The sequence below is a fragment of the Streptomyces sp. NPDC059832 genome, assembly GCF_042731715.1.
Classification (GTDB): Bacteria; Actinomycetota; Actinomycetes; order Streptomycetales; family Streptomycetaceae; genus Streptomyces.
Genome location: NZ_JBHWIY010000007.1, coordinates 163415 through 220583, shown reverse-complemented (window position 1 = coordinate 220583; position 57169 = coordinate 163415). Strand labels below are relative to the sequence as shown.

49 protein-coding genes and 1 pseudogene (1 of these 50 only partly in view) are annotated in these 57169 nt (G+C 70.2%); 34 read left to right on the top strand and 16 right to left on the bottom strand.

Annotated elements, in window-relative coordinates:
- On the bottom strand, positions 1–413 hold the beginning of the coding sequence (locus ACFV8T_RS15295) for a penicillin acylase family protein (protein WP_385327682.1). Its footprint begins 2005 nt before the window's first position; only the first 413 of its 2418 coding nucleotides appear in the window; it begins with the start codon at positions 411–413; its stop codon lies beyond the left edge, outside the window.
- A 150-nt stretch (positions 414–563) separates the two neighbouring features.
- Between ACFV8T_RS15295 and ACFV8T_RS15290 the strand changes: the two genes are divergently transcribed.
- On the top strand, positions 564–2087 hold the full coding sequence (locus tag ACFV8T_RS15290) for an acyl-CoA synthetase (RefSeq protein ID WP_385327680.1): 1524 nt from the start codon (positions 564–566) through the stop codon (positions 2085–2087).
- 92 nt (positions 2088–2179) lie between these two features.
- On the opposite strand, the gene paaK is transcribed toward ACFV8T_RS15290, so the two are convergent.
- A complete protein-coding gene (gene paaK / locus ACFV8T_RS15285; protein ID WP_385327679.1) occupies positions 2180–3469 on the bottom strand; it encodes a phenylacetate--CoA ligase PaaK in 1290 nt (429 codons plus the stop codon).
- A gap of 172 nt (positions 3470–3641) precedes the next feature.
- Between paaK and ACFV8T_RS15280 the strand changes: the two genes are divergently transcribed.
- Complete coding sequence (locus ACFV8T_RS15280) at positions 3642–5165, top strand: alpha/beta fold hydrolase (protein ID WP_385327678.1); 1524 nt, start codon at positions 3642–3644, stop codon at positions 5163–5165.
- A gap of 26 nt (positions 5166–5191) precedes the next feature.
- On the opposite strand, the gene ACFV8T_RS15275 is transcribed toward ACFV8T_RS15280, so the two are convergent.
- A complete protein-coding gene (locus tag ACFV8T_RS15275) occupies positions 5192–6820 on the bottom strand; it encodes an FAD-dependent oxidoreductase (RefSeq protein ID WP_385327676.1) in 1629 nt (542 codons plus the stop codon).
- Positions 6821–7087: 267 nt separating this feature from the next.
- Between ACFV8T_RS15275 and ACFV8T_RS15270 the strand changes: the two genes are divergently transcribed.
- The 7 genes from ACFV8T_RS15270 to ACFV8T_RS15240 all read left to right on the top strand — a co-directional run bounded on the left by ACFV8T_RS15270 (position 7088) and on the right by ACFV8T_RS15240 (position 12394).
- Positions 7088–8209 (top strand): SchA/CurD-like domain-containing protein, encoded by a 1122-nt coding sequence (locus ACFV8T_RS15270; protein ID WP_385327674.1) that lies wholly within the window; start codon positions 7088–7090, stop codon positions 8207–8209.
- 76 nt (positions 8210–8285) lie between these two features.
- Positions 8286–8720: a cupin domain-containing protein gene (locus ACFV8T_RS15265; protein ID WP_385327673.1), complete on the top strand. Its 435-nt coding sequence runs from the start codon at positions 8286–8288 to the stop codon at positions 8718–8720.
- Positions 8717–9985 carry a beta-ketoacyl-[acyl-carrier-protein] synthase family protein gene (locus ACFV8T_RS15260; protein WP_385327671.1) on the top strand — a complete coding sequence of 423 codons (1269 nt, stop codon included), beginning with the start codon at positions 8717–8719 and terminating at the stop codon, positions 9983–9985. Before ACFV8T_RS15265 ends, ACFV8T_RS15260 begins: the two co-directional genes overlap by 4 nt.
- Positions 9982–11232: a ketosynthase chain-length factor gene (locus ACFV8T_RS15255; RefSeq protein ID WP_385327669.1), complete on the top strand. Its 1251-nt coding sequence runs from the start codon at positions 9982–9984 to the stop codon at positions 11230–11232. The genes ACFV8T_RS15260 and ACFV8T_RS15255 overlap by 4 nt, the downstream gene beginning before the upstream one ends.
- 15 nt (positions 11233–11247) lie before the next feature.
- Complete coding sequence (locus tag ACFV8T_RS15250; RefSeq protein WP_266424106.1) at positions 11248–11505, top strand: acyl carrier protein; 258 nt, start codon at positions 11248–11250, stop codon at positions 11503–11505.
- A gap of 1 nt (position 11506) precedes the next feature.
- A complete protein-coding gene (locus ACFV8T_RS15245) occupies positions 11507–11986 on the top strand; it encodes an SRPBCC family protein (protein WP_385327667.1) in 480 nt (159 codons plus the stop codon).
- A 75-nt stretch (positions 11987–12061) separates the two neighbouring features.
- The gene (locus tag ACFV8T_RS15240) at positions 12062–12394 is read left to right on the top strand and encodes a TcmI family type II polyketide cyclase (protein ID WP_385327665.1); all 333 of its coding nucleotides are present in this window, start codon (positions 12062–12064) and stop codon (positions 12392–12394) included.
- Positions 12395–12485: 91 nt separating this feature from the next.
- On the opposite strand, the gene ACFV8T_RS15235 is transcribed toward ACFV8T_RS15240, so the two are convergent.
- The 3 genes from ACFV8T_RS15235 to ACFV8T_RS15225 all read right to left on the bottom strand — a co-directional run bounded on the left by ACFV8T_RS15235 (position 12486) and on the right by ACFV8T_RS15225 (position 16429).
- On the bottom strand, positions 12486–13562 hold the full coding sequence (locus tag ACFV8T_RS15235; protein WP_385327664.1) for a methyltransferase: 1077 nt from the start codon (positions 13560–13562) through the stop codon (positions 12486–12488).
- Between the two features lie 35 nt (positions 13563–13597).
- Entirely contained in the window at positions 13598–14665 is a 1068-nt protein-coding gene (locus tag ACFV8T_RS15230) for a nitrous oxide reductase family maturation protein NosD (protein WP_385327662.1), read from the bottom strand.
- Positions 14666–14800: 135 nt separating this feature from the next.
- Positions 14801–16429 carry an acyl-CoA synthetase gene (locus ACFV8T_RS15225; protein ID WP_385327661.1) on the bottom strand — a complete coding sequence of 543 codons (1629 nt, stop codon included), beginning with the start codon at positions 16427–16429 and terminating at the stop codon, positions 14801–14803.
- Positions 16430–16596: 167 nt separating this feature from the next.
- On the opposite strand from ACFV8T_RS15225, the gene ACFV8T_RS15220 reads away from it, so the two are divergent.
- The 8 genes and pseudogenes from ACFV8T_RS15220 to ACFV8T_RS15185 all read left to right on the top strand — a co-directional run bounded on the left by ACFV8T_RS15220 (position 16597) and on the right by ACFV8T_RS15185 (position 24550).
- Complete coding sequence (locus ACFV8T_RS15220; RefSeq protein ID WP_385327659.1) at positions 16597–17397, top strand: crotonase/enoyl-CoA hydratase family protein; 801 nt, start codon at positions 16597–16599, stop codon at positions 17395–17397.
- A gap of 15 nt (positions 17398–17412) precedes the next feature.
- Positions 17413–18357: a Zn-ribbon domain-containing OB-fold protein gene (locus ACFV8T_RS15215; RefSeq protein ID WP_385327657.1), complete on the top strand. Its 945-nt coding sequence runs from the start codon at positions 17413–17415 to the stop codon at positions 18355–18357.
- A complete protein-coding gene (locus tag ACFV8T_RS15210) occupies positions 18358–19410 on the top strand; it encodes a thiolase domain-containing protein (protein WP_385327656.1) in 1053 nt (350 codons plus the stop codon). It abuts the gene before it with no gap.
- On the top strand, positions 19403–20569 hold the full coding sequence (locus ACFV8T_RS15205; protein WP_385327654.1) for a thiolase domain-containing protein: 1167 nt from the start codon (positions 19403–19405) through the stop codon (positions 20567–20569). Before ACFV8T_RS15210 ends, ACFV8T_RS15205 begins: the two co-directional genes overlap by 8 nt.
- Positions 20570–20671: 102 nt before the next feature.
- Positions 20672–20914: a DUF397 domain-containing protein gene (locus tag ACFV8T_RS15200; protein WP_266424132.1), complete on the top strand. Its 243-nt coding sequence runs from the start codon at positions 20672–20674 to the stop codon at positions 20912–20914.
- A gap of 63 nt (positions 20915–20977) precedes the next feature.
- Positions 20978–21373, top strand: a pseudogene (locus tag ACFV8T_RS15195) (ACT domain-containing protein); the annotation flags it as partial.
- Positions 21374–21507: 134 nt separating this feature from the next.
- Positions 21508–22008 carry a hypothetical protein gene (locus ACFV8T_RS15190; RefSeq protein ID WP_018550733.1) on the top strand — a complete coding sequence of 167 codons (501 nt, stop codon included), beginning with the start codon at positions 21508–21510 and terminating at the stop codon, positions 22006–22008.
- A gap of 148 nt (positions 22009–22156) precedes the next feature.
- Positions 22157–24550 (top strand): glycoside hydrolase N-terminal domain-containing protein, encoded by a 2394-nt coding sequence (locus ACFV8T_RS15185; RefSeq protein WP_385327653.1) that lies wholly within the window; start codon positions 22157–22159, stop codon positions 24548–24550.
- On the opposite strand, the gene ACFV8T_RS15180 is transcribed toward ACFV8T_RS15185, so the two are convergent.
- Positions 24526–26739, bottom strand: coding sequence for a germacradienol/geosmin synthase (locus ACFV8T_RS15180; RefSeq protein WP_385327652.1), 2214 nt, complete (start codon positions 26737–26739; stop codon positions 24526–24528). The genes ACFV8T_RS15185 and ACFV8T_RS15180 overlap by 25 nt on opposite strands.
- A 385-nt stretch (positions 26740–27124) precedes the next feature.
- Between ACFV8T_RS15180 and ACFV8T_RS15175 the strand changes: the two genes are divergently transcribed.
- Entirely contained in the window at positions 27125–28456 is a 1332-nt protein-coding gene (locus tag ACFV8T_RS15175) for an N-acetylmuramoyl-L-alanine amidase (protein WP_385327650.1), read from the top strand.
- A 243-nt stretch (positions 28457–28699) separates the two neighbouring features.
- On the opposite strand, the gene ACFV8T_RS15170 is transcribed toward ACFV8T_RS15175, so the two are convergent.
- Entirely contained in the window at positions 28700–29887 is a 1188-nt protein-coding gene (locus tag ACFV8T_RS15170; protein WP_385327648.1) for an ROK family protein, read from the bottom strand.
- Between the two features lie 165 nt (positions 29888–30052).
- On the opposite strand from ACFV8T_RS15170, the gene ACFV8T_RS15165 reads away from it, so the two are divergent.
- From ACFV8T_RS15165 to ACFV8T_RS15140, 6 genes are all read left to right on the top strand, one after another.
- Positions 30053–31540 (top strand): sugar ABC transporter ATP-binding protein, encoded by a 1488-nt coding sequence (locus ACFV8T_RS15165; RefSeq protein ID WP_385327647.1) that lies wholly within the window; start codon positions 30053–30055, stop codon positions 31538–31540.
- A complete protein-coding gene (locus ACFV8T_RS15160; protein ID WP_385327646.1) occupies positions 31537–32553 on the top strand; it encodes an ABC transporter permease in 1017 nt (338 codons plus the stop codon). Before ACFV8T_RS15165 ends, ACFV8T_RS15160 begins: the two co-directional genes overlap by 4 nt.
- Entirely contained in the window at positions 32550–33557 is a 1008-nt protein-coding gene (locus ACFV8T_RS15155) for an ABC transporter permease (protein WP_385327645.1), read from the top strand. Before ACFV8T_RS15160 ends, ACFV8T_RS15155 begins: the two co-directional genes overlap by 4 nt.
- Positions 33554–34768 (top strand): ABC transporter substrate-binding protein, encoded by a 1215-nt coding sequence (locus ACFV8T_RS15150; RefSeq protein WP_385327644.1) that lies wholly within the window; start codon positions 33554–33556, stop codon positions 34766–34768. Before ACFV8T_RS15155 ends, ACFV8T_RS15150 begins: the two co-directional genes overlap by 4 nt.
- Positions 34765–35637: a sugar phosphate isomerase/epimerase family protein gene (locus ACFV8T_RS15145; protein WP_385327642.1), complete on the top strand. Its 873-nt coding sequence runs from the start codon at positions 34765–34767 to the stop codon at positions 35635–35637. The genes ACFV8T_RS15150 and ACFV8T_RS15145 overlap by 4 nt, the downstream gene beginning before the upstream one ends.
- Positions 35638–35871: 234 nt before the next feature.
- Positions 35872–38967, top strand: coding sequence for a ThuA domain-containing protein (locus ACFV8T_RS15140; RefSeq protein WP_385327640.1), 3096 nt, complete (start codon positions 35872–35874; stop codon positions 38965–38967).
- A 73-nt stretch (positions 38968–39040) separates the two neighbouring features.
- On the opposite strand, the gene ACFV8T_RS15135 is transcribed toward ACFV8T_RS15140, so the two are convergent.
- The gene (locus ACFV8T_RS15135) at positions 39041–40177 is read right to left on the bottom strand and encodes an aminoglycoside phosphotransferase family protein (protein WP_385327639.1); all 1137 of its coding nucleotides are present in this window, start codon (positions 40175–40177) and stop codon (positions 39041–39043) included.
- Positions 40178–40408: 231 nt separating this feature from the next.
- On the opposite strand from ACFV8T_RS15135, the gene ACFV8T_RS15130 reads away from it, so the two are divergent.
- Positions 40409–41908, top strand: coding sequence for a hypothetical protein (locus tag ACFV8T_RS15130; RefSeq protein WP_385327637.1), 1500 nt, complete (start codon positions 40409–40411; stop codon positions 41906–41908).
- A gap of 141 nt (positions 41909–42049) precedes the next feature.
- On the opposite strand, the gene ACFV8T_RS15125 is transcribed toward ACFV8T_RS15130, so the two are convergent.
- Positions 42050–43519 (bottom strand): PP2C family protein-serine/threonine phosphatase, encoded by a 1470-nt coding sequence (locus ACFV8T_RS15125; protein WP_385327636.1) that lies wholly within the window; start codon positions 43517–43519, stop codon positions 42050–42052.
- A gap of 389 nt (positions 43520–43908) precedes the next feature.
- Here ACFV8T_RS15125 and rpmG point away from each other — a divergent pair, with 389 nt between their 5' ends.
- Positions 43909–44073 (top strand): 50S ribosomal protein L33, encoded by a 165-nt coding sequence (rpmG, locus tag ACFV8T_RS15120; protein ID WP_266424178.1) that lies wholly within the window; start codon positions 43909–43911, stop codon positions 44071–44073.
- A 192-nt stretch (positions 44074–44265) separates the two neighbouring features.
- On the opposite strand, the gene ACFV8T_RS15115 is transcribed toward rpmG, so the two are convergent.
- The gene (locus tag ACFV8T_RS15115; protein ID WP_385327634.1) at positions 44266–44940 is read right to left on the bottom strand and encodes a YoaK family protein; all 675 of its coding nucleotides are present in this window, start codon (positions 44938–44940) and stop codon (positions 44266–44268) included.
- A 127-nt stretch (positions 44941–45067) separates the two neighbouring features.
- Here ACFV8T_RS15115 and ACFV8T_RS15110 point away from each other — a divergent pair, with 127 nt between their 5' ends.
- From ACFV8T_RS15110 to ACFV8T_RS15100, 3 genes are all read left to right on the top strand, one after another.
- Positions 45068–45805 carry a tyrosine-protein phosphatase gene (locus tag ACFV8T_RS15110; protein WP_385327633.1) on the top strand — a complete coding sequence of 246 codons (738 nt, stop codon included), beginning with the start codon at positions 45068–45070 and terminating at the stop codon, positions 45803–45805.
- A gap of 133 nt (positions 45806–45938) precedes the next feature.
- Positions 45939–46715, top strand: coding sequence for a DUF4389 domain-containing protein (locus tag ACFV8T_RS15105; RefSeq protein WP_385327632.1), 777 nt, complete (start codon positions 45939–45941; stop codon positions 46713–46715).
- Positions 46716–46758: 43 nt separating this feature from the next.
- Positions 46759–47274 (top strand): DinB family protein, encoded by a 516-nt coding sequence (locus tag ACFV8T_RS15100; RefSeq protein WP_385327630.1) that lies wholly within the window; start codon positions 46759–46761, stop codon positions 47272–47274.
- A 76-nt stretch (positions 47275–47350) separates the two neighbouring features.
- Here the strand turns inward: ACFV8T_RS15100 and ACFV8T_RS15095 are convergent, their stop codons facing one another.
- Entirely contained in the window at positions 47351–47905 is a 555-nt protein-coding gene (locus ACFV8T_RS15095; protein WP_385327629.1) for a cupin domain-containing protein, read from the bottom strand.
- Between the two features lie 443 nt (positions 47906–48348).
- Here ACFV8T_RS15095 and ACFV8T_RS15090 point away from each other — a divergent pair, with 443 nt between their 5' ends.
- Both ACFV8T_RS15090 and ACFV8T_RS15085 read left to right on the top strand, forming a co-directional pair.
- Complete coding sequence (locus ACFV8T_RS15090; RefSeq protein WP_385327628.1) at positions 48349–48864, top strand: lytic polysaccharide monooxygenase auxiliary activity family 9 protein; 516 nt, start codon at positions 48349–48351, stop codon at positions 48862–48864.
- A gap of 818 nt (positions 48865–49682) precedes the next feature.
- Entirely contained in the window at positions 49683–50687 is a 1005-nt protein-coding gene (locus tag ACFV8T_RS15085; RefSeq protein WP_385327627.1) for an alpha-L-fucosidase, read from the top strand.
- 100 nt (positions 50688–50787) lie between these two features.
- On the opposite strand, the gene ACFV8T_RS15080 is transcribed toward ACFV8T_RS15085, so the two are convergent.
- Positions 50788–51507, bottom strand: coding sequence for a hypothetical protein (locus ACFV8T_RS15080; RefSeq protein WP_385327626.1), 720 nt, complete (start codon positions 51505–51507; stop codon positions 50788–50790).
- A gap of 329 nt (positions 51508–51836) precedes the next feature.
- On the opposite strand from ACFV8T_RS15080, the gene ACFV8T_RS15075 reads away from it, so the two are divergent.
- Together ACFV8T_RS15075 and ACFV8T_RS15070 are read left to right on the top strand one after the other, a co-directional pair.
- Positions 51837–52187: a DUF4190 domain-containing protein gene (locus ACFV8T_RS15075; RefSeq protein ID WP_385327624.1), complete on the top strand. Its 351-nt coding sequence runs from the start codon at positions 51837–51839 to the stop codon at positions 52185–52187.
- A gap of 70 nt (positions 52188–52257) precedes the next feature.
- A complete protein-coding gene (locus tag ACFV8T_RS15070) occupies positions 52258–52917 on the top strand; it encodes an HAD family hydrolase (RefSeq protein WP_385327622.1) in 660 nt (219 codons plus the stop codon).
- Positions 52918–53174: 257 nt separating this feature from the next.
- Here ACFV8T_RS15070 and ACFV8T_RS15065 read toward each other — a convergent pair whose 3' ends face one another.
- The 3 genes from ACFV8T_RS15065 to ACFV8T_RS15055 are packed head-to-tail and all read right to left on the bottom strand — an operon-like array spanning position 53175 to position 53939.
- Complete coding sequence (locus tag ACFV8T_RS15065; protein WP_385327621.1) at positions 53175–53561, bottom strand: hypothetical protein; 387 nt, start codon at positions 53559–53561, stop codon at positions 53175–53177.
- Positions 53525–53797, bottom strand: a complete 273-nt coding sequence (locus ACFV8T_RS15060; RefSeq protein WP_385327619.1) for a hypothetical protein — start codon at positions 53795–53797, stop codon at positions 53525–53527. Before ACFV8T_RS15060 ends, ACFV8T_RS15065 begins: the two co-directional genes overlap by 37 nt.
- Before the next feature lie 13 nt (positions 53798–53810).
- Complete coding sequence (locus ACFV8T_RS15055) at positions 53811–53939, bottom strand: hypothetical protein (RefSeq protein WP_385327617.1); 129 nt, start codon at positions 53937–53939, stop codon at positions 53811–53813.
- A 311-nt stretch (positions 53940–54250) separates the two neighbouring features.
- On the opposite strand from ACFV8T_RS15055, the gene ACFV8T_RS15050 reads away from it, so the two are divergent.
- A complete protein-coding gene (locus tag ACFV8T_RS15050) occupies positions 54251–56788 on the top strand; it encodes an ATP-dependent Clp protease ATP-binding subunit (protein WP_385327615.1) in 2538 nt (845 codons plus the stop codon).
- Positions 56789–57169: the final 381 nt, after the last annotated feature.

The window sequence follows — 57169 nt, the reverse complement described above, 5'->3', positions numbered from 1 at the left end:
CCCGCCGGTGCGGGAGCCTTCAGCAGCTTCTCCACCGTGCGGCTTTGGCGGACGCCGCGGAAGTAGAGGTCGCTGGAGAGGTTCTTCGTCGCGGCGGACAGCGAGCCGTCCGGAGCCGCGTCCGGACCGAAGTACCGGGACCGCTCGCCGCGCAGCGTCACGAAGCCGTCGGCGAGGGTGCACACCTGGTCGGCGGCCTGGGCCCAGCCGTTGCCGAAGCCCAGGCTCGCGTAGTCCTCCGCCACGATGTGCGGGATGCCGTACTCGGTGTACCGGATCGTGGCGGACAGCCCGCCGCCCGATGGGCGGTGGGAGCGCGAGGCGTCGGCCGCGGTGGGCGGCAACGACGCCGAAACGGTGAACAGCGCGAGGCCGGATATCGCAAGAAGTCTCAGACGGTTGCGGAGAGGCAACGGTCCTCCCAACTGTGCGGGTGCGAAAGGCGGTTGCCCGAGGGTTCGAGTCGCCACGTGCAACTCAGCCAGCAGCTGCGCACCCCTGTCAACATCCCCTCCGGTCTCCGGACCCTTGACCCCCGGGTTCCGGCCGCACAGGATCACGCCATGACAGGTGTACGGAGCAGCACAGTCGACGGAGTCCTGGCACGCAGCGCCCGGCGCACCCCGGAGCGCACCGCCCTGCGGTACGCGGACAGGTCATGGACCTACGCGGAGCTCGACGCGGCCGTCAGCACCGCCGCCGCCGTGCTCGCCGGCGAGCACGGACTGCGCCCCGGCGACCGGGTCGCCTGCTACGCGCACAACTCCGACGCGTATCTGATCGGCTACCTCGGCTGCGCCCGCGCGGGCCTGGTCCATGTGCCGGTCAACCAGAACCTCACCGGCGACGACCTCATGTACATCCTCGAACAGTCCGGCAGCGCCCTCGTCCTCGCCGACCCGGCCCTCGCCGACCGTATTCCGGCCGCGTTCCCCGTACGCCCGCTGCGCGACGCACCGGACTCCCTCCTGGCGGCCACCGCCACCCCGCGCCTCTTCGCCCCGGAACGCGAGCCGGCCGCCGGAGACCTCGTCCAGCTCCTCTACACCTCGGGCACCACCGCGCTGCCCAAGGGCGCGATGATGACCCACGGCGCACTCGTGCACGAGTACGTCAGCGCGATCACTGCGCTCGATCTGCGGGCCACCGACCGGCCCGTCCACTCGCTGCCGCTCTACCACTCCGCCCAGATGCATGTCTTCCTGCTGCCCTACCTCGCGGTCGGGGCACAGAACACGATCCTCGACGCGCCCGACGTGAACCGGATCTTCGACCTCGTCGAGACGGGACAGGCGGACAGCGTCTTCGCGCCGCCGACCGTCTGGATCGGCATCTCCCAGCACCCCGGTTTCACCACCCGCGAACTCGGCGGCCTGCGCAAGGCGTACTACGGCGCGTCGATCATGCCCGTGCCCGTACTGGAACGGCTCCGCGAACGGCTGCCCGCGCTCGCCTTCTACAACTGCTTCGGGCAGAGCGAGATCGGCCCGCTCGCCACCGTCCTCGGGCCACACGAGCACGAGGGACGGATGGACTCCTGCGGCAGGCCCGTCCTCTTCGTCGAGGCCCGGGTCGTCGACGAGGACGGCAAGGAGGTCCCCGACGGCACGGCCGGCGAAGTGGTCTACCGCTCACCCCAGTTGTGCGAGGGCTACTGGGACAAACCCGAGGAGACCGCGGAGGCCTTCCGCGACGGCTGGTTCCACTCCGGCGACCTCGCGGTGCGCGACGCCGAAGGTTTCCTCACCGTCGTCGACCGGGTGAAGGACGTCATCAACTCCGGCGGTGTCCTCGTCGCCTCCCGGCAGGTCGAGGACGCCCTCTACACCCACCCCGCCGTCGCCGAGGCCGCCGTCGTCGGACTGCCCGACCAGCGCTGGATCGAGGCCGTCACCGCCGTCGTCGTGCTGCGCGGCGACGCGACGGCGGCCGAACTCATCGGCCACGCCCGCGAGCGGCTCGCCCACTTCAAGGCCCCGAAGCAGGTCCTCTTCGTGGACGAACTGCCGCGCAACGCCAGCGGGAAGATCCTCAAGCGGGAGCTGCGCGACCGGTTCGCGCAGCGCAAGGCGGCCGGCCGGCCATGACCGGGTACCCGCCGGTCATGGCCGCGCAGCAGGCCGCGGTGAAGAACATCCCCACGGGCGTGATCCAGTGGGCCGGGGCGGCCCGAGGACCTTCAGCGCCCGCCGCGCTCGTCCACGATCCGCCTGAATTTGCCGACCGACCTCTCCAGCGTCTCGGGATCGACGATCTCGACCCCGACCGACACCCCGATCCCGTCCTTGACGGCCGCCGTGATCGACGCCGCGGCCGCCGCCCGCTGCTCCGGGGTGGCCCCCGCCCGCGCCTCCGCCCTCACGGTCAGCGCGTCGAGACGGCCCTCGCGGGTCAGCCGCAACTGGAAGTGCGGAGCCACCCCGGGTGTGCGCAGCACGATCTCCTCGATCTGGGTCGGGAAGAGATTCACGCCGCGCAGGATCACCAGATCGTCGCTGCGCCCGGTCACCTTCTCCATCCGCCGGAACACCCTGGCCGTACCCGGCAGCAGCCGGGTGAGGTCCCGTGTCCGGTAGCGGATCACCGGCATGGCCTCCTTGGTGAGCGAGGTGAAGACCAGCTCGCCCTCCGCCCCCTGCGGCAGCACCTCGCCGGTGAACGGATCGACGACCTCGGGATAGAAGTGGTCCTCCCAGATGTGCAGCCCGTCCTTCGTCTCGACGCACTCCTGCGCCACCCCGGGCCCCATCACCTCCGAAAGGCCGTAGATGTCGACCGCGTCGATCGCGAACCGCTCCTCGATCTCGCGCCGCATCTCCTCCGTCCACGGCTCCGCACCGAAGATCCCGACCTTCAGGGAGGTCGAACGCGGATCGACGCCCTGCCGTTCGAACTCGTCGAGGAGCGTCAGCATGTACGACGGCGTCACCATGATGATCTCGGGGCGGAAGTCCTGGATCAGCTGGACCTGCCGGGCGGTCATGCCCCCGGAGGCGGGGACGACCGTGCAACCGAGCCGCTCCGCCCCGTAGTGCGCGCCGAGTCCGCCGGTGAACAGCCCGTATCCGTAAGCGACATGGACCTTCTGCCCGGGACGTCCACCGGCGGCCCGGATGGAGCGGGCGACCACGTCGGCCCAGGTGTCCAGGTCCCGTTGGGTGTAGCCGACGACGGTCGGGCGGCCCGTCGTCCCGCTGGACGCGTGGATCCGCCGTACGCGCTCCTCGGGGACGGCGAACATGCCGAAGGGGTAGTTGTCCCGCAGGTCGGCCTTGGCCGTGAAGGGGAAACGGGCGAGATCGGCGAGGGTACGGCAGTCGTCCGGGCGCAGTCCGGCCTTGTCGAACGCCGCCCGGTAGTGGCCGACGTTCTCGTACGCATGGTGCAGCGTGGCCCGCAGCCGCTCCAGCTGGAGTGCTTCCAGCTCGTCCCGGCCCAGTCGTTCCGCCTCGTCCAGCAGAGCCGTCATCCGGATCTCCCTCTTCCGAGCAGGCGACCGATCATTCGGTCGATCTTTCGACAGTAGTAATTCAGGATGTTCCGCCCCATGGCAAGAGGAGTGACGCAGCTCATCCGCGTCGAGGATTCGCTCACACCGAACACGGCTGCGCTGCTCGTGCGGCCCTGTTTGGATGGCGGGCATGCCGATCTTCCACGCATACGACGGGACCGAACTCGCCTACCGCCTTCTGGGGAAGGGCACACCGCTGATCTGCCTGCCCGGCGGGCCGATGCGGGCCGGTGCGTACCTGGGGGACCTCGGCGGACTCTCCGCCCGCCGCCGGCTCGTGGTGCCGGATCCGCGCGGGACCGGGGACTCCGCGGTGCCGGACGACCCGTCGACGTACCGCTGCGACCGCCTGGTCGACGACGTCGAGGCGCTGCGCGAACATCTCGGCGAGGAACGCATCGACCTGCTCGCCCACTCCGCCTCCGCCAACCTGGCCGCGCTCTACGCCGCCAGGCACCCCGAGCGGCTGCGTACGCTCACACTCGTCGCCCCCGGCACCCGGGCGGTCGGCATCGAGGTCACCGACCAGGACTGGCGCGAGGCGAGCGAACTCCGGCGCGACGAACCGTGGTACGCGGACGCACGGGCCGCCCTGGACGACTTCCTCGCGGGCCGCGCCTCCGACCAGGTCCGTGCCGTCGTCGCACCGTTCGCCTACGGACGCTGGGACGAGGCCGCCCGGACCCATGCCGAGGCGGCGCCGGCACAGACCAACTCCTCGGCCGCGCCCTTCTATTACCAGAGCGGCGTATTCGACCCGGCCACCACGAACGCCGCGCTGACGGCGGTCACCGCACCGGTTCTCGTCCTCGCGGGGGAGTACGACGCGGGGCCGACTCCGGACCGCGCCGCCGAACTGGTCGCACTCTTCCCGAACGCCGAGTTCGTCGTGCAGCGCGGCGCCGCGCACTTCCCCTGGCTCGACGACCCGGGCGCCTTCGTCCGCACGGTGGAGGCCTTCCTCGACCCGGAGCTGCTCAGCGTGCACGCCGGCGGCACCCGGCTCGCCCACCGGGTGTGGGGGGATCCTTCGGCACCGCCCGTCGTGCTCGCCCACGGCCGCTGCGACGACAGCAGGACCTGGACCACGATCGCCGAACGCCTCGCGGCCGAACACCGGGTGTACGCCTTCGACTTCCGAGGCCACGGACTCAGCGACTGGCCCGGCCGCTACTCCCTCGAACTGTTCCGGGACGATCTGCACGCCTTCCTGGAGGCCCGCAACCTGGCGGGAGCCACCGTGATCGGGCACTCCATGGGCGCCGCTGCCGCCTATCTGCTCGCCGAGCGGGAACCCGGGCTGATCGGCCGGCTCGTCCTGGAAGAGGTGCCGCCGCCGTTCCCGCTCGATCCGCCGCGCGGTGTCGCCGAACGGCCCGACGGGGAGCTGGACTTCGACTGGCCGGTGGTGCCGTCGACCGATGCCCAGCTGAACGAGCCGGATCCCGCCGGACGGGAACGCCTCGGTGAGATCGTCGCCCCGACGCTCGTCGTAGGCGGCGGCCCCACCAGCCGGATCGCCCAGGAGAGACTGGTCTGGATGGCGGGGCGGATACCCGACGGCCGGTTCGTCAGCATCGACGCAGGACATCTCGTCCACACCGAGCGGCCGGATGAATTCCTCGCAGAACTAAGGAAGTTCGGCCTGTCCTGAGTCCGTCACGGGCGTCGGCGGAGGGGTCAGGAACGGTGCAGCAGGGAGGTCAGGACCTCGTGGAGGGTGCTCTCGGCATCCGCCGCGGGGCCCGTCGACCGCCAGGCCACGAACCCGTCGGGACGCACCAGCACAGCGCCTTCGGGCGTCGTCCCGTGGATCTCGGCCCAGTCGACGCCGTTCTCCGGCTCCAGATCGGCACCCGGGCCGATGCCGTACGCCTGGAGCCGGACCGAGAGCCGGTCGGCGACCCGCGCCGCCGCCCGGCGCCATGCCAGGTCCGCACCGTCGGTGAGCAGCACGAGCGTGTGCTCGTACAGATCGAGTGTGGACTTGCGCTCACCGCCCTGACGGACCCACAGATGCGGTGCACGACTGCCTGGTTCACCGTTCAGCTGCATCCCCTGCGGCACCACCGGCTGCTCGGGGTCGGTGCCCAGCACCGCGCCGCGGACATAGCGGTAGCCCAGCGCCACGCTGAGCATGCCGCCCTGCTTTCCGCCGCCCGCGCCAGGCGCCGCGGAGTATCCCGGGTGGCTGTGCTCGCTGGAGCGCGCCGAAGCCCGTGCGCTCGTCGCCCGTGCCACCGGCAGCCGCTCCGCCTCGTACGTGTCCAGCAGGCCCGGACCCGCCTCGCCCTTCAGCACGGTGGCGAGCTTCCAGGCGAGGTTGTGCGCGTCCTGGATGCCGGTGTTGGACCCGAACGCCCCGGTGGGGGACATCTCGTGGGCCGAGTCGCCGGCGAGGAAGACCCGGCCGGAGGAGTACCGCTCGGCGACCCGCTCCGCGGCGTGCCACGGCGCCTTGCCGGTGATCTCGATGTCGATGTCCGGAGCGCCGATCGCCGTACGGATGTGCTCGGCGCACCTCTCGTCGGTGAAGTCCTCCAGGGTCTCACCGAGTTGGGGCTGCCACGGCGCGTGGAACACCCACTCCTTCTTGTTGTCGACCGGCAACAGGGCACCGTCCGCAGCCGGGTTGGTCAGGTAGCAGACGATGAAGCGCCGGTCGCCCAGCACGTCGGCGAGCTGCCGGGAGCGGAAGGTGATGCTGACGTTGTGGAAGAGGTCGCCGGGACCCGTCCGGTCGATGTGCAGCTGGTCACGGATGGGGCTGCGCGGACCGTCGGCCGCGATCAGGTAGTCCGCGCGCACAGTGATGTGCTCGCCGGTCTCCCGGTTCTTCAGCGCCGCTTCCACCCCTGACGAGTCCTGGTCGAAGCTCTGCATCTCGGTGGAGAACCGCAGGTCACCGCCCTGTTCCCGGGCCAGCTTCACCAGCACCGGCTCCAGGTCGTTCTGGCTGCACAGGCACCAGCCGGTCGGACTGAAACGGGCGATCCCGCCACCCGGGTCGATCTCCTTGAACAGCCACTCCTGATCGTCCCCGGTGAGCGAACCGGCTTGCAGGATTCCGTGGTTGTCGGCGAGGACGGAGGCCGCCTGCCGGATGCCCGCCTCGGCACCCGCCGTGCGGAACACCTCCATCGTGCGGACGTTGTTGCCGCGGCCGCGCGGGTGTGTCGAGGTGGACCGGTGCTTCTCGACCAGCAGGTGCTCGACCCCGAGCCGGCCGAGGAAGAGTGAGGCGGACAAGCCCACCAGGGAGCCGCCCACGATGAGGACCGGCACGCGGATGTCGACGTTCTCGTTCATCAGTTGCTCCAGCTCGGACGCCGTTCGGTTGCATTGTTCAATGCCCTGGTGAGAGCGGTTCGGACGCTCGCTCACCTGAACGGTTCATAAATCTCGCGCCACCCGGACCAGCGTTTCACGATCGGTCACGGAGACGACGTCCGCGGCCTCGGGGGCGGACCATTCACATCCGCCGGGAGAGTCCCCGCTCCGAATCCACTCGCCAACCGACGGTTGACGGCATGCCACTCGGCTCGACCACGAAACCGTCTCGAAGGAGATCGAAAGATGACCACCACCCTCTCGGAACGGATCTCCCAGTCCGCCTTCGACGGTTCCCGGCTGCGTGTCGTGCTGCTGCTGGACCTCTACGACGGGGCCCAGAAGGAGTTCCTCGAGGCGTACGAGCACCTGCGCAATCAGGTGGCGTCCGTCCCCGGACACATCAGCGACCAGCTGTGCCAGTCCATCGAGAACCCCTCCCAGTGGCTGATCACCAGCGAATGGGACAGCGCACCTCCCTTCCTCGCCTGGGTGAACAGCGAGGAGCACGTCGCGACGGTCCAGCCGCTGCACAACTGCGTGCGCGACACCCGGTCGCTGCGCTTCAGCGTCCTGCGGGAGACCGGGAAGGCCTTCGAGATGGCGCCCGAGACGGTCAAGGGCCGCCTCCAGGCGTCCCCGCGCCTGGGCGACGGGGTGGTGCGCCACGCGCTCACCTTCACCGTCAAGCCGGGCACCGAGGACGTCGTGGCCAAGATCCTGGCCGACTACGACTCCCCGAACGCACGGGTCGACGAGGACACCCGGCTGCGCCGCACCTCGCTCTTCATGCACGGAAACCGCGTCGTGCGGGCCGTCGAGGTCGAGGGCGACCTGCTCGCCGCCCTGCGCCACGTCGCCCGGCAGCCCGAGGTCAGGGCCGTCGAAGAGGCGATCAACCCGTACCTGGAGCAGGACCGGGACCTCAGCGACCCGGACTCCGCCCGGATGTTCTTCACCCGGGCGGCGCTGCCGACCGTCCACCACGTGACCGCCGGCCGGCACAAGGCGGAGGACGTCCGCCGGCACGCACTCTTCTACGAGGCCAAGGAGGGCTGCGGCATGGCCCTCGCCCGGCTCCTCGCCGAGCACGACGAGGAGGCGGCCGACGACCCGGCGAGCATCATCGACAGCAGCACCATCTTCCAGCGCGACGACGTCGTCGTCCGCCTCCTCGAAGCGGCCGAACCGATCGACGCGCAGCCCGCCCAGGCGGTGGGCATCGACGGCCCCGGCAAGGTGGCCAGGCTCGGACGCCTCCTCGACGGCGGCAGCAACGCCGTCCCCACGGACGAGCGGGGCATCTCGCAGTTCCTCAAGAAGTCCGAGATGACCCTGATCACGGATCGGCGGGCCGTGGAGTCCTGAACCGCGCATCCGCACCCTGGGGGGTTCTCGCTCAACCCGTCAACACAACGCGCAATGCGCCAGGAGGAAAGCAGTCATGACCACGCACCGGCCACGCATCGTGGACCTCAGTGAGACGCAGCCCAACCGCAGGCGTGGAGGGGATCTCCGCGCCATGCTCACGCCGACAGCGGTGGGAGCCACCAGTGGCTTCATGGGGCTGGCGATCGTTCAGCCCGGCGACCGCATCGGCGAGCACTACCACCCGTACTCCGAGGAGTTCGTGTACGTCGTGAACGGTCTGCTGGAAGTGGATCTGGACGGTGAACCGTACCGGATGCGGCCCGACCAGGGCCTGCTGATCCCTCCCCATGTACGCCACCGATTCCGCAACGTGGGCGACGTGGAGGCACGCATGGTCTTCCACCTCGGCCCGCTCGCCCCGCGTCCGGAGCTCGGCCACGTCGACACCGAGCACACCGAATCCGCCGACCGTGTCACGCCTCCGGAACGAACGGAGGCCGCCTCATGACCCGCCGGGTGGCGGTCACCGGCGTGGGCGTCGTCGCCCCCGGCGGGATCGGCGCACCGGCGTTCTGGGACCTCCTCGCGAACGGACGCACCGCGACCAGGGGCATCACGCTCTTCGACCCGGCCGGATTCCGCTCCCGGATCGCCGCCGAGTGCGACTTCGACCCGGCGGCGCACGGGCTGGACTCCGCCACCGTCGACCGGTCGGACCGCTACATCCAGTTCGCGATGGTGGCCGCCAGGGAGGCCCTCGGCGACGCGGGCCTCGACCCGGAGAAGGTGGACCCCTGGCGGATGGGGGTGTCGCTGGGCACCGCGGTCGGCGGCACCACCCGGCTGGAGCACGACTACGTCGCCGTCAGCGAGAGCGGTGCCCGCTGGGACGTCGACCACCGGTCGGCCGGCCCCCACCTGGAGCGGGCCTTCTCACCCAGCACCCTCGCCTCGGCGGTGGCCGAGCAGGTCGGCGCGCACGGCCCGGTGCAGACCGTCTCCACGGGCTGCACCTCCGGCCTCGACGCGATCGGGTACGCCTTCCAGTCCGTCGAGGAGGGCCGCGTCGACGTATGCATCGCCGGGGCGTCGGACTCACCGATCACCCCGATCACCGTGGCGTGTTTCGACGCCATCAAGGCCACATCGGCGAACAACGACGACGCCGAGCACGCCTCCCGGCCGTTCGACGCACGCCGCGACGGCTTCGTCATGGGCGAGGGCGGGGCGGTCCTCGTCCTGGAGGAGCTGGAACACGCTCGTGCCCGCGGTGCCACCGTGTACTGCGAGATCGCGGGCTACGCCACCTTCGGCAACGCCTACCACATGACCGGGCTGACCCCCGAGGGCCTGGAGATGGCCGAGGCGATCAACCGGGCGCTGGGCCACGCCCGTATGGACGGGTCGCAGATCGACTACGTCAACGCGCACGGCTCGGGCACCAAGCAGAACGACCGGCACGAGACGGCCGCGGTGAAGCGGGCACTGGGGGCACACGCCTTCGACATCCCGATGAGTTCGATCAAGTCCATGGTCGGCCACTCGCTGGGGGCGATCGGCGCGATAGAAATCGCGGCCTGCGTACTCGCCCTGGTCCACCAGACGGTGCCGCCGACGGCGAACTACGAGAGCCCCGACCCCGAATGCGACCTCGACTACGTGCCGCGCACCGCGCGTCCCCTGAAGCTGCGCAGCGTCCTCTCGGTGGGCAGCGGATTCGGTGGCTTCCAGTCGGCGGTGGCCCTGACCCGAACAGGTGGGAGGACACCATGAGAACCCGCAAAGCCCGGCGCACCGTCGTCACCGGCATCGGTGTGGTCGCCCCCAACGGCAATAACACCGAAGCCTTCTGGAAGCGGACGCACGAAGGAATGAGCGTGCTGGACCGGGTCACCCGCGAAGGCTGCGAACACCTGCCCCTGCGGGTCGCGGGCGAGGTGCGGGGATTCGAGGCGGTCGAGCTGATCGAGGAGCGCTTCCTCGTCCAGACCGACAAGTTCACGCACTTCGCGATGGCCGCCGCGGACATCGCGCTGGACGACGCCCGGCTCGGCCGTGCCGACTACGAGGATTCACCCTTCGACGTCGGCGTGGTGACCGCTGCCGGGTCCGGCGGGGGCGAATTCGGCCAGCGTGAACTCCAGCGGCTCTGGGGACAGGGCTCCACCTACGTGGGCCCGTACCAGTCCATCGCCTGGTTCTACGCGGCCAGCACCGGCCAGATCTCGATCCGCGGCGGCTTCAAGGGTCCGTGCGCGGTCGTGGCCAGCGACGAGGCCGGCGGTCTGGACGCACTGGCGCATGCCGCCCGTTCGATCCGTGGCGGCACCGAAGCGGTGGTGGTCGGCGCGGCCGAGGCCCCGCTGGCGCCCTACTCGGTCGTCTGCCAGCTCGGGTACGAGGACCTGAGCACCGTCGAGGACCCCACCCGCGCCTACCGGCCGTTCACCTCGGAGGCCTGCGGCTTCGTGCCGGCCGAGGGCGGCGCCATGCTGGTGGTCGAGGAGGAGCAGTCGGCGCGCCGGCGCGGGGCCAAGGTCCGGGCCGAACTCGCCGGGCACGCCGCCACGTTCACCGGAGCGTCCAGGTGGGCGGAGTCCCGGGAGGGCCTCGCCCAGGCGATCATCGGCGCCCTGCGGGAGGCCGACTGCGCGCCGGACGAGATCGACGTCGTCTTCGCGGACGCCCTCGGTGTGCCCGCGGCCGACCGCGCCGAGGCGCTGGCCATCGCCGACGCCCTCGGCGCGCACGGCAGGCGGGTGCCGGTGACAGCGCCCAAGACCGGTATCGGGCGTGCCTACTGCGGTGCTCCGGTGATGGATGCGGCCGCCGCGGTGCTCTCCATGGAGAACGCGCTCATACCGCCGACCCCGAACGTCTTCGAGGTGTGCCACGACCTCGACGTGGTCACCGGCAGCGCCCGCCCCGCCGAACTCCGGACGGCGCTGGTGCTCAGCCGCGGGCTCATGGGCTCGAACGCGGCGATGGTGCTGCGGCGCTCCACCGACCCCCAAGTGTGAGAAGGAGAAGTCCTCATGACCGACCGACTGACCTACACGGAACTCGCCGTCCTGATGAAGAAGGGCGCCGGAGTCACCGTCGACCCGCGCGACATGGAGCAGCGTCCCAGTTCGGCCTTCGACGAGTACGGCCTCGACTCGCTGGGTCTGCTCGGCATCGTGGGCGTGCTGGAGAACCGGCACGGCCGGGCGCTGCCGGCCGATGCCGACCGTTGCAGGACCCCCCAGGAATTCCTCGACCTCGTCAACAACAGCCTCATGACAGGAGCCTGACGTGTCCGGACACACCGAGAACGAGATCACCATCGCAGCCCCCCTGGACCTGGTCTGGGACGTGACGAACGACCTGGAGAACTGGCCGCGGCTGTTCAGCGAGTACGCCGCGGTCGAGGTCATCGAGCGGGACGGCGACAGCACGACCTTCCGTCTGACGATGCACCCCGACGAGAACGACAAGGTGTGGAGCTGGGTCTCCGAGCGGACGGTGGACCGTGCCAACCGCACCGTCCGTGCCCGCCGCGTGGAGCCCGGTCCGTTCCAGCACATGAACATCCGTTGGGAGTACTCGGAGGTTCCCGGCGGCACCAAGATGCACTGGGCCCAGGACTTCGCGATGCGTCCCGACGCGCCCGTCGACGACGCCTGGATGACCGACAACATCAACCGCAACTCCAAGGTCCAGATGGAGCTGATCCGGGACAAGATCGAGCAGCGCGACCGGGAGCGCCGCACGGCCTCGGTCGGGGCCAACTGACCCGCCATCCGCCCACGTCCCGCCACCCGGCCGGCCGGCCGGGTGCCGGGCCGGGAACCAGAAAGGCATCGCCCGATGCACCACGCTCTGATCGTCGCCCGGATGGCCCCGGGCTCGGCGCCGGACATCGCGAATCTGTTCGCGGCCTCCGACAGCGGCGAACTGCCGCACCTCGTCGGCATCACCCGGCGCAAGCTCTTCCAGTTCGGCGACGTGTATCTGCACCTGATCGAGTCGGAGCACCCGCCGGGTCCCGAGATCGCGAAGGTGACCGAGCACCCGGAGTTCAAGGACATCAGCGACAAGCTCACCGCCTACGTCAGCGCGTACGACCCGCTGACCTGGCGTGGTCCCAAGGACGCCATGGCCCACGAGTTCTACCGGTGGGAGCGCGGCGTCCCCGCCTGAGACGGACGACCGCCCCGGGTCCGGCCGAGAGGCCGGGCCCGGGGCGGTTTCCGTGGTGCGGGGGGATTTCCGTGGTGCCGGGGAGGGGAGGTCAGTCGGGGACCACGCACTCGAACGCGTGGAGGTAGGCGTTGACCGCGACGACCTCGCCGATCAGCAGCCCGGCTTCCGAGATCCGGGTGACCAGGCTCTCCCTGGTGTGCTTCGCGCCGCCGACGTTGAGGAGCAGCAGCAGGTCCATCGCGGTGGTGAACCGCATCGAGGGGGTGTCGTCGACGAGGTTCTCGATGACGACGACCCTGGCTCCCGGGCGGGCCGCCGCGACGACGTTGCGCAGCGTCCGGCGGGTGCTGTCGTCGTCCCACTCCAGGATGTTCTTGATGATGTAGAGGTCGGCCTCGACGGGGATGGCCTCACGGCAGTCCCCGGCGACGATCCGGGTCCGGTCGACGAGCGCGCCCTCGTCCCGCAGCCGGGCGTCCGCCCGCGCCACCACGCCCGGCAGGTCCATCAGGGTGCCTTGGAGCGACGGGTACTTCTCCAGCAGGCTCGCCACCACATGCCCCTGGCCGCCGCCGATGTCGGCGACCGAGGACACCCCGGTGAGGTCGAGGAGTTCGGCGACGTCCAGCGCGGACTGCATGCTGGAGGTGGTCATCGCGCGGTTGAAGATCTGCGCGGACTCGTGGGCTTCCTGGTGGAGGTAGTCGAAGAAGCCCTTGCCGTGCACGTCCGCGAAGACGCTCCTGCCGGTGCGTACCGCGTCGTCCAGGTGCGGCCAGACGTCCCAGGTCCAGGGCTCGGTGCACCACAGGGAGATGTCGCGCAGACTGTTGGGGTCGTCCTCGCGCAGCAGGCGTGACATCTCCGTGTGGGCGAACTGCCCGTCCGCGGTCTCGGTGAAGATCCCGTAGCAGGACAGGGCGCGCAGCAGCCGCCGCAGCGGCGCCGGCTCGGCCTTCACCAGGGCCGCGAGTTCCTGCGCCGTCGCGGGCGTCTCGCCCAGCGCGTCGGCGACGCCCAGCCGGGCGGCGGCGCGCACGGCGGCGGCCCTGGCCGCGCCGAAGACGAGCTCACGCAGCTGCATGGCCGGCTGCGGGGGAGTGACGGGGTGCGGGAGGGCGGCGTGTACGGGGGTGGGTGTGGGGGTGGGGCTCACAGTGGTCATGCTGTTTCGCTTCTCCTCGTGCGGGGGTGCACCGGTCAGCACATCCCGGTCGGTGCGGACTTGGCGCAGACGTTGTCGGTGAACGTGTTGCCCTTACCGGTGTCCCCATTGGCGAGGTCGGCCGGCTTGTTGCCGAGCACGACGTTGTCGCTGATGGTGTTGCCGGTGTTCTTGGTGCCGACGAAGCTCTTGAACAGGACGACACCGCCGGACATCGGGGTGGCGCCCGAGTTGTCGCGGATCGTGTTCGAGCGCACCTCGGTGTCCGCGGCGCCGGTGAGCACGATGCCGGAGCCCTGGAGGGCCGGCAGCCGTTCGGTCGCGGAGCAGAACTTGTTGTTGCCGGTGATCTCGTTGGACTCGATCTTCATCGCGCCGGCCTGCGGCTTCCCCTCGTCGCCCACGACGAACACACCGGTGCAGTTGCCGGTGAAGCTGTTGTTGTGGACCGACAGGTTGCGTACCCGTCTGGCGGTGAAGCCGATCCGGTTGTCGGTGAGTGTGTTGTCCTGGAGCTCGGTGCCCCGGGTGTCGGTGGCGCCGCCCTCCTCGTCGACGGTGTTCGCGACGAAGATGCCCGCGTCGCCGTTGGCACGGGCGGTGTTGCCCGTGAAGGCACCGCGGGTGGAGCGCTCCTGGGCGATGCCCCAGACGCCGTTGTGTTCGGCGGTCACCCGCCGGACGGTCAGCCGGTCGGTCCAGGAGGCCCAGACGCCGTTCTTCTTGAAGCCGGAGACGGTCAGCGAGTCGATGCGCACACCGTCCACGGTCCTGCCCGACTTGCCCAGGACGCAGATCCCGCTGCCGGCCCTCGCGCAGGCGTCGGCGGCCTTCGTGCCCGGCTCGGCCGGCCGCAGCACGGTCCTGCTGCCGGAGCCGCGCAGGGTCAGGCCGGGCTTGGTGACCAGGACGCTCTCCCGGTACGTGCCGGGCAGTACGACGACGGTGTCACCCGGCTGGGCGGCGTCCACCGCCTTCTGGATCGACTCGCCCGGACGGACCTCGTGCGAGTCCGTGGCCGAGGCGGAGGGGATGGACATTCCGCATCCCGCGGCCGAGAGGACCGCGACGGGGACAAGGATCTTGATGCTTCGTTTCCTCATGAGCCGAAGCTATGGTCGATCTCCCCCGGTTGCCACATAGGGTGAGCGGATGGGTCCGGAGCGTGCCCGAATGGCTTACGCGGGATCCGCCGCCCGGTGGCCGGGCCGGCTCCGGCCGCGCGGCCGGACCCGCCCTCATTCCCCGGGTTCGCGCCGGGGTGCGACGACCGAGCGGGCCCACCGGTAGTCGGCCTTGCCGCTCGGGGAGCGCTGGATCCGGCGGGTGATCACCAGCCGACGGGGGATCTTGTAGCCCGCCAGACGGGTCCGGCAGTGGGCCTGGAGGTCGTCGAGCGAGGGTTCGGACGCCCCCTCGCGCAACTGCACCACCGCCGCGACACGGTTGCCCCACCGTTCGTCGGGCACCGCGGCGACCAGTACGTCGTACACGTCCGGATGGGCCTTCAGCGCCTGCTCGACCTCCTCGGGGTACACCTTCTCGCCCCCGGTGTTGATGCACTGCGAGCCGCGGCCGAGCACCGTGACGATGCCGTCCTCGTCGACCGTCGCCATGTCACCGAGCAGGACCCATCGTTCCTCGCCCCTGCGGAAGAAGGTCTCCGCGGTCTTCCGCGGGTCGTTGTAGTACCCGAGCGGCACGTGTCCGCGCTGGGCGATCCGCCCCGGCTCGCCCGGGGCCACCGGCTCGTACGTGGCCGGATCGACCACCTCCGTACGGGAGTTGACCTGGAGCCGGAAGCCGTTCTCCGGACCCGAGTCGGCCGTGGCCGTGCCGTTGAACCCGGACTCCGACGAGCCGAAGTTGTTCAGCAGCATCACCGTCGGCACGAGTGCCTGGAACTCCGCGCGCACCGAGTCCGACATGATCGCGCCCGAGCTGGACACGGAGAACATCGACGAGCAGTCGGTGCCCTTCAGCGGACCCTTCAGCGCGTCGATGAGCGGCCGCAGCATCGCATCGCCCACCAGGGACACACTGGTGACCTTCTCCTTCTCGATCGTACGGAGCACCTCCTCGGGCACGAACTTGCGGTGCACCACGATCCGCTGCCCGAAGTTGAAACCGATGAAGGCGGTGAGTGTCGAGGTGCCGTGCATCAGCGGTGGAGTGGGGAAGAAGGTGATCCCGTCTCCGCCCGCGGCGACCCGCTCGGCCAGCTCCTGCGGTGTCTTCACCGGCTCGCCGGTCGGCGCGCCGCCGCCCAGGCCGGAGAAGAAGAGGTCCTCCTGGCGCCACATCACGCCCTTGGGCATTCCGGTGGTGCCGCCCGTGTAGATGATGAACTGGTCGTCGGCCGACCGCGGCGGGAAGCCGCGCTCCGGGCTCCCGGCCGCCTCGGCATCGGTGAACGCGACGGCGTCGGGGCCCCGGACCCCCGCCTCCGGTGCGCCCACCCGCACCAGATGACGCAGGCCCGGGGCCTTCGGCGCGGCGGCCGCGACCCGCTCGTCGAACTCGGCGTCGAAGACCAGCGCGGCCAGATCCGCGTCGCGGTAGAGGTAGACCAACTCCTCCTCCACATAGCGGTAGTTCACATTGACGGGGACGATGCGGGCCTTGAGGCAGGCCAGCACGGTCTGGAGGTACTCGACCCCGTTGTAGAGGTGCAGCCCCAGATGCTCGCCGGGGGCGATGCCCGCCTCGATCAGATGGTGGGCGACGCGGTTGGCCGCCGCGTCCAGCTCCGCGTACGTCAGCCGGCGCTCCGCACCCGTGCCGGGATGGTCGAGGTAGACGAGCGCCTCGCGTTCCGGGACCGCGTCGACGACCGACTCGAACAGGTCGGCAAGGTTGTACTCCACCGTTCCTCCTGACCCCGGAAGCTGACTGGCTCGGCGGTCATTAGAGCGCCGGGAGGCGCAACTGGGAAGAGGCGGTGCCGAGGAAATCTGACTAGCTGTCAGAAAACTATTGAACTGGGCCACCACCTACTGCAACCTGTTCTAGGTCTTTGGATGGGAGGCGGACAATGGCTGGTACGGAACACCTCGGCGTGCGGCGCGAGGGCGCCACGCTGGTGCTCACCCTGAACAGGCCGGAGGCGAAGAACGCCCTGTCGCTGCCGATGCTGGTCGGGCTGTACGACGGCTGGCTCGCGGCGGACGAGGACGACACGATCCGCTCAGTCGTCCTGACCGGCGCGGGCGGCTGCTTCTGCGCGGGTATGGACCTCAAGGCCCTGGCGGGCAAGGGAATGGAGGGTGAGCGGTACCGGGACCGGATGACCGCCGACCCCGATCTGCACTGGAAGGCGATGCTGCGCCACCACCGCCCCCGCAAACCGGTCGTCGCCGCGGTGGAGGGCCACTGCGTCGCGGGCGGCACCGAGATCCTCCAGGGCACCGACATCCGGATCGCCGGGGCGGGCGCCACCTTCGGGCTCTTCGAGGTGCGGCGCGGGCTCTTCCCCATCGGAGGGTCGACGGTCCGGCTGCCACGCCAGATCGCCCGGACGCACGCACTCGAAATGCTCCTCACCGCACGCCCGTACAGCGCCGCGGAAGCGGCCGGCATCGGGCTGATCGGCCGGGTCGTCCCCGACGGCACCGCGCTGGAGGAGGCTCTCGCCGTCGCCGAGCGGATCAACGCCTGTGGACCGCTCGCCGTCGAGGCCGTCAAGGCCTCCGTGTACGAGACCGCCGAGTTGACCGAGACCGAGGGGCTGGCCGCCGAACTGGAACGCGGCTGGCCGATCTTCGCGACCGACGACGCCAAGGAAGGCGCCCGCGCCTTCGCCGAGCAGCGCCCGCCCGTCTACCGGCGCGCCTGAGCCGAGGAGGCAACCGTGCCCGAAGCCCTCAGCGCACCGCTGGTGGTCGAATTCCCCTTCACCCGATCCCTCGGACCCGCCCAGAGCGCCTTCCTCACCGGACTGCGCGAACGCACCGTCCTAGGCGTCCGTACCGGCGAGGGAAAGGTCCTGGTCCCGCCCGTCGAGTACGACCCCGTCACCGCGGAGGAGATCCGTGAACTGACCGAGGTCGCCGCCACCGGCACCGTCACCACCTGGGCCTGGAACCCCGCCCCGCGCCGCGGCCAGCCCCTGGAAACCCCCTTCGCCTGGGTCCTCGTCCGGCTCGACGGCGCCGACACCGCGCTGCTGCACGCTCTCGCCGCACCCGGCCCCGAAGCTGTACGCACCGGCATGCGGGTACGGATCCGCTGGGCCCCCGAGCGGACCGGCGCGATCACGGACATCGCCTGCTTCGAGCCGTACGACGGCGAGGACACCGGGCAATGCGCCCCGCACGACGGCGAGTTCACCGACCCCGTCACCGGCATCGTCACCCCCGCCAGGCTCGACTACCGGTACACCCCCGGCCGCGCCCAGAGCGCGTACCTCGACGCACTCTCCCGGCAGCGCATCGTCGGCGAGCGCTGCCCGTCCTGCCACAAGGTGTACGTCCCGCCCCGCGGCGCCTGCCCCACCTGCGGAGTCGCCACCGCCGAACAGGTCGAGGTCGGCCCACGCGGCACCGTGACCACGTTCTGCATCGTCAACATCAAGGCGAAGAACCTCGACATCGAAGTCCCGTACGTCTACGCGCACATCGCACTCGACGGCGCGGACCTCGCCCTGCACGCGCGGATCGGCGGCATCCCGTACGACCGGGTGCGCATGGGCCTGCGCGTCGAACCCGTCTGGACCGAGGGCGGGCGGCACCCCGACCACTACCGGCCGACCGGCGAGCCCGACGCCGACTACGACGTGTACAAGGAGCTGCTCTAGATGCGAGACGTGGCGATCGTCGCCTTCGCGCAGACGGACCATCTGCGGCAGACCGACGAACTCTCCGAGGTCGAGATGCTGATGCCGGTCCTCCACCGGGTCCTCGACGCGACCGGGCTCAGGGCCAGCGACATCGGTTTCACCTGTTCCGGCTCCAGCGACTATCTCGCGGGCCGCGCCTTCTCCTTCACCATGGCCCTGGACGGCGTCGGCGCGTACCCGCCGATCTCCGAGTCCCATGTGGAGATGGACGGTGCCTGGGCGCTGTACGAGGCCTGGGTGAAGATCCAGACGGGCCAGGCGGACACCGCGCTCGTCTACTCCTACGGAAAGTCCTCACCCGGCAAGGTGCGTGACGTCCTCACCCGCCAGCTCGACCCGTACTACGTCGGCCCGCTCTGGCCGGACTCCGTCGCACTCGCCGCCCTCCAGGCCCAGGCGCTGATCGACGCGGGCGAGACGGACGAGGCCGCTCTCGCCGTGATCGCCCACCGCAGCCGCGCCGCCGCGGCGGACAACCCGCACGCCCAGCTCAAGGGACCGGTAGCGGCCGGTGAGTACGTCGTGCAGCCACTGCGCACCGGCGACTGCCCGCCGGTCGGTGACGGCGCGGCCGCCGTGATCCTCGCCGCCGGTGAGACCGCACGGGCCCTGTGCCCCCGCCCCGCCTGGATCCGCGGCATCGACCACCGCATCGAGGCCCATGGCCTCGGGGTGCGGGAGCTGACCGAATCACCGTCCACCCGGCTCGCCGCCACGCGCGCCGGAGTCTTCGAACGACCGGTGGACACCGCCGAGTTGCACGCCCCGTTCACCTCCCAGGAAGTCGTCCTGCGCAAGGCGCTCGGGCTCGGCGACAACGTGAACGTCAATCCGTCCGGCGGCGCACTGGCCGCCAACCCCGTCATGGCCGCCGGGCTGATCCGCCTCGGCGAGGCCGCAGCCCGCATCCACCGCGGCGAATCCGACCGGGCGCTCGCCCACGCCACCTCCGGGCCCTGCCTGCAGCAGAACCTGGTCGCCGTCCTCGAAGGGGAGAGCGCTCATGCCTGAGGAGCCCGTGGCCGTCGTCGGCATCGGCCAGACGAAGCACGTGTCCGCGCGCCGGGACGTCTCCATCGCCGGACTCGTCCGCGAGGCCGCCGTCCGCGCACTGGAGGACGCGGCACTGACCTGGGCGGACATCGACGCCGTCGTCATCGGCAAGGCACCCGACTTCTTCGAGGGCCTGATGATGCCGGAGCTCTATCTCGCCGACGCCCTCGGCGCGGTCGGCAAACCGATGCTCCGGGTGCACACCGCGGGCTCCGTCGGCGGCTCCACCGCACTCGTCGCGGCCAATCTGGTCTCCGCGCGGGTGCACCGCACCGTACTCACGCTCGCCTTCGAGAAGCAGTCCGAGTCCAACGCCATGTGGGGGCTCTCGCTGCCCATCCCGTTCCAGCAGCCGCTGCTGGCCGGAGCGGGCGGCTTCTTCGCCCCGCACGTGCGGGCGTACATGCGCCGCACCGGAGCGCCGGACACGGTCGGTTCCCTCGTCGCGTACAAGGACCGCCGCAATGCGCTCAAGAATCCGTACGCGCACATCCACGACCCGGACATCACCCTGGAGAAGGTCCGCTCGGCGCCGATGCTCTGGGACCCGATCCGCTACTCGGAGACCTGCCCGTCCTCCGACGGGGCCTGCGCGATGATCCTCACCGACCGTGCCGGAGCGGCCCGTTCGCCGCACCCGCCCGCCTGGGTGCACGGCGGCGCGATGCGCAGCGAGCCGACCCTCTTCGCCGGCAAGGACTTCGTCTCGCCGCGGGCGGGCCGGGACTGCGCCGCCGATGTGTACCGGCAGGCCGGCATCAGCGACCCGCGACGCGAGATCGACGCCGTGGAGATGTACGTGCCGTTCTCCTGGTACGAGCCGATGTGGCTGGAGAACCTCGGCTTCGCCGACGAGGGCGAGGGCTGGAAGCTCACCGAGTCCGGCGTCACCGAACTCGACGGCGACCTGCCCGTGAACCCCTCGGGCGGAGTGCTCTCCACCAACCCCATCGGCGCCTCCGGCATGATCCGCTTCGCCGAGGCCGCGTTGCAGGTCCGGGGACGGGCGGGCGAACACCAGGTGCCGGGGGCCCGGAAAGCGCTCGGTCACGCGTACGGCGGCGGGTCGCAGTTCTTCTCCATGTGGCTGGTCGGAGCCGAGCCTCCCACCCGCTGACACCAGGTCGTCCCGGACCGGCGCGAGCCCCTTCGCGCCCTGTCCGGGACCGCCGGGTGTGACTACGCTTTGGGCCCGGGACGACAAGTGGGAGGAGCCGACGTGGCGGAGCGCACCACGGGCCAGCAGCCCTTCGCGGGCTGGGACAAGCCGGACCTCGATCTCAGCGACGCGCACTGGCGGTCGGGCAGCCAGGGTGTGGGAGATGTCCAGATCGCCTTCGTCGAGGGATTCATCGCGATGCGCAACGCCGGCAAACCCGGCAGCCCGTCGCTCATCTTCACCCCGGCCGAGTGGCGCGCCTTCGTGGTGAACGCCCGCGACGGCGAGTTCGACCTCACCTGAGGGCCGGACGACGGCGTTCCCGTTCGGGTCGCGTCACCGCACACCGTGGGTAGCGTGGTCGCCGTGAATGGTGAGCGTGATCTCCGAACCCTGCTGAGCGGAATGCGACCGGAGCTGAACCCCGGTCGCTACGTCTTCACGACCGTGCCCGACGGCGTCGTGCCCCGCGATGTCACGCCCGTCGTCACGGTCACCGAGGCCGAAGGCCTGACGCTGGTCCTTCCGGAGGCGCAGGCCGTCTCGGCCGGGCTGGGCCACCACTACGCCGCGGCCTGGATCACCCTCCGTGTCCATTCCGCGCTGGACGCGGTCGGACTCACCGCCGCCGTGGCCCTGGCGCTCACCGACGTGGGGCTGAGCTGCAATGTGGTGGCCGGCTTCCATCACGACCACTTGTTCGTCCCGTACGACCGGGGCGAGGAGGCCGTCGGCGTGCTGGAGGCGCTGGCCGCGGAATCCTCCCGGGAGCCGGGGCGCGGATCCGCCCGAACACGGGGTACGGACCCGGCCGGGTCCGGCCCGCGCGCCCGTCGGCGCCCCGGCCTGCGCGGACCCGGCTCCGCAACGTGAGCCCGGACACGTAACATGGCTGCATGTCCTTCCTCCGCCGCCGTAGCGCCGCCACACCCGCGGGCCCCGACTTCGACGTCCTGGCCATGGACCCGGGGGACTGGCCCGGAAACCTCGGCGCCGGTCTGCTGCCCGCGCCCGACGGAAGCTGTCAGGGCGTCTTTCTGCGCTACGACCTGTTCGGTGGACGCGGCCCCGCGATGATCATCGGCAATCTCCCGGAGGGCTCGCCGGCCCGCGAGACCGAGGAGGGCCAGGTCCCGTTCGAGGTCGCCCAGCTGCTGCTCGCGCTGGAGAACGACGAGCCGGTCGAGGTCACCGGCACGGAGGACATGCCCGTGATGCAGGGCGACAACCTGCTGATCGTCCGCCGGGTCAAGCTTTCCGAGAGCCGGATCTCCTGCGTCCAGTTCGACCGCAGCGACGGCGTGCTCGTCACGATCGCCAGCTGGGACCGGCCGATCACCGACGATCTGTACACCCTGCTGAAGCCCCTGCCCGCCGAGCTGTTCCAGCAGGGCTGAAAAGATCCTCCCGTCGGCCGTCCGTCTGTGCCGGGCGGCGGCGGGGCACATATCCCAACATCTGTCCAAGTGCTCGCGGCCTCCGTCCAAGAGGCCGCTTTGTCGTGCTCCTTGTCGGGTCAGTCGTCGGACCTTTACCGTCGGCCGCATGACATCCGGGATCACGCGACGCACCACGGTCAAGACAGCGATCGGCGCAACCGGTGCTCTGGCACTGGGAATTCCCACCCTCTCCGGGACGGCGACCGCCGTCGGCACCTCCGATGAATCGCAGGCTGCCGCCTACTCGAAGAGACAGGCGGATCCGACTCTCCGGTACGACGCCCCCGCCGCGAACTGGGAACGCGAGTCGCTCCCCATCGGCGGCGGTGCCCTCGGCGCGAGTGTGTACGGGACGCTCGCCTCCGAACAGCTCACCTTCAACGAGAAGACGCTGTGGACCGGCGGTCCCGGCTCCGTCCAGGGCTACGACTTCGGGAACTGGACCGCCCCCAGGCCCGGCGCCCTCACCGGCGTACAGCAACGCCTCGACAGTCAGGGCGCACTCGGCCCGGACGCCGTCGCGGCCGAACTCGGACAGGCGCGGCGCGGCTACGGTGCCTACCAGGTCTTCGGCGACCTGCGGCTGGATCTGCCGAACGCACCGGCCGCGCCCGACGCCTCCTACCGCCGCACCCTCGATCTGCGCAGCGCCCTCGCCTCCGTGACCTACACCCATCAAGAGGTGGGCCACACGCGGGAGTTCTTCGCCTCCCACCCGGGCAGGGTCATCGCGGGGCGCTTCCGCGCCGACCGTCCGGGGCAGGTGTCTTTCACCCTGCGCTACACCTCGCCCCGCAGCGACTGCACCGTCACCGCCGCCCGCGACCGACTCACCGTACGCGGCGCGCTGGAGGACAACGGTCTGCGCTTCGAGGCCCAGGTCCGCGTCCTGACCAGCGGCGGCACCGTCACCGCGGGCACGGACGGCACCCTCACCGTCACCGGCGCCGACAGCGCCTGGTTCGTCCTCGCCGCGGGCACCGACTACGCCGACGACTACCCCTCCTACCGGGGCGACGACCCGCACCCGGCGGTCACCGCCGCCGTGGACTCCGCCGCCCGGACCTCCTACGAGAAGGTCCGCGACACCCACGTGCGCGACCACCGCGCCCTCTTCGACCGGGTCGCCCTCGACATCGGCCAGCAACTGCCCGACCTGCCCACCGACCAGCTGCTCGCCCGCTACACGGGCGGTGCGAGTCCCGCCGACCGGGCGCTGGAAGCGCTGTTCTTCCAGTACGGCCGCTACCTGCTGATCGCCTCCTCGCGGGCCGGATCGCTGCCCGCCAACCTCCAGGGCGTCTGGAACAACTCCACCACCCCGCCCTGGTCGGCCGACTACCACAGCAACATCAATCTGCAGATGAACTACTGGCTCGCCGAGGTCACCAACCTCGCCGAGACCACCGCACCCTACGACCGCTACATCGAAGCGATGCGCGTCCCCGGCCGGAAGACCGCGAAGGAGATGTTCGGGACCGCCGGCTGGGTGGTGCACAACGAGACCAACCCGTACGGCTTCACCGGCGTCCACGACTGGTCCACCGCCTTCTGGTTCCCGGAGGCCGCCGCCTGGCTCACCCAACAGATGTACGAGCACTACCGGTTCGGCGGATCCACCGACTACCTGCGCTCCACCGCCTACCCGGCGATGAAGGAGGCGGCCGAATTCTGGCTGGCCAATCTGCGCACCGACCCGCGCGACGGACTGCTCGTCGTCACCCCCAGCTACTCGCCCGAGCACGGCGACTTCACCGCCGGTGCCGCGATGTCCCAGCAGATCGTGCACGACCTCCTCACCAACACCCTGGAGGCCGCCCGAACCCTCGGCGACTCACCGGCCTTCCGCAGCCGTCTGGAGACCGCCCTCGACCGGCTCGACCCCGGGCTGCGGATCGGCTCCTGGGGCCAGCTCCAGGAGTGGAAGAGCGACCGCGATGACCCGGCCGACGACCACCGCCATGTCTCGCACCTCTTCGCCCTGCACCCCGGGCGGCAGATCGAACCCGGCAGCAAGTGGGCCGAGGCGGCCGAGGTCTCCCTCGGCGCACGCGGCGACGGCGGCACCGGCTGGTCCAAGGCATGGAAGATCAACTTCTGGGCGCGGCTGCGCGACGGCGACCACGCCCACAGGATGCTCGCCGAACAGCTGAAGAACTCCACCCTGCCCAACCTCTGGGACACCCACCCGCCCTTCCAGATCGACGGCAACTTCGGCGCCACCTCGGGTATCGCCGAAATGCTGCTGCAGAGCCAGCACGACACCGTCGACATCCTCCCCGCCCTCCCGTCGGGCTGGCCGGACGGATCGGTGCGCGGGCTGCGCGCCCGGGGAGGCTTCACGGTCGACATCGAATGGGCCGCGGGGCAGGCCCGCCGTGTGGTGATCACGGCGAGCCGCAGCCGTGAAGTGACCGTCCGCAGCACGCTGTTCGCGAGCGGCGAGAAGGTCTTCAAGGCACGTGCAGGCGGTCGCTACACGCTGGTCGCCGAGGGCTGAGCGAACAGCGCGGTCACCCGCGCCGCCGAGACACCGAGCCCCGTGGGACCGCTGATGTGCCACGGGGTTCCGGTGCCGCGCAGCAGGTCCTGCTCGCGGTAGCGCCGGCAGTCCCGGTGCCAGATCAGAATGCCCGCGATCCAGTGCTTGAGCTCCTGCACGTACCCGGCGAGGACCTCCCTCGCCTCCGCGTCCAGCCCGAAGTCGTCGTAGAGCAACGGGAGTTCCTGCTCGGCGACATGCAGGAACTGCCGCAGCCGCGACTTCATCAGGTCGTACACGATCGCCACCCCGGTCGGGTAGTCCACCCCGAAGAAGTTCTGCACGACCAGGACGCCGTTGTGCACCTCGCCCTCGAACTCGATCTCCTTCTGGTAGGAGAACAGGTCGTTGAGCAGACACGCGTAGTCCGCCGCCGCGTTCTCCAGGGAGCGCAGCGGCCCGCTGTGGTAGATCTCCGGCGGGACCTTCCTGCCGTGCCCCAGCCGGCACAGGCTCATCGTGAGGTCGGAGCCGAAGGTCATGCGCCGCATCTCGACGTAGTCCACCGGGTCGGGGACGCGGTTGTGCACCTGGTTCGCCAGCTCCCACACCCAGCTTGCGGTCATGTCCTCGACCGCCTTCCGGAACGCGCGGCGCCCGTCCGCGTCCATCGGGGCCGAGGTCCTCGCCCAGAGATCGGCGAGCCCCCGCTCCAGGGCGTTGACCGGTTCGGGCGTTCCGGATCCGTCCAGGGGCATGAACAGCGACAGACGCTCATTGGCGAGCTTGGCCCCTGCCAGGTCGCGGGCCCGTCCGTGCACCACCGGGAACCAGTCGTCGCCGTACGTCCCCCAGGTCAGCCACTGCGAGGAGAGGTCCAGCTCCTGCGGCGTCGCATCCGGGTGCAGCCCCGCCGCGCACAGTGGCAGATCGGTCGCGAGGAGGCGTTCCTGGTCCCAGATGTGCGAACCGGGCACCCCCGGCTGCGCCTCCAGGATGCCCATCCGGCCCGCCCAGTCGACGATCCGTACCCGTGCCCCGTCCAGATGCGGACTGAGTGTCGTGCCGAAGGGCAGCTCGAAGTCCGGCAGCAGCGACGGGCCGACGCGCTGGTACGGCACATGGGTGTGGCTGCGCAGCCGGGCCGCCTCCGAGCGTGACGTGAACCGGATCGACGCCGCGGCCATGCCGAAGCCGGTCGTGGCCGCTTCGACCGCGCCGTCGTTCATGTAGCGGCTGGAGCGCATGTGCCACTCATGACCGCCGGACTGCCAGTCCTGCAAGCCCTTGACGTACGCGAGAACGGCCGCGGCCTCGGTGGGGTCGAGCCCCTTCTCCGCGCAGAGCGGCCCGAGTTCGGTGAGCGCGGTGTTCTCGAACTGCTGCAGCCGGGACGTCAGCAGATCGTTCACCGCGTCGGCGGCCTCCTGCGTGGTACAGCCGAGGAAGTGTTCCAGGACCAGCACACCGTTGCTGTTCTCGCCCTCGTCCTCGACCTCCCGCTGGTACGAGAAGAGGTCGTTGCGCAGGTGCACGCCGTCGGAGAAGGCGTCCCGCAGCACCCGCAGCGCACGCTCGTCGGCCACCGCCTCGGGGACCTCGGCGTCCGCCGCGTACTCCACGAGACCCGCCGACCAGGGGGCGCCGCCCACCTTGCGGCGCATCTCGATGTACTCGACGGGGTTCGCGATGCGCCCCTCGTTGATGTTGGCGAGCTCCCACAGCGACTCGTTGAGCAGGTTCTCCGTCGCCACGGCGAACCTGGCCCGCCAGGCGTCGGACATGCTTGGCACCGTACGCGTCCACAGATCGGCGAGTCCCGCCTCGACCGGATTCGTCGGCTCCGGCATCGGGGCCCCGCGGTCCATCGGCATGAACGCCGGCAGCCGGTCCAGATACCGCTTGGCGCCTTCACGGTCGGGGTTGCGCTTGAAGAGCTCCAGGAAGTGGTCGTCGAAGAAGAAGACCCACACGTACCAGTCGGTGACCAGCGAAAGCGCCTCGGCCGAGCAGTCGGGGTGGGTGTACGCGCACAGCAGCGCGTAGTCGTGGGAGTCGATGTCCTTCTCCTCCCAGATGCCCGAACCCTCCACCATTCCTATGCTGCGCGCCCACTGCTTGGTGTGTACTCGGGCCTCCTCGACGTGGGCGTTGAGCCGCGCCGGATACGGAACGTAGAAATCCGGCAGGGTGAACGGCTGAGCCATGTGCGTCCGGCCTTTCCTGGATCGCCGTGCGAACGTCGCACGGACATGATCGTGTCGGCGCGAGCACTACCCTTCGGCCGTTCGGGGCACGCACATCCGGCATTAGTCACACAAAAGGCGTGCTCATGGATGGCGTCCGGATACGGGTCCGCGGCCGACCCGCCCCTCCGCGTGACCCGGGCAACGAGGCGTCGTCGAAGATCAGTTGAATCTTTCCGTCGCAGGTCAGACGCCCTGCCAGTGGTCTGGTCCACTGGCTCGACCCGCGACCTCCACGGATCCCTTGACGTGCTGTCATCTCAGGTCGGAGAGTGTGCGCGCACAGCGGAACAGTGGGATCGGATCACGCACGGCTCCATCACGCACGGCTCCAAGAAGGGTTGTCATGACGTCCAAGCAGAGGACCGGACTCGCACTCGCGTTGACAGGTGTCGGCGCCCTGAGCATGGCGCTGCTCAGCCCCACGGCGCAGGCCGGTGCGGATGGAGTGCGGCCGGAATGCCCCCGCAGCCTCGGATGCGACTGGGTACCGGCGGCCTACCAGCAGACGGGTGACCCGGCCGACAAGGAGACGTACGGGAATTACGACACCGCGGACCGACCGCACACCAACAAGGTCAGATTCATCGTTCTGCACGACACCGAGGAAGACTTCGACACCACCCTGAAGATCTTCCAGAACCCGCTGAAGCAGACCTCCGCCCACTACGTGGTGCGCTCGGCCGACGGCCATGTCACCCAGATGGTCAAGGGCAAGGACGTCGCCTGGCAGGCGGGCAACTGGTACGTCAACAGCCACTCCATCGGCATCGAGCAGGAGGGCGTTGCCGTCGAGGGCGCGAAGTGGTACACCCCCGAGATGTACCGCTCGACCGCCAAGCTGGTGCGCTACCTCGCGTCCAAGTACGACATACCGCTCGACCGCCAGCACATCATCGGTCACGACGGAGTGCCGCCCACCAGCGCGTCCGGCACCAAGAACATGCACTGGGACCCGGGCACGTACTGGGACTGGAACCGCTTCATGGCGCTGCTCGGCAAGCCCACCGTGCCGAGCGCCCCCAAGCGAAGCGAACTGATCACCGTCAGCCCGGACTTCAAGAAGAACCAGCAGGCGTTCCGTGACTGCGAGAAGGGCGTCGACCTGCCGGTCCAGGGTTCCAGCGCCGTCCCGCTGCACACCGCGCCGTCCACCGACGCGCCCCTCTTCTCCGACCCCGGCCTGCACACCGACGGCTCGCCCGGCACGAACTGCGCCGCCGACTGGGGCAGCAAGATCAGCGCCACCCAGCAGGCCGTCGTCGCGGACCACGCCCCCGGCTGGACGGCGATCTGGTGGTACGGCCAGAAGGCCTGGTTCGAGACCCCGGCCCGCAGCCGGAACACCACGCCCACCTCCGGCTATGTCGTCAGGCCCAAGGCGGGCCGCACGGACGTACCGGTGTACGGGGTCGCCTACCCGGGGGCCTCCGAGTACCCCGCGGACTTCGCGGACAAGAGGGTGGGCTCGCCGCTCCAGTACACGATCAAGGCCGGCCAGTCCTACCCCGGCGGGGGCGAGGCGCCGACGGGCTTCTTCTACGCGCCGACGATCGACTCCTCGTACCCGCTCGACCACGCGTACTTCGGTGGCAGGGAGAAGTACGTGACGGTGCAGATCGGCCACCGGATCGCCTTTGTGAAGGCATCCGACGTGGACATCGTGCGCACGCGCTGAGACCGCGCCGAAGCCGTCGCAGCGGCGACGGAATGCCGGGTGACCCGTACGACCGGAAGGAGGCCTTCATGCACAAGCCGATCCGGACAGCCGCCACCGCGGCAGACGGGAGCTGGACGCAGTACCGGTGCGTGCTGTTCGAGACCCGGTGGGACCTGATGACTCCCGCGTGACCGCACGACGAAGTGCCGGCGTGACCGGTGCCCCTCCGCGCATCATCCGTGCGCGGAGGGGAACTCGGATTCAGCCCGCGACCAGCCGGTTCACCTGCGCGGGAGACAGGGCGTGCTCGATGGCGAGGATCCCCGCCCCCACCGCTGCCGCGTTCTCACCCGTGCGGCTCGGCTCGATCCGCAGCAACTGGGTGGCCAGCGGGTGCGAGCGCCGGTACACCGCCTCCCGCACCCCGGCGAGCAACTGGTCGTGAACGGCGGCCAGCGCGCCGCCCATCACCACCGTGTCAGGGTTGAAGAAGTTCACCAGACCGGCGAGGACCTCGCCGACCGCCCGCCCGGCCTCCCGCACCATGCGTACGGCGTCCCGGTTGCCGGACTGCACCAGCCGCACGACATCGCTGCCCGATGCCGCGTCCAGCCCCAGTCCGACCAGCCTCGCCGCCAGTGACGCACCGCCCGCGACCGCCTCCAGGCAGCCCGAATTGCCGCACCGGCACGGATCGTCGAGATCCCCGACCCGGATATGACCGATGTCGCCCGCGCACCCCTGCGCCCCCCGGTGCAGCCTGCCGTCGGCGACGATTCCGCAGCCGATCCCCGTACCGACCTTGATGTACAGGAGATAGCGGCAGTCCGGGAAGGCGCGTCGCTGCTCGCCCAGCGCCATCACGTTCACATCGTTGTCGACGAGCGCCCGCACCCCGAACCGGGAGGCGAAGAACTCCGGGATCGGGTACTGGTGCCAGCCCGGCATGATCGGCGGATCGACGGGACGGCCGGTGGAGAACTCCACCGGACCCGGCACCCCGACGCCGATGGACCGCAGCGTCCTCGGCTCCCGGTGCGTCTCCTCCAGCAGGACGCGCACGGTGCGTTCCACGTGCCGCAGCACGGAATCCGGGCCGTCCCCGATCGACAGCGGCTCCTCGTGCGTGGCGAGCGTGGTCCCACCGATGTCCATCAGCGCCACCCGGCAGTGCGAGGCCCCCAGATCCACCCCGGCCACCGCGTGCTCACGGGTGCGCAGCGCCAGCCGCCGGGGCGGCCGGCCGCCGGTGGAACCGCCGTCGGCGTCCTCGTCCACCAGACCGTGCGCGATCAACGCGTCCACTCGCTGGGAGACCGTCGAACGGGCCATTCCGGTGACCCGGGCAATATCGGCACGGGTCGCCACCGCCCCGGAACCGATCAGTGCGAGCACCTCGCCCGGCGAGTGCGATGCGGCAGCGGAATTGCGATCCGACGGCGAAGACATGGCAGTCACCCTAGGGACGACTTTCGCTGCTCACAAGGCATCCAGTGTTCGGTCATCGGCATAAGTGAGGGCCAAGTCGCAGCAAAACAAAGGTGCTTGAGACCTTGACACTCCCAATGCCTGTCACGACTCTGCTCTGCAGACCACTGAGCGAGGAGCAGTTCGATGCTGACGATGCAGGGTGTGTCCAAGAGCTTTCTCGGGGTGCCTGTGCTCGAAGGGGTGGGGCTCGACCTCGAAGCCGGAGAAGTGCATGCCCTGGTGGGGGAGAACGGTGCCGGAAAGTCGACTCTGATGAAGATCCTCGCGGGCGAGCACTTACCCGACGCGGGGACCCTCACCATCGACGGCACCGCTCACTCCTTCAGCCACCCGGCCCAGGCCCAGGCCGCCGGGATCGGCATCATCCACCAGGAGTTCGCGCTCCTGGAGCACCGTACGGTCGCCGAGAACGTCTTCCTCGGCCGCGAACCGACCCGGTACGGACTCGTCGACCGACGCACCATGGAGCGGCGCACCGCCGAACTCCTCGCCGAGCTCGACGAGACCGGCATCACCCCCCGGACCCCCGTCCACGAGCTGTCCGTCGCACGCCGGCAGACCGTGGAGATCGTCAAGGCCCTCGCATCCGACGTCCGCATCCTGGTGATGGACGAACCCACCGCCGCACTCGCCGACCACGAGGTCGAGCGGCTCTGCGCACTGGTCCGCCGCCTGACCGCCCGCGGACTCGGCATCCTCTACGTCTCGCACCGGCTCCGCGAGGTCTTCGACCTCTCGCGGCGCATCACCGTCCTCAAGGACGGCCGCCGCGTCACCACCCTCGACACCCGCGACACCGACGCCGACACGGTGGTGCGCGCCATGGTCGGACGGGAACTCGGCGCCTACTACCCGCCCCGGGCCCGCCCGGGAGAGCCCGGCGAGGCGCGGCTCACGGTGAGCGGCGGCGGCAACGCCCGGATCTCCGGAATCGATCTGACCCTGCGGGCCGGCGAGGTCGTCGGCGTCGCCGGTCTCCAGGGCTCCGGCCGCACCTCCCTCGCCCGCGCCCTCTTCGGCGTCGACCCCTTCACCACGGGCACCATGACCGTCGGCGGGGAGCCGCTGCGCCCGGCACGCCCCCGGGAAGCCGTCCGGGCCGGAATCGCCCTGGTCACCGAGGACCGCAAGGGGGAGGGCCTCGCGCTGCACCAGTCGGTGGCCGACAACGCGCTGCTCGTGACCCGCGCCGTCCCCGCGCGCGGCGGACCGGCCGCGCGGCGCGAGGTGACCGCGCTGCTGGAACGCGTACGCCTCCACGCCCACGGCGACGACCAGCAGGTCCAGTACCTGTCCGGTGGCAACCAGCAGAAGGTCGTCATCGCCAAATGGCTCGCCGCCCGCCCCCGGGTGCTCCTCTTCGACGAGCCGACCCGCGGCGTCGACGTCGGCGCCAAGGCGGCCATCCACACCCTCGTGAGGGAACTGGCACGCGAGGGCCTCGCCGTACTGATCATCTCCTCCGAACTGCCCGAACTGATCGGCATGAGCGACCGCATCCTCGTCATGGCCGAAGGCCGCCTCGCCGGTGAACTGCCCGCCGGTGCCCCGGAAGAGGCCGTCATGCGCGTCGCCACCGGCGGCGACCGCGCGCGGGAGGGAGCGGCATGACCGCGCTACGGCCCGACTTGAGCACCCGGCCCCGTGCCAACCCGCCACGGACGGCCCGGCCGCGCCTCAGCGGCCCCGTGGCCGGGGTCTGGCTCGCCGCCCTCGCCGTCACCGTGCTCGGCTGGATCGCCGTCGCGGCCCGCGGCGGGGACTTCCTGACCATGACCAACGTCGTCACGATCCTCCAGAACTGTGTCGCCCTCGGGCTCGTGGCCGTCGGCCAGTCCGTCGTCATCCTCACCGGATCGCTCGACCTCTCCGTCGCCTACCTCATCAGCCTGGGCACCCTCGTCGCCGCGGAGACGATGAAGAGCGGCAGCGTGCTTGTCGCCGTCATCGCCGTCCTCGCGCTCTGCGCAGCCGTCGGCCTGGCCAACGGGCTGATCGTCACCGGCCTCAAGGTCAACGCGTTCATCGCCACCCTCGGCACGGCCTTCATCCTGCGCGGCTGGATCGAGGACAACTACACCGGCCCCGCGGGCAAGGTCCCCGCCTCCTTCCAGCACCTCGGCTACGACCGGATCGGGCCGGTTCCCGTCTCCCTCTTCCTCCTTCTCGCGGTCGCCGCCGCCCTCGGGCTGATCACCCGCCGTACCCGGCTCGGCCACCACATGTACGCGACCGGCGGTGACGAGCACGCCGCCCGGCTCTCCGGCGTCCGCACCCGGCGCACCGTCATCGCCGCACACCTCCTGTGCTCGCTCTGCGTGGGCGCGGCGGCCCTCTTCCTCGCCGCCCGGCTCGGCGCCGGGGCTCCCTGGGCGGGCACGGAGGCCCGCTACGACCTGGAGTCCATCGCCGCCGTCGTCCTCGGCGGCACCGCGCTCGCCGGAGGGCGCGGGGGAGTGGCGGGCACCCTCGGCGGAGTCCTCGTCCTCGCCGTGCTCGACAGCGTCTTCAACCAGCTGTCCGTGGACCCGTTCTTCAAGAACGTCGTCCGCGGCGTCGTCATCATCGCGGCCGTCGCCCTCTACGCGCGGGGCCGCCGCACCCCGCGGGAGAGGACCGCATGACCACCGCCGCCCAGGAGCCCGCCGGCCGCCGTGCCCTGCGTGCCCTCACCACCGGCACACCCGTCTACCTCCTGCTCGCGGTGCTCCTCGCCGCGCTCGCCCTCACCGACCCGGGCTTCTACGAACCCGACCGCTTCCTCTCCTTCGTCAAGCGCGCCGCACCCCTGGTGATCCTCGCCGCCGGCCAGTACCTGGTCATCGTCTGCGGCGAGTTCGACCTCTCCGTCGGAGCGATCGTCACCGCCGGGGTGGTCGTCGCCGCCGAACTGTACGGTTCGTTCCCGGCCGCGCCCTGGCCGCTCGTCACCGCGGTGCTGCTGCTCGCCGGAGCCCTCGCCGGTCTCGTCAGCGGACTGATCACCACCCTGCTGCGCGTGCCGTCGTTCATCACCACGCTCGGCATGATGCTGATTCTCGAAGGTGCCGTCTTCTTCTGGACCGGAGGCTCCCCGCATGGCGCGCTGCCCGGGGAATTCCGCAGGCTGGGGCGAGGCACCGCGTTCGGCTGGCTGCCGTGGGCCGTGCTCGCCTGCGTCGTCGCGGGCCTCCTGGCCGTACGCCTGATGCGTTGCGACTTCGGCCGTACGCTCCTCGCCACCGGCGACAGCGAACCAGCCGCGGCGCTGGCCGGAGTCCGGGTCGCGCGCGCCCGGACCCTCGCCTTCGTGCTCTCCGGCGTCGCGGCGGCGCTCGCGGCCGTACTCGTCGGCGGCTTCTCGGGGGTCTCGGCGCAGGCCGGCCGGGGCTACGAGTTCGAGGCGATCACGGCCGTCGTGCTGGGCGGTGTGGTGCTCGGCGGTGGCCGGGGCTCCGTCGTCGCGGCGATGGCCGGGGCGTTCTCGCTCCAGGCACTGTTCACGCTGCTCAACCTCCAGGGCGTCTCCGGAGCCCTGGAATCGACCGTGCAAGGCGTCATCGTCATCGCCGCCGTCGCCCTCGGCGCAGCCGACTGGTCCCGGCTGCGCCGCCGCGGCACCGAACCCCCGGGAGTGAAAACCTCATGAGCACGCGAAAGAGCGGACATGTCCTCGCGCCGGTCGCCGCCATGCTGGGCGCGGCCCTGCTGGCCGGCTGCACGAGCGACGCACCGCCCGACGCGCCCGCCGCCCGAGCGAGCGGCAGCACGGGCGACCCGGGTACCGGCGAGCAGTCGAAGTTCTTCGACCGGGCCGAGTACGAGCGCCAGCTCGGCCTCGCCGAGGTGACCCCGCAGGGGCCCGCCGGAAAACCGTGGGAGCAGATGCTCGGCCCGAAGCTCGTCGACACCACCCGGTACCGGAAGAAGGGGTCCGGCGGAATCCGTCTCTGCTTCTCCAACGCCGGGGTCTTCAACCCCTGGCGCCAGGTCGGCCTGAAGAACATGCGGGCCGAGGCCGCACTCCACAAGGAGATCACCGGCTTCACCGTGCTCGACGCACAGGGCAAGGACGACAAGCAGATCTCCGACATCCAGGAACTCGCCGGCCAGGACTGCGACGCCCTGATCGTCTCCCCGAACACCACGGCCACCCTCACCCCAGCCGTCGAGCAGGCCTGCGGAAAGGTGCCCGTGATCGTCTTCGACCGGGGTGTCGAGACCGACTGCGCCGTCACCTTCATCAACCCGATCGGCGGTTACGGATACGGGGCGGTCGCCGCCGACTTCCTCGTCGGGAAGGTGAAGCCCAAGGGGAAGGTCCTCGCCCTGCGGATCTCCCCGGGAGTCGATGTGCTGGAGACCCGCTGGTCGGCGGCGAAGCTCGCGTTCGACAGGAGCGGACTCGACGTCGTGGACGTGAAGTTCACCGACGGCGACCCGGCGAAGACCAAGGCGATCGTCACCGACGCCCTCACCCGCAACGGCGGCATCGACGGCGTCTGGATGGACTCCGGGGCGACCTCCGTCGCCGCCGTCGAGGCATTCGAGGACGCCGGAAAGGATGTACCGCCCATCACCGGCGAGGATCAGCAGGACTTCCTCCAGGTCTGGAAGGAGAAGAAACTCACCGCTATCGCCCCCTCGTACCCCACCTTCCAGTGGCGCACCCCGGTCATCGCCGCGCTGAAGATCCTCAAGGGGGAGCAGGTCCCGAAGGAGTGGAAGCTTCCGCAGCCCACCGTCACCCAGGACACCCTCGACCAGTACTACAAGCCCGGCATGCCGCCCCTGCACTACGCGATGTGCGGCTGCGAGAACCTGCCCGGATTCCCGGAGAAGTGGGGAGGAAAGAAGTGACCGCCGCCTTCCCGCTCGGTGCCAATCCGTGGATCTGGCACTCGCCGGTGACGTACGAAACGCTCGGTGACGTCCTGCCGCGGCTGTCCGGGTGGGGCTTCGACTGCGTCGAGATCCCGCTGGAGAACGAACGGGACTGGGCGCCCGCATCCGTCGCCAAGCTCCTCGACGCCTCCGGCCTCGCCCCCGCCGCGGTGATCGCGGTCATGCCGCCCGGCCGCGACCTGGTCCGCACCGATCCGCAGACCGTCCGGGTCACCCAGGACTACCTGTACCGCTGCGTCGACGCCGCCCGCGCCCTCGACGCCCCCACCGTCGCCGGACCCATGTACGCGGCGGTGGGCCGGACCTGGCGGATGGACCGCAACGAACGCGCCGCGGCGTACGAGGAGTTGCGGGAGAACCTCGCCCCGGTCGTCGAGCACGCCCGCGCGGCGGGGGTGCGCCTCGCCGTGGAGCCCCTCAACCGGTACGAGACGAGCCTGCTCAACACCGTCGACCAGACCCTCGAAGCGCTGACCGGGCTCCCCGAGGCCGCCATCGGCCTCGCGCTCGACGTCTACCACCAGAACATCGAGGAACGCTCGCTGCCCGACGCCGTGCGCCGGTCGGCCGGCCGCATCGTCCATGTCCAGGTGTGCGCCAACGACCGGGGCACGCCCGGCGCCGACTCTCTCGACTGGCCCGGCTTCCTCACCGCGCTCACCACGAGCGGCTACTGGGGCCCGCTCTGCATCGAGTCGTTCACCGCGCACAACGACGCCATCGCGGTCGCCGCCTCGGTCTGGCGGCCGCTCGCCGGTACCCAGGACAGCATCGCGACCGATGGCCTGGCCTTTCTGCGCCGGGCCCTGAGGGCTGTCCCGTAATCCCCGGCGGGCGTGCGACGACAGCCACGGCGCCTCGCCGCGCTGTCGGAACGACCGAATACATCCGGTATTCGGGCGTCCCCCGCCTTGCGATGCGCCGCGTCCGACGCCGCACGCCGATCCACCGGGGATTACGGGACGGCCCTCGGCACAACCCCCTGACCCCGTTCGTCCGCAACCCGCAGAGAGGACCCGCTCGTGAGCCGTCACCGATTGCGCTGTCATGTACGTGACATGCAGCGTACGTTCATCGCGCTGGTGGGCGCACTGCTCCTCGCGCTCACCGCACTGCCCGCGACCGCAGCCACCACCGGCAAGGCCCCCGCCTTCAGAGCCCTGCTCTTCACCCGCGCCGTCGGCTACGTGCACGCCTCCATCCCGGCCGGCATCCAGATGTTCAAGGAGGAAGCGGCCGCCGGCGGATTCGAGGTCGTCGAGACCGCCGACCCCGCGGTCTTCGACACCACGAAGCTCAAGGACTTCGACGTCGTCGTCATGCTGCAGAACTCCGGCATGGTCTGGGACACCGACGCCCAGCGCGAAGCGATGCAGGCCTACGTACGCGGCGGTGGCGGCGTCGTCGCCGTCCACAACACCCTCGACATGGGCATCGAGGAGACCTTCCCCTGGTGGGACGAGGCCATCAACGGCGGCGTCCACATGCCCGCCCACTCACCCGGCGTCCTCCAGGGCACGGCCAAGGTCGCCGACCGCGTCCACCCCTCCACCGCGGGACTCCCCGAACGCTGGGAGCGCCCCGAGGAGTGGTACAACTTCGACAAGAACCCCCGCGGTGACGTCCACGTCCTGGTCACCGCCGACGAAACCACGTACAACCCCGGCGGCTCCGCCATGGGCGCCGACCACCCGATCTCCTGGTGCCGCAACACCGAGGGCGGCAGGGTCTGGGCGACCGCCATGGGACACGACACTGCCTCGTACAGCGAGGCCGCCTTCCGTACCCATGTCATGGGCGGCGTCAGGTGGGCCGCGGGCAACAAGCCCGGCGACTGCGGCGGCACCGTCTGGAGCGGCTACGAGAAGGTCGCACTCGACGACAACACCGCCGACCCGATGGAACTCGACGTGGCCAAGGACGGACGGGTCTTCTACGTCCAGCGCAGCGGCGAGGTCAACATCTACGACCCGGCGACCCACGCCACCACCACCGCCGGGAAGCTCGACGTCTACACCGGAGGCGAGGACGGCCTGGTCGGCATGGAACTCGACCCGGACTTCATGAAGAACCACTGGATCTACCTCTACTACGCCCCCGCGGGCGCCCCCGAGGACGTCAACCGGCTCTCCCGCTTCACGGTCGAGGGCAACACCCTCGACCGCGCGAGCGAGAAGAAGCTCCTCGACGTCCCCGCCTACCGCGACCGCACCTTCCCCGAGCCCGGACACACCGGAGGGGCCGTCGAGTTCGGCCCCGACCGCACGCTCTACCTCGGTGTCGGCGACGACACCCCGCCCAACCTCGACCCGAACTGGCAGGGGTACGCCCCGCTCGACTGGCGCGAGGGCAAGCAGATGCTGGACGCCGCCCGCACCGCGGGCAACACCGACGACCTGCGCGGCAAGATCCTTCGCATCAAGCCCAAGAACTCCGGCGGCTACACCATCCCCAAGGGCAACCTCTTCGCCCCCGGCACGGCGAAGACCCGCCCCGAGATCTACGCCATGGGCTTCCGCAACCCCTTCCGCTTCACCGTCGACCCGAAGACCGGCTACGTCCACGCCTCCGACTACGGTCCCGACCGCGGACTGCCCACCACCGACCGGGGACCCGAGGGCCTCGTCGAGTACAACGTCATCAAGAAGGCCGGCAACTTCGGCTGGCCGTTCTGCCACGGCAACAACCAGGCATACGCCCCCTACAACCCGGACACCAAGGAAATCGGCCCGAAGTTCGACTGCGCCAACCCGGTCAACCCCTCGCCCAACAACACCGGCCTGACCGAACTCCCGCCGATCCAGCAGCCGGAGATCTGGTACGGCTACGGGGAGTCGAAGGAGTTTCCCGAGGTCGGCAGCGGCGGCTCGGCCCCGATGAGCGGCCCCGTCTACCACTACGACCGGAAGAACCCGTCCACCACGAAGTTCCCCGCCTACTTCGAGGGTGCGAGCTTCTTCTACGAGTGGTCGCGCGACTTCGTCAAGGAAGTCCGCTTCGACAAGGACCAGAAGGTCCTGAAGATCAATGACTTCCTCTCCACCCAGAAGTTCAACAAGCCCATGGACATGACGTTCGGACCCGACGGGTCGCTCTACGTCCTCGAATGGGGCAGCTCCTTCGGCGGCGGCAACAACGACTCCGGGCTCTACCGGATCGACTACGCGCAGGGACAGCGCGCACCGGTCGCCAAGGCCGCCGCCTCCGCCACCGACGGCCCCGTCCCGCTGAAGGTCGACTTCTCCAGCCGGGGCAGCGAGGACCCGGACGGCGACACGCTCAGCTACGCCTGGGACTTCGACGGCGACGGCACCTACGACTCCACCGAGGCGGACCCCAGCCACACCTACACGGCCAAGGGCGACTTCGCCGCCCAGCTGAAGGTGACCGACTCCACCGGTAGGTCCGGCTACGCCAACATCCCCGTCACGGCGGGCAACACGGCCCCGAAGGTGACCATCGACTTCCCGGTCAGCGGCAAACTCATCGAGTTCGGCGACAAGATCCCGTACAAGGTCACGGTCACCGATCCCGAGGACGGCCCGGTCGACTGCTCCAAGGTCACCGTCAATCCGGCCCTGGGCCACGACGACCACGAGCACCCCACCACCGACATCCCCGGCTGCGAAGGGACCGTGGACACCGGTGACCTGGGTGGGCACCCCGAAGGCGCGGACCTCACCTACGTACTCAACGCCAAGTACACCGACAAGGGCGGCGACGGCGTCTCCGCCCTGACCGGCTACGGCCGCGCCGTGCTCCAGCCGAAGCACAAGCAGGCGGAGTACTACGACGCGCAGTCCGGCACCCGGATCGTCGCCCAGGAAGGAGCCGAGAACGGCAAGCGGATCGGAGACGTCTCCGACGGCGACTGGGTCGCCTTCGACCCGATGAGCGTCGAAGGCATCGGCACGGTCAGCTACCGGCTGTCCTCACCCAACGGGGTCGGCGCGATCGAACTGCGCGCGGACGCCACCGACGGCCCGCTGCTCGCCACCACCCCGGTGCCCAATACAGGCGGCTGGGACAACTACCGGGCGACTTCGCCCGTGCCCGTCCAGGAACTGAAGGGCACCCACAAGCTGTACCTCGTCTTCACGTCCCCGCAGGACAATTCCTTCGACGTGGACGCGGTCGACTTCAGGAGTCCCTGACAGCACATCGGAGCGCTGCGGGCCCGGTGTGTCGGCACCGGTCCCGCAGCGCGCGTCCCCCCCCTGGGCAGGGTCAGCGAGTGCCGACCGCGGCACGCACGGCCCTGCGGGCCATCGCGCAGTCGTCGTGCAGCCGGCGCAGCAACAGCCGCTGCTCCTCGCTCGACGACAGCGCACCCGGGCGGTCCTGCCCGGCGCCCGAGGCCGCCGAGTCGCGCATGGCCCGCTGCACGGCCGTCTCGTACGTACGGATCTCGCGGGTCAGCACCAGCATCAGGTTCACCAGGAACGCATCCCTTGCCGCGGGCCCGGTGGCCTGCGCCAGCTGGCTGATCTGACGCCGCGCCGCCGGTGCGTCACCGAGCACTGTCCAGAGCGTCGCCAGGTCATAGCCGGGCAGATACCAGCCCGCGTGCTCCCAGTCCACCAGCACCGGGCCCGTGGGCGACAGCAGGATGTTGGAGAGCAGCGCGTCACCGTGGCAGAACTGGCCCATGCCCTGACGGCCGCCTGCGTGCGCCAGACCGTGCAGCAGCTTCTGGAGATCGCCCAGATCCCGGTCGGTGAACAGCCCCAGCTCGTGATAGCGGGCGATCCGCGAGGCATAGTCGAGCGGGGCGTCGAAGAGCCCCGGCGCCGGCCGCCAGGCGTTGACCCGGCTGATCGCGCCCAGCGCCGCCCGAATATCGGCCCGGGGCGGAGCCTCCGACGGATGTCTGGTCAACGCGGCCACCCGGCCGGGCATCCGTTCGATCACCAGAGTGCAGTTCTCCGGATCGGCCGCGATGAGCCGCGGCACGCGCACCGGCGGACGGTGCCGGACGAACGCACGATATGCAGCTATTTCGTGGCGGAACCGTTCCGACCACGCGGGGGAGTGGTCCAGTAAACACTTGGCGACCGCGGTCGCACGGCCGGTGGAGCCGACGAGCAGCACCGAACGGCCACTGCGGCGCAGCACCTGGACCGGGTTGAACTCGGGGCAGATCCGGTGCACCGAGGTGATCGCCATTCTCAGCTGCGCGCCCTGCGCGCCGGACAGGTCCAGCCGGCCGCTGAGCGGGGGGCCCACCAGACCCGCCGGCCGCCGCGGCCGGACCGCGCCGGGCGCCGATGGAGCGGCATGCGGAGCGAGGTACGGTCCGCCGCCGGCCCCCAGGGGACGGAGCGGCCGGGACGGGGCGGTCACGGAGGACGATGCTGTGTACATGGGCGAGACAGATCCCTTCGCGCGCCGACAAGTTGCGTGCACCGCCCCGGCCGGCGGCCGTTCGGCACCCTGGGGAGTACCTAGGGCTGCCGGGCGGGGTGGCGCTTTCCTACCTGACACCGGCCGACGGGTGGCAGACCATGTGGCGCACCCTGGCGAACCCTGGCGAATAGTCGCAAGGCATCTGACAGGGGGTTACTGTCAACACAGCCGAGAACCTGGGGGCTTGACGTGACCGGAGAACCCAACACCCGCCTGTCCGACCTGTTCGGCCTTGCCGGCTGGTCCAAGGGCGAACTCGCGAGAATGGTGAACAGACAGGCGGCGGCCATGGGCCACCCGCAACTGGCCACCGACACCTCGCGGGTGAGGCGTTGGATCGACATGGGGGAGTCCCCCCGCGATCCCGTGCCCAAGGTGCTGGCTGCCCTGTTCACCGAGCGACTCGGTCGTGTCGTGACCATCGAGGACCTCGGGTTCGGCCGACGCGGGCGTGTGGGGAAGCGGCGAGAGGCCGGGACGCAGGACAATCCCGACGGACTGCCGTGGGCGCCCGAGCGGACGGCAGCGGTCCTCACCGAATTCACGGGAATGGACCTCATGCTCAACCGACGCGGCTTGGTGAGCGCGGGCGCCGCGCTCGCCGCAGGATCGACCATCACCGGCCCCATGCACGACTGGCTGCACTCCGACCCCGTACTGGCGGCTGACGCGCCACGGATCGACGACCCGTTGTACGCGGACCCGGCCGGTTTCGACCGGTACGAGGCCGCGCCCATCGGATCGGACGAGATCGAGGCGCTCGAACGCTCCGTCGAGGTGTTCCGCGCCTGGGACGCCTCGCGGGGCGGCGGACTCCAGCGCAAGGCCGTGGTGGGCCAGCTCAACGAGGTGGGCGGCATGCTCGCCTACCGCCACCCCGACCATCTCCAGCGCCGACTGTGGGGTGTCGCGGCCAACCTCGCGGTACTCGCGGGATGGATGTCCCACGACATCGGCCTCGAACCGACCGCCCAGAAGTACTTCGTCATCGCGGCGCACGCGGCGCGCGAGGGCGGCGACCGCCCCCGCGCGGGCGAGGCGCTCTCCAGGGCGGCCCGTCAGATGGTCCACCTCGGCCGTCCCGACGACGCCCTGGACCTGATGAAGCTCGCCAAGTCCGGCTCCGGCGACATGGTGCTGCCGCGCACCCAGGCGATGCTGCACACCATCGAGGCATGGGCGCAGGCGTCCATGGGCCGCGGCCAGGCGATGCGGCGCACGCTCGGCAAGGCCGAGGAACTCTTCACCTCGGACAAGGGCGATGTGCCGCCGCCCAGTTGGATGCAGATGTTCGACGAGGCGGATCTGCACGGCATGCAGGCCCTGGCGTTCCGTACGCTCGCCGAACACGATCCATCGGTGGCGATCGTGGCTCAGCGCCATGCCAAACAGGCGCTGGAGCTGCGGGCCAACGGACGCCAGCGGTCCAAGATCTTCGACTACATCTCGCTCGCCTCGGCATGCTTCATCGCCGACGATCCCGAGCAGGCCGACCGGTACGCGCGACTCGCCCTGGTGACGATGGGGGAGACCTCCTCGCACCGCACCTGGGACCGGCTGCGCGAAATGTACCGGCTCACGGGCCAGTTCGCGGGCTACGCGAAGATCCAGGATCTGCGTGAGGAGATCGAGCTCTCCCTGCCGCAGAGCTCCATCATCAAGCAGCCCAGGCGGTCCTCGCAGATCTGAGACGCGGGCGTCGCGATGAAGGGGCGCCGAACACAGGCCGTCCGAACACTGCACCCGTAGGCGGGTCAGCCCTCCTGCGTCATTGCGCCGTGTCCGGTGTTCCATGTGCCCGAGTGGTTCTGTGCGCGTGCTGCCGTGCTGCTACGCCCCGAAGCGGGCGATCAGTACGCAGGCGTCGTCCAGGCGCTCGGTGTCGCCGAACTCCGCGACGACGGTCCGCAGGCACTCCTGTGCCGAACGGGCCTGCGCGAACCGAGGTGCCAGAGCAAGCAGCGCGTCCGGGCCCGCACCCCGGTCGCTGTGACGGTTCAGCCCGTCGGTGTGCAGTACCAGCACGTCGCCGGGCAGCAGGCGCACCTCGTCCTGCTCGTACGCGACCCCGGAGGCCGCGCCGAGCAGGACCCCGTCCGGCGCGGGCAGCGGCCGCCCCACTCCGTCGCGGAACAGCAACGGCGCGGGGTGCCCGGCCTGCGCCCAGGCAAGGGTGCCGGTGGCCGGATCGACACGGCAGTACACCGCGCTGCCGAGAGCGGATTGGACGGAGGATTCCAGTAACTGATTGAGGTGCCCCATCAGAGCACCCGGCTCGATGCCGGCCACGGCCATTCCGCGCAGCGCGCCCAGCAGCATCGCCATGGCCGAGGTGGCCTGGATGCCGTGGCCGGTCAGATCACCGACCGTGAGGACGGTCCTGCCGTCCGGCATTTCCAGCGCGTCGTACCAGTCGCCGCCGATGAGTGAAGTCGACTCCGACGGAAGGTAGTGGGCGGCGATGTCCAGCGCGCCGGGCCCCTGCGAGGGAAGTCGCAGCGATCCCCGCCACGGGGGGAGGACGGCCTCCTGGAGCTCGACCGCCAGACGGTGCTCGGTCCGTGCCCGGTGCTCCCGCCGGCGCAGCGAGTCATGGGTCCGGCGTAGCGCCTGCTGGCTGCGCCGCAGCTCACTGACGTCGCGCAGGACGGCCCACATGGAGGCGGTGCACCCGTCCGGGTCGAGGACGGGCTCACCCATCATGTGGAGTGTGCGAATCCGGCCGTCGGTCCGCAGAATGCGGAACTCACCGTCTATCGGCTTTCCGTCCACCAGGCAGTCCGTCACCAGAGAGGTGAGCAGGGGCTGGTCCTCGGGAAGGAGCATGGACGGGAGCTCGTCCAGTGAAAGCGGCCCGGCTTCGGAGGACCTGCCGAAGATCTGGAACAGCTCCTCGGACCAGCTGACTTCGTCGGTGAGCAGATTCCACTCCGCGCTGCCGACGCGGCCGATCAGCGATCCCGGTTGCGGATCGTCGTAACGCGCCGGTGCACCTTTATCCGCCGAGTCCTGCGCTGCCTCCTGCGCCGAGGCCTCCGCGAGGTGCCCGGAGGCCGGGGACGACAGGCCCTCCCGGAGCTGTCCCAGGTGCGTGCCGAGATCATCGAGATGATGGACCGCGAGATCGCAGAGCGCCCGTTGCCAGCGCAGCTGCGGGTCTTCCTCGTCGATGAGCACCGTGTCCCGCCGCACGGCGTCCACATCACCACGGAGCCGAAGGGTCCGGTTGATCAGCGCATCGACGGCGTCGCGCTCGGGTGGCTGTGGGGCGGGGCGGTCCGCGGACAGATGGGGCGGCATCTCGTACTCCGATACTGGCGCGGCACGACCAAGTCTGAAAGGTGGACCGGAGACGACTGTGGCACAGCCTGCGGGGGCCCGTAAGGGATTTGGCAACACTCGATGCGTTCTTGCTTCTGGCATATGCCACAGGCTGCACAGGGTGCCGATCCGTCGAACAGCCTTGCTGCCGACGGACGTTGACGCAAGTCATCCGGCGTGTGCGGACGGTTGTGCGCCCGCGCGCGTCGTTCTCTCGTCACGCGCCTGGCCCGATCGGGGGCATATGCGCGGCGTCGCGGGTGCCGCGCGGGAATGCGGTTCGGGTCGGCCGCGTTACAGGACCAGAACGAAACGAAACCCATTCCCACCAGAGGGGGTGGGGTCGGTGCAAGAGTCTGGAGGCGCCCATGGCCCGCAGTGAGTCCCGCCCCGTCGTGACGCTCCGGTCGACGGCCGGAACCGGGCAGAGCTATGTGACGCGCAAGAGCCGTCGGAACAACCCGGACCGTCTGGTGCTGCGCAAGTTCGATCCCGTGGTGGGGCAGCATGTGCTCTTCCGTGAGGAGCGCTGACCGCGGAGCTGCCGGAAGGCCTCATTCCGTGCTGTGGATCACAGTGCGGGGTGCGCATTTCCGGGAACGGGGAGCGGTGGTTTATCGTTCACCTATATGTGGATGTCGCGCACCGCGCCCACTCGCAAACCGCCCCGGCTGGATTCCCCCGATCCGGCCGGGGCTTTCCTCTGTGCCCGAGCTCCGTCGTGGTCAGCCCCCGGACGGCCTTCGGCGCAACGTCTCGACGAGCAGCGCGCCCGCCGCCGACAGCGCGGCCGGCACTGCTGCCGCGCCCGGCCACAGGCGTACGGCCAGCGCGGTCACGGCCGCGCCCACCACGACCGCGATCAGTCTGCCTGCCACCCAGCGGTCCCGCTGCTCCCACGACCGCAGAGCCGCCCGGCCGACGAGGGCCGTGAGCGTGCCGGTGAAGTAGTTGGTGGGCGTCGCGCGGATACGGCCCTGGATGCCCATGGCCACTGCGACGAGGACCAGCAGCCCCAGTCGGTCCCCGTCGGAGGTGACCGGGTCCAGCGCCCACAGCACGGCCCCCGCCGTCAGCAGGACCACCTCGGTCAGCAGCATCACCGGCAGCGGCCACCGCAATCGCTCGTTCATCCACGCGCCGCAGGTGACACCGATGCCGTAAGCGACCAGCGCGGTGATCACCCGCAGCGCCACCCCGTGTTCTCCGGCACCGGCGGCGGAGATGCCGAGCAGCACCAGATTTCCGGTCATCACCCCGGCGAAGACCTGGCCGACGCAGATGAAGGCGAACGCGTCGGCCGCCCCGGAAGCGGCCGACAGGAGCAGCAGGGACCATTCGCCCCGTGGATCGAGCCCGGCGCTGACGGCGGGAGCGGAGGGGCGCGTGGGAGTGGACACGCCTGCATTCTCGGTTCGGGCGCCGCCGGGATCACGACTCGCGGCCCGCACGGCGCGCCGGGCCGGGGTGGTCCCGTACGGCCGGGGCGCTGACATACCCCACCGCGTCCTTCTAGAGTCCTCCGTCGTGAACAGGCATATGACGTTCGAGCGACTGCACAACTTCCGCGACGTCGGGGGCTATCCGGGGGAGGGCGGCCGACCGGTTCGCCAGGGACGGCTCTACCGGTCCGATTCGCTGGGCAAACTGCGCGGCGAGGACTGGGACCGGTTCCTGGCCCTGGGGATCGGCACGGTCATCGACCTGCGGTACGACTGGGAGATCGCCGCCAAGGGGCGAGTGCCCGAGGCGCCGGGACTGCGTTACCACCACCTCAGCATCGAGCACCGGCCCTACGACCAGGCCGCACTGGGACCACAGGTGGAGACCGGGCGCTTCCTGGCCGACCGGTACGCCGAGGTCGCCCACGACGGAGCCGTCGAACTCCGCCGCGCCCTGGAGGTGATCGCCGCCGAGGACAGCGGACCGGTCGTCTTCCACTGCGCCTCGGGCAAGGACCGGACCGGGCTGCTCGCCGCACTGGTCCTGTCCCTGCTCGGCGTGGCCGAGGACGACATCGTCGCCGACTTCGCGCTCACCGGGCTCGCCACCGAACGGCTGCTGGCCGACTGGCGGGCGGACCACCCCGGCCAGGAACCGGTCTGGCCCGGATACGGCCGGGCGCCCGCCGACATCATGCGGTTCTTCCTGGCCGACCTCGCCGCGGCACACGGCTCCGTCCACGCCTACGCCACCGAATTCCTCGGTGCCGAGGAGGAACTGGTGGAGGCGTTGCGCGGCAACCTCCTCGAACCCACCCGGTGAGTCCGGGTGCCCCGGCCGCGGGTCGGGGCACCCGATCGGCCCGCGGCCGATTGCGGGTCGTTCCTTTCCGGCCCAGCGTGGGGTGACGCCGTATGTGCCGATGGCGTACGGGTCACCGCCGACGAGGAGCGACATGGCTGACGCCCAGTGGAGTCCGGGCCCGAGGGCATGGATCGCCGCCGAGTGGCTGCCCGTGCTGGACATCGTCGAGCCGCCACGACAGCGCCGGCTCACCGTGCTGGTGCGGCTGCTCCTGCTGATCCCGCACTTCATCGTGCTGTTCTTCCTGCACATCGCGGCCGTGGTGACCGTCATCGTGGGCTGGTTCGCCGCGCTGTTCCTGGGCCGGCTGCCCGGACCGGTCTTCCGATTCCTCGCCGGATACCTCGGCTACCAGGTACGGGTCGGCGCGAGCAGCATGCTGCTCGTGGACCGCTATCCGCCGTTCGCCCTCGACCCGTCGCCGGACTACCCGGTCCGGATCGAAGTCCGGCCGACCGGCCTCAACCGCCTGGCTGTCTTCTTCCGCCTGATCCTGATGATTCCGGCGGCCGTCGTGCAGAGTCTCGCCCTGTCCGGCTGGTGGGCGGTGGCGATCGTCTGGTGGCTGATCACCCTGATCCTGGGACGAATGCCCCGCCCGCTCTTCGAGGCCACGGCCGCCGTGCTCCGCTACGAAATGCGCTTCGGCGCGTACGTGCTGATGCTCACCCCGGCCTACCCCAAGGGCTTCTTCGGCGACGACGACCTCTCCGTACCGCAGCAGCAGGCACGCTCCGCCACGCGGCCCCTCGTCATGAGCGGCGCGGGCAAGGGACTGCTCATCCTGTTCCTGGTGCTCGGGGTGGCCACCTCCATCACCACATCCACCACGACCACCTGGTCGAACGAGCCCACCGACGGCATGTGAAAAACCCTGTCCGGTTCCACCGCGGACGAGGCATGATCATGCCATGACATGGACAGCGCCCGAAGTGACGCGCACACCCGGTTCACTCGTGGCCGGCGAGCGGGAGATGCTCACGGGCTATCTCGCATGGTTCCGCAGCTCCCTGCTGCACAAGTGCGCGGGCCTGACCGGGGAGCAACTCGCCGAACAGACCGTATCGCCGTCGAACCTCACCCTTCTGGGACTGATCCGCCACATGGCGAAGGTCGAACGCGTCTGGTTCCGGGAGCGGTTCGCCGGCCAGGTGTTCGATCCCATGTACGACCCGGGGAAGGGTAAGGACGCGGACTTCGAGGACCTGGACCCGGCCCGCGCGGCCGAGGACTATGCCCGCCTCGTCGAGGAATGCCGGCTCGCGGACGAGATCGTCGCCGAGGCCTCGCTGGACGACACCTTCGTCCATGGCGGCGAGGAGTACTCGCTGCGGCTGATCCACTTGCACATGATCGGGGAGTACGCGCGCCACACCGGCCACGCCGACCTGGTGCGCGAGGGCGTCGACGGTGAGACGGGGTGGTGACGCGCCGCTGAGCCGGGCTCGGCGGGGCCGAGTGCGCCGGAAGGACGGACCCGGCCGAGTCGGGCCCGGCGGTTCGTCATCCGGCGTCGAGCCCGTCCCCCAGCACGTACAGCTCGGGCAGATTGACGACGATCGCCTCCTGCGTGCTGCGGGCGATCACCACGACCGCCTCTTCGTCGGCGCTGGGATTCTCCTCGCGATGCGGCACGAACGGTGGAACAAAGATGTAGTCGCCGGGAGAGGTGCGGATCCGGACCTCCTCGGCCGCACCGCTCGAGTCGTCGAGGAACACGAACTCCGGGTGCCCCTTGATCACATGGATCGCCGTCTCGGAGTCGCCGTGGTGATGGTTGGACGAAGCCGTCCGTGCCGCCACATGGGTCTGGCCCATCCAGATGCGCCGCGAGCCGACCCTGCTGCCGCTGATCGCGGCGAACCGCCGCATTCCGCCCGTCTGCGCGGTGTCGCCGTCGAGCGCGTCGGCACGGATGTGGTGGAGCCGGGCGTGCAGCGGGAGTCCTCGGCCGTCGGTGTCGCCGTCCCCGTCGTCGTGGGCGGGAAGATCGGGGTGGAAGGCGTCGTGGCCGGCGGAGCCGGACGGGCCGGGTGGAGGAGCGGGGTGGGAGACCATGGCATTCCTGCTCGTCGGGGGGCGGGCACGGTCGGCGCCGCACCACGGAGTCCGGCCGGGTCGTGCCGGCCTGCGCCGTGAGTCCGGCACCGCGCGGTCAGAGCGTATGCCGAGCGTCGGCACGGGGGCGAGGAGGCGAGCAGGGCGGCGACGTCAGGCATGCCTGGTACGTCTGCGCGCCTTCGGCCCCGGGCGTGTCCGAGGCGCGGTACGCCCGGTGAGCGGCGGCACCGCACGACGCCGACATCTTGACGTGGACGCGTCGATGGGTATGGTCTGGTCCAAGTGCAGTGCCCTGCCGGACGTCCGTCCCGGGCGTACGCGGCAGTGGCTCCTGCCGTGCCCTTCGCACTTCTTGGCCCCCACACTGGAGAGGCCGGTCTGCCACTGCCGGGCCCCCATAGCCCGCTCGTGTGCGGCGACGCCTCATGTGAAGGAGAAGCATGCACACGAAAAGGAAGACCGCCGCGGTCATCGGTGCCTTACTCGCACCCGTACTGGTCCTGACCCTTCCGGTCGGTTCCGCCAGTGCCCACGGGTACATCTCGTCGCCACCGAGCCGCCAGGCCCAGTGCGCCGCCGGGACCGTGAGCTGTGGAGAAATCAAGTACGAGCCGCAGAGCGTGGAAGGTCCCAAGGGGCTGACCAGCTGCAGCGGCGGCAACGGCCGGTTCGCCGAACTCGACGACGACTCCAAGGGATGGACGGTCACCCCGGTCAGCCGCAGCACGTCCTTCCAGTGGGTGCTGACCGCCCGGCACGCCACGAGCACCTGGCAGTACTTCGCGGGCGGGCGGAAGATCGCCGAGTTCGACGACAACGGCGCGCAGCCCGGCGCCACAGTCACCCACCAGGTCGACTTCGGCGGTCTGACGGGCCGACAGAAGGTCCTCGCGGTGTGGAACATCGCGGACACCGCCAACGCCTTCTACGCCTGCATCGATGTGAACGTCGGCTGACCGGCGAGCCCGGCCGGCGGTGCGTCGGAGCCCTCACCCGCTCGTGCGGGCTTCGGCGCACCGCCACCAGCGTGGCGCAGCCGTGATCTGTCGCGCGTGACGAGGGGGTGGTGTGTCCGCGCCCTCCGGGGAATCATCCGATCCCTGTTGTCGGCCCTCTGGTGATCCGTGGCCAACTGCGGTGCTTCCACTGCTCACCCTTCCTGCTCGGGTTCCTTCGACGGCGTACGCGCCCACAACAACACGGTCTACGTGGGCGACGGAGTCAGCCAGACCGTGGTCAACGAGAACACGACCAAGAAGCACGGCCTGACCCTGACCGACAACATCGTCGTCAAGGAGGGCACGGGAACGGCCTCCTTCAACCTGAGGAGCGACGGCGTCACCCTGTCGCACAACACCCTCGTCAATGTCCGCAGCGCCCCCGTCAACCCGGGCGGATCCACCGCCGACCCCCGGTTCACCGACCGCACCGGCGCGCTGCCCGACGGCCTGCGGCTGCACACCGGATCACCGGCACTCGGCGCCGGCACGGCCGTGGCCGGCGACGTGGACAAGGACCTGTACGGCAATCCGGTCGCCGACCCGCCGAACATCGGCGCGTACCAGGGCCCCGGAGTGGCCGGCGCCGCCCCCGATCCGGTGGAGGCCGCCCCGGCGGGCCTGGTCGACGGAGGCTTCGAGAAGGGGCTCGCCGACTGGTCCACCCGCAACGCGACGGCGTCCACCGACGCCCGCACCGGATCCGGCGCGCTCCGGCTGAACGCCCCCGCGGGGAACTTCGCCACCGCCGAGCGACCGGACTCGAACCCGCCACCGTGTACGAACTCAGCGGCTGGATCCGCAGCGACGGCACCCCCACGGCCCTCGGCGCCAAGGGATACGGCGGCAGCGAGGACAGCCAGGTATCGGCCACCACCTGGACCCGTACCGCACTGCAATTCACCACCGGAGCGAACAGCACCACCGCGACCGTCTACTGCTACCGGGAGAAGCCCGGCCAGGCGTTCTGCGACGACCTGGAGCCGACCGGGTCGGGCCCCGAGGCGGTGCTCACGTCCAAGGTGAAGGTCGGCTTCGGCGGCTCCTTCACCACCGCCACCGGATACACGCCCTCGACCGGGGAGAACGTCGACGGCACGCTCAGCCGGATGGCCGGCAGCGAACAGCTGGACGGCGGCGCCGTGACCCTCGCCTCCCGGGACGTCCTCACCGCCCACCACCCGGACTACCTCGCCAGGTACCCGGCGGAGTCGGACGTCTCCATCCGGCCCGGCTGGTTCTGGCACGCCTCCCAGGACAGCCAGGTGAAGACGCCCGCCAAGCTGCTCGACCTCTACCGCACATCGGTCGGCCGCAACTCCGTACTGCTGCTGAACGTGCCGCCCAACAGGGCCGGCCGGATCAGCGATCCGGACACCGCCGCGCTGGCGTCCTTCGGGCAGACCGTACGCGCCACCTACGGAGCCAACCTGCTGGTTCCGCCCGGCGGCTCCCCGCTGACGGACGAACAGCTGACCTCCGCGTGGAGCCCGGCCGGCGACGCGCACTCGGGGGAGACGGTCCTGGAGTCCCCGCAACCGGTCACGTTCGACCGGGTCGTGCTCCAGCAGGACATCACCCGCGGGCAACGTGTCGAGTCCTTCGCCGTGGACATCTGGGACGGCACCATGTGGAGGACCGTCGTGCAGGCGGGCACCATCGGGTACAAGCGCATCGAGTACCTGAGCGCGCCCGCCACCGCGTCCAAGGTCCGTCTGCGCGTCCTCGGCGCCCGCGCCAACCCGCACGTGGCGAAGCTGGGGCTGTACAAGGCTTCCTGACCCTCCTCGGCATCGGTCGGAGCGGGCGACTGCCGTCCCGCCCGGTGCCGTCCCGTTCCATGCCGTTGCGAACGCCCCGGCGCCACGCAGCCGGGTGCGGCTATGCCGTGGGGCCTTCCCGGTCATGGACACGCCGGGCGTGCGGAACACCGGAGAGGGGCGCGGAAGGGGTCGCGGGAGTGCCGCTGGTGACGTGCCCGGTGCGGATCCGTGGCCCAGGATCGTCATCGAGCGGCAGAGTGTCGGTCCAGTAGATGCTGAGCATCGTGCGGAGTGTCGTCGGATGCTGGCCGGGGCCGGTGGGCACGGTCAGCCGGTCGAGATGCTGCCACAGCTCGTGGTCCACCTGCTCGGCGCCGCCGCCGTTGCGGGCATGGACCGCTTGATGGCGTTGGACGGCAACAGCGAGTTCGCGGAGCGTCTCCCGGCTCTGCTGTCCGGCGCTGTGGCTCTGTGCGCGGTTCACGTTCCGCTGCTCCTGGCCCAGCTCGGTGATGGCCCGCTGGACACGCTGGTGGAAGTTGGCGGTGCGGCGGCGCAGGGACTCGAAATCGGCCCGTGTGGCGAACCATTCGCGCTTGCCGGCCTCGCCCCGGGCGAAGCACTCGATGCGGAACTCCTCGCGCTCGGTCTTACGGCGGCGCAGGACGCTCGCGGTCCGTTCGTGGACATGCGTGAGGATCTTCCGGGCTCGCGGCAGATTGTCGGGGTGGATGATCGCCGCCCACGTTCTGGCGTCACGGGTGGGCGGGTGAATGTTCGAGGTGAGCAACTGCTCGAATTCTTTGTCGTCGAGCTGCGCGAGGTCCTGGGCGTCCACTACTGGCCTCCAAGCCGGTGTTGGGCGGTATGTGTCCAGCGTGGCGTATGACACTGACAAGCAGGTAGAAATCCGGAAATAGAACGCGCCGGAGCTGAAGGCCGCAACCGGCCCATTCGTGACGGTGTGTCAGCGAGAAGGATCGCCAGGACGGCGTACACACCACGGATGCGACGCGATCGACGGGCGCGGATCCGAGAACACGCCGCTCTCGGAAAGGCACGAAGCCATCCTCCGCATGTCCGAAACTGAACCCGACCGAAGCCGCTCACCGGGCGTTTCTCCTCCCTCGTAGAGTGGGTCGCCGAACCAGACGGGGGAGATCCATCGTGACCAGCGGTACGCAGCAGGCAGCCGAGATACGCAACACGCCTGCCCGGATCAGCATGTGGGCGGCCGTTCTGGGCGTGTGCCTGATCGTGGCCGTCTTCGCGACGCCCATGTTCTGGCTCATGTACGGCGGTTACTACACGTTCTTCATGTTCGTCTCCGCCGTCGTCGCCATCCCGGCCGGTCACCTCGGACGCCGGCGCGGCAAGCGTCCGGGAGGCCGGGACCGGGGCCTGGCACTGCTCGGCATCGTCACCGGGTGGTTGCTGATCCTCTGCAGCCTGCTGCTGGTACTGGCCTACGCCGGGGTCCTGGCGGGACTCGCCTTCCTGGCCGACTCCGCGAGCTGAGTGCTGTGTTCGCGGCCGTCCGGGAGCCATGGGTCGAACCATCGCGGGTACAGCCCTTAGGCTGCTGCCCATGACTCAGAGCCCTGTCGAACTGGTGATCTTCGACTGCGACGGTGTCCTCGTGGACAGCGAGCGGATATGCGTCAAAGTGGACGCGATAATCACGGCCGACCTGGGATGCCCATTCACCGAGGCCGAGATCATCGAGCGGTTCGTGGGCTCGTCCGACGAGGTCTACACGGCAGCCGTGGAGGAACGGCTCGGACGGCGGCTGGAGAAGGACTGGCAGCGGAAGTACGAGCATCTGTACCGGACGGCCTTCGACGCCGAACTGACCGCTGTCGACGGCATCGCAGAGGTTCTGAACTCGCTCACCACACCTGCCTGCGTCGCATCGAACGGCGACCACGACGGGATCAGACGAAACCTGGAGATCGTCGCCCTGAGTGATCACTTCGCGGGGAACATCTTCAGCGCCCACGACGTCTCGACCGGCAAGCCCGCCCCCGATCTCTTCCTGCATGCTGCCCGTTCCATGGGCGTGGACCCCGGGCGCTGCGCGGTGATCGAGGACAGTGCGTACGGAGTTCAGGCGGCCCGCGCCGCCGGGATGCGGGCCTTCGGCTACTGCGGCGGTCTCACACCGGCCTCGCGGCTCGAAGGACCGGGCACCACCGTGTTCGACGACATGCGTGAACTGCCCGAGCTGCTGGCGGCCGTGACCCACTGACGCCGGGGCGGACCCGACACGCAGGCCGAAGGCCACTGCCGCACAACAGCCGCTGGAGCAGTCGGAGCACATGGACTGCACCGTCTGCCGCCTGATCAGCGACGGCACCGCCCGCCGGGTGAGACGCGGGCCCATGGCTTCCGTGTTCGCCCCGCTGGACGGATGACGACTTCTCCACCCGGCCGACGGGGCGTTCACGGCGTGGGACCGTCGTGGCGAGGACCCGGGCCGGGTGATGTGCCGGCGGGCGTACGTCCTCAGGAGCGCCACAACGGCGCGCGCACCACATCGTCCTCGGAGACACCGCAGTTGACACCGTTGACGACCTCGTCCTCCTTGATGTCCCAGCCGACGACACCGTTGTCCTTGCGCCCCAACTCCACAATTCGTGCTCGTGCGTTGCCCTGCCCGGTGTCGACATCGCATTCGACGACGCACGTCCAGGAGCGGCCGTCCACCGCCCCGCTCAGCGCGATCACGGGGAGCACAACCCCGCCCCACAGCAGGGCTGCCGCCCTCGCGGTGTCCGCGGCACGTTCGAGCCGGCCGGAGGGCGAGGTGCGCCTGCCGCTACCGCGCTCGCGGCGCCCGGTGCGGTACTCGACGATCACGCCGAGACGCAGCACGTACGCGACGAGGGCCACCGCGCCCCCCCACCACAACCCGTGGAAGGCGCCGACCACCAGCGCGAAGGTGACCGGGCGACGGCGGCCTGCACCAGCATGTGAGCGGTGGGGGTGTCCGCGTGGACCCGGGCGCCGCCCCTGGCGGCGAAGTACGCGTACGAGGTGCGCGTGACCACGACGGCGAGCACCGAGTCGAGCAGCGCGTTCTTGAGGAGCATGCCGATCAGGACGTCGGGCCGGTTGGACGGCTCCATGGCGACGAGCGCCTCACTCGCCTCGCCTCCGGCCGCCCAGCGTCCGGGCCGGCTCGAGGACGGGCACGGCGAAGACGACCGCCAACAGCACGATGCGGCCGGGGCCGCCCTTGAGATCCTCCGACTTCTCCTTGTCGCTCATGGCTCAAGTCTTGGCGGGGTCCGGGCGGTCGGTCCGGGGGTCACCCGATCGGTGTACTCCCGGCCGGTTCGTCACCGGGCCGGGAAGTCCGTGACGCCGTGGTGTGCGCTGACCGCGGGCGATGGGCGGGCTTCCGCGCCGTTGCGTGACGGGGTATGCGTTGGTCTAGTGAAATCACCTGCCCATGGGGGCCACCAGGCGAGCCCGACGAGCCGTGAGCCCCGGGCACCCCACGTCCGGGTCCGGCGCAGGGCGATCCCGGCCGGCCATCCCTCGCGCGCTCCCCCAACCGCACTCACTGGACGGTGACCATGACCATGTCCTCCTTCGGCTCCCTCGGCGGCCCGGACCCGTTCTCGGAAATGCTCAACCGGTTCTTCGGGATGTCCCCGGCGTCCTCACCGCCACAGGTGCAGCGGGTCCCCATCGGGCGGCTGCTGACCGATTCGGCCCGCGAGCTGATAGGCCGGGCGACCACGCGCGCGACCGACGACGGCAGCCGGGACCTGGACACCGAGCACCTGTTGTGGGCCGCCACCCAGGTGGACCCGGCCCGCACCCTGCTCCAACAGGCCGGGGCGGACCCCGACGAGCTGGGCAAACGGATCGCCGAAATCCTGCCGGGGGAGAGCGCCACCCCGTCCGCGGAGCCGAGTCTGACGCCCGCCGCCAAACGCGTACTGCTCCAGGCCTACGAGCGTTCCCAGGCGGCCGGAGTCTCCTACATCGGGCCGGAGCACATCCTCGGTGCGCTGCTGGACACCCTGGAGTCCGGTGCGGCCAAACTGCTCGCCGCATACGGCACGGACACCGGCAAGCTGCGGCGCGAGGCGGAGAACGCGGCACGGGCGGACGGCACCCCGGCGGCGGCCGGCACGAGCGACACCCCCACCCTCGACCAGTACGGACGCGATCTGACCGAGGAGGCGAAGGCCGGGAAACTCGATCCGGTGGTCGGCCGGGCCGAGGAGATCGAGCAGACCGTGGAGGTCCTCTCACGGCGTTCCAAGAACAATCCCGTACTGATCGGTGAGCCCGGTGTCGGCAAGACCGCGATCGTGGAGGGAATCGCCCAGCGCGTCGTGGCCGGAGACGTCCCCCGTACTCTCAAGGACAAACGGGTGATCGCGCTGGACCTCTCCGGTCTGGTGGCGGGTTCCCAGTACCGCGGCCAGTTCGAGGAACGGCTCAAGAACGTCATCGACGAGGTCAGCGCCGCCGCGGACTCGACGATCCTGTTCATCGACGAGCTGCACACCGTGGTCGGCGCCGGGGCATCGGGCGAGGGCGCGATGGACGCGGGCAATATGCTCAAACCCGCACTGGCGCGTGGTGAGCTGCATGTCGTCGGAGCGACGACCATCGACGAGTACCGCAAGCACATCGAGAAGGACGCCGCCCTGGAACGCCGCTTCCAGCCCGTCCTGGTGCCGGAACCGACGGTCGAGGAGACCATCCAGATCCTGGAGGGCCTGCGCGACTCCTACGAGGCCCACCACCAGGTCCGCTTCGCCGACGACGCCCTGGTGGCGGCCGCCGAGCTGTCCGACCGCTACATCAGCGACCGCTTTCTGCCGGACAAGGCCATCGACCTCATGGACCAGGCAGGCGCCAGGGTACGGCTGCGTTCGCTCGGCAGGTCCACCGAAGTCGTCTCCCGCGAGGACAGGCTCGCCAAGCTGAAGCGGGAGAAGGACGAAGCCGTCGCGTCCGAGGACTTCGAGAAGGCCTCCGGGCTGAAAGGGCAGATCGCGGAGACCGAGTCCGAACTCGCAGGCATCGAGGAACGCCGTGAGGGCGTCATGGACGTCACCACCGCCGACATCGCCGATGTCGTCTCCCGCCGCACCGGCATCCCGGTCACGCAGCTCACCGCCAGCGAGAAGGAGAAGCTCCTCAAGCTGGAGGACGCGCTGCACTCCCGCGTGGTCGGCCAGGACGAGGCGGTCACCGCGATCGCGCAGGCGGTGCGCCGCAACCGGGCCGGAATGGGCGACCCCGACCGCCCCGTCGGCTCCTTCCTCTTCCTCGGACCAACCGGTGTCGGGAAGACCGAACTCGCCAAGGCCCTGGCCGAGTTGCTGTTCGGCGACGAGAAACGCATGGCCCGCTTCGACATGAGCGAGTTCCAGGAGAAGCACACCGTCTCGCGGCTCGTCGGCGCACCGCCCGGATACGTCGGTCACGAGGAGGCCGGCCAGCTGACGGAGAAGGTACGCCGCCAGCCGTACAGCGTGCTCCTGTTCGACGAGGTGGAAAAGGCCCACCCCGACGTCTTCAACACGCTGCTGCAGGTCCTCGACGACGGACGTCTGACCGACGCGCAGGGGCGAACGGTGGACTTCCGCCACACCGTCGTCATCATGACGTCCAACATCGGTGCCCAGCGCATCCTCGCCCACAAGGGCGATGTCTCCGAGATCCGCGACGACCTCATGGGCGACCTGCGGCGCCACTTCCCGCCCGAGTTCCTCAACCGCGTCGACGAGACGATCATCTTCCACGGCCTCGACAAGGACGACCTCGGCCGCATCGTCGACCTCATGCTGGACGGCAGCAAACGCCGTGTACGGGCCCAGGGCATGGAGCTGGAAGTCACCGAGGCGGCGAAGAAGCTCCTTGTCGCGCACGGCCACCAGCCGGAGTTCGGGGCCCGTCCGCTGCGCCGCACGATCCAGACCGAACTCGACAACCGCATCGCCTCGCTGCTGCTGAGCGGCGAAGCGGAACCGGGCGACACCATTGTCGCCGACGTCAAGGACAACGCTCTGGTCTGCTCGACCGGCCGCCCGGAGACCTCCGCCGAGGCAGCGGCCGAGGCCGGGACCACGACGGCCGCAGCCGAATAGGCCCCCGCCGCCCCGGACCACAGGGCTGCCGCGCAGTTCACGCAACTGCGCGGCAGCCCTGCGCGTCGGGCGGGCCCCGCGACTGGACCCGTGACATGTCCGACCGGGTGGCTGGAATACCTTCAGCAGGGATACCCCGCTGTGCAGGAATGGGTGGACTCCACCAGGGCCGAACTCAAGAAGCCCTCCGCTCCCGCACTCGCCGAGGCTGCACAGACCATGTCCCTCGCGCAGTGGCAGCGCACGTACCCCCGGTAGGACACGTGAAGGCGGCTTCGGGGGGGGGGGAAAAGGGGGGTGTGTCAGAAAAAAAGAAAAACAAAAGATACACTCCCGAGGAACAAAGGAGGAGGAGGAAAGCGTTTCCGGGGTGGTCAACCA

Excerpts from the sequence above, each read along its gene's own strand:
- ACFV8T_RS15290 (WP_385327680.1), top strand. The coding sequence starts at position 564 with ATGACAGGTGTACGGAGCAGCACAGTCGACGGAGTCCTGGCACGCAGC.
- paaK (WP_385327679.1), bottom strand. The coding sequence starts at position 3,469 with ATGACGGCTCTGCTGGACGAGGCGGAACGACTGGGCCGGGACGAGCTG.
- ACFV8T_RS15280 (WP_385327678.1), top strand. The coding sequence starts at position 3,642 with ATGCCGATCTTCCACGCATACGACGGGACCGAACTCGCCTACCGCCTT.
- ACFV8T_RS15275 (WP_385327676.1), bottom strand. The coding sequence starts at position 6,820 with ATGAACGAGAACGTCGACATCCGCGTGCCGGTCCTCATCGTGGGCGGC.
- ACFV8T_RS15270 (WP_385327674.1), top strand. The coding sequence starts at position 7,088 with ATGACCACCACCCTCTCGGAACGGATCTCCCAGTCCGCCTTCGACGGT.
- ACFV8T_RS15265 (WP_385327673.1), top strand. The coding sequence starts at position 8,286 with ATGACCACGCACCGGCCACGCATCGTGGACCTCAGTGAGACGCAGCCC.
- ACFV8T_RS15260 (WP_385327671.1), top strand. The coding sequence starts at position 8,717 with ATGACCCGCCGGGTGGCGGTCACCGGCGTGGGCGTCGTCGCCCCCGGC.
- ACFV8T_RS15255 (WP_385327669.1), top strand. The coding sequence starts at position 9,982 with ATGAGAACCCGCAAAGCCCGGCGCACCGTCGTCACCGGCATCGGTGTG.
- ACFV8T_RS15250 (WP_266424106.1), top strand. The coding sequence starts at position 11,248 with ATGACCGACCGACTGACCTACACGGAACTCGCCGTCCTGATGAAGAAG.
- ACFV8T_RS15240 (WP_385327665.1), top strand. The coding sequence starts at position 12,062 with ATGCACCACGCTCTGATCGTCGCCCGGATGGCCCCGGGCTCGGCGCCG.
- ACFV8T_RS15235 (WP_385327664.1), bottom strand. The coding sequence starts at position 13,562 with ATGACCACTGTGAGCCCCACCCCCACACCCACCCCCGTACACGCCGCC.
- ACFV8T_RS15230 (WP_385327662.1), bottom strand. The coding sequence starts at position 14,665 with ATGAGGAAACGAAGCATCAAGATCCTTGTCCCCGTCGCGGTCCTCTCG.
- ACFV8T_RS15220 (WP_385327659.1), top strand. The coding sequence starts at position 16,597 with ATGGCTGGTACGGAACACCTCGGCGTGCGGCGCGAGGGCGCCACGCTG.
- ACFV8T_RS15210 (WP_385327656.1), top strand. The coding sequence starts at position 18,358 with ATGCGAGACGTGGCGATCGTCGCCTTCGCGCAGACGGACCATCTGCGG.
- ACFV8T_RS15205 (WP_385327654.1), top strand. The coding sequence starts at position 19,403 with ATGCCTGAGGAGCCCGTGGCCGTCGTCGGCATCGGCCAGACGAAGCAC.
- ACFV8T_RS15190 (WP_018550733.1), top strand. The coding sequence starts at position 21,508 with ATGTCCTTCCTCCGCCGCCGTAGCGCCGCCACACCCGCGGGCCCCGAC.
- ACFV8T_RS15185 (WP_385327653.1), top strand. The coding sequence starts at position 22,157 with ATGACATCCGGGATCACGCGACGCACCACGGTCAAGACAGCGATCGGC.
- ACFV8T_RS15180 (WP_385327652.1), bottom strand. The coding sequence starts at position 26,739 with ATGGCTCAGCCGTTCACCCTGCCGGATTTCTACGTTCCGTATCCGGCG.
- ACFV8T_RS15175 (WP_385327650.1), top strand. The coding sequence starts at position 27,125 with ATGACGTCCAAGCAGAGGACCGGACTCGCACTCGCGTTGACAGGTGTC.
- ACFV8T_RS15170 (WP_385327648.1), bottom strand. The coding sequence starts at position 29,887 with ATGTCTTCGCCGTCGGATCGCAATTCCGCTGCCGCATCGCACTCGCCG.
- ACFV8T_RS15165 (WP_385327647.1), top strand. The coding sequence starts at position 30,053 with ATGCTGACGATGCAGGGTGTGTCCAAGAGCTTTCTCGGGGTGCCTGTG.
- ACFV8T_RS15160 (WP_385327646.1), top strand. The coding sequence starts at position 31,537 with ATGACCGCGCTACGGCCCGACTTGAGCACCCGGCCCCGTGCCAACCCG.
- ACFV8T_RS15155 (WP_385327645.1), top strand. The coding sequence starts at position 32,550 with ATGACCACCGCCGCCCAGGAGCCCGCCGGCCGCCGTGCCCTGCGTGCC.
- ACFV8T_RS15150 (WP_385327644.1), top strand. The coding sequence starts at position 33,554 with ATGAGCACGCGAAAGAGCGGACATGTCCTCGCGCCGGTCGCCGCCATG.
- ACFV8T_RS15140 (WP_385327640.1), top strand. The coding sequence starts at position 35,872 with ATGCAGCGTACGTTCATCGCGCTGGTGGGCGCACTGCTCCTCGCGCTC.
- ACFV8T_RS15135 (WP_385327639.1), bottom strand. The coding sequence starts at position 40,177 with ATGTACACAGCATCGTCCTCCGTGACCGCCCCGTCCCGGCCGCTCCGT.
- ACFV8T_RS15125 (WP_385327636.1), bottom strand. The coding sequence starts at position 43,519 with ATGCCGCCCCATCTGTCCGCGGACCGCCCCGCCCCACAGCCACCCGAG.
- rpmG (WP_266424178.1), top strand. The coding sequence starts at position 43,909 with ATGGCCCGCAGTGAGTCCCGCCCCGTCGTGACGCTCCGGTCGACGGCC.
- ACFV8T_RS15105 (WP_385327632.1), top strand. The coding sequence starts at position 45,939 with ATGGCTGACGCCCAGTGGAGTCCGGGCCCGAGGGCATGGATCGCCGCC.
- ACFV8T_RS15100 (WP_385327630.1), top strand. The coding sequence starts at position 46,759 with ATGACATGGACAGCGCCCGAAGTGACGCGCACACCCGGTTCACTCGTG.
- ACFV8T_RS15095 (WP_385327629.1), bottom strand. The coding sequence starts at position 47,905 with ATGGTCTCCCACCCCGCTCCTCCACCCGGCCCGTCCGGCTCCGCCGGC.
- ACFV8T_RS15090 (WP_385327628.1), top strand. The coding sequence starts at position 48,349 with ATGCACACGAAAAGGAAGACCGCCGCGGTCATCGGTGCCTTACTCGCA.
- ACFV8T_RS15070 (WP_385327622.1), top strand. The coding sequence starts at position 52,258 with ATGACTCAGAGCCCTGTCGAACTGGTGATCTTCGACTGCGACGGTGTC.
- ACFV8T_RS15060 (WP_385327619.1), bottom strand. The coding sequence starts at position 53,797 with ATGGAGCCGTCCAACCGGCCCGACGTCCTGATCGGCATGCTCCTCAAG.
- ACFV8T_RS15055 (WP_385327617.1), bottom strand. The coding sequence starts at position 53,939 with ATGAGCGACAAGGAGAAGTCGGAGGATCTCAAGGGCGGCCCCGGCCGC.
- ACFV8T_RS15050 (WP_385327615.1), top strand. The coding sequence starts at position 54,251 with ATGACCATGTCCTCCTTCGGCTCCCTCGGCGGCCCGGACCCGTTCTCG.